General features: G+C 54.7%; 49 protein-coding genes and 5 pseudogenes (1 of these 54 running past the window's edge). 32 read left to right on the plus strand and 22 right to left on the minus strand.

What is annotated here, in order from left to right:
* The 13 genes from GLP43_RS16025 to GLP43_RS16080 form a co-directional block, all read left to right on the plus strand.
* A partial coding sequence (locus tag GLP43_RS16025; RefSeq protein WP_443069486.1) for a polysaccharide biosynthesis C-terminal domain-containing protein occupies positions 1 to 612 on the plus strand: 612 nt, incomplete at its 5' end.
* The gene (gene wecB, locus GLP43_RS16030; protein WP_237280133.1) at positions 612 to 1,754 is read left to right on the plus strand and encodes a non-hydrolyzing UDP-N-acetylglucosamine 2-epimerase; all 1,143 of its coding nucleotides are present in this window, start codon (positions 612 to 614) and stop codon (positions 1,752 to 1,754) included. The genes GLP43_RS16025 and wecB, both read left to right, overlap by 1 nt.
* Before the next feature lie 12 nt (positions 1,755 to 1,766).
* Positions 1,767 to 2,354 (plus strand): sugar transferase, encoded by a 588-nt coding sequence (locus GLP43_RS16035; protein ID WP_237280134.1) that lies wholly within the window; start codon positions 1,767 to 1,769, stop codon positions 2,352 to 2,354.
* Complete coding sequence (locus tag GLP43_RS16385; RefSeq protein WP_443069487.1) at positions 2,354 to 3,244, plus strand: sulfotransferase family protein; 891 nt, start codon at positions 2,354 to 2,356, stop codon at positions 3,242 to 3,244. Before GLP43_RS16035 ends, GLP43_RS16385 begins: the two co-directional genes overlap by 1 nt.
* A gap of 10 nt (positions 3,245 to 3,254) precedes the next feature.
* The gene (locus GLP43_RS16040; protein ID WP_336885977.1) at positions 3,255 to 4,385 is read left to right on the plus strand and encodes a DegT/DnrJ/EryC1/StrS family aminotransferase; all 1,131 of its coding nucleotides are present in this window, start codon (positions 3,255 to 3,257) and stop codon (positions 4,383 to 4,385) included.
* A 3-nt stretch (positions 4,386 to 4,388) separates the two neighbouring features.
* On the plus strand, positions 4,389 to 5,576 hold the full coding sequence (locus GLP43_RS16045) for a glycosyltransferase family 4 protein (RefSeq protein ID WP_237280135.1): 1,188 nt from the start codon (positions 4,389 to 4,391) through the stop codon (positions 5,574 to 5,576).
* Positions 5,573 to 6,733: a glycosyltransferase family 4 protein gene (locus GLP43_RS16050; RefSeq protein WP_237280136.1), complete on the plus strand. Its 1,161-nt coding sequence runs from the start codon at positions 5,573 to 5,575 to the stop codon at positions 6,731 to 6,733. Before GLP43_RS16045 ends, GLP43_RS16050 begins: the two co-directional genes overlap by 4 nt.
* Entirely contained in the window at positions 6,730 to 7,647 is a 918-nt protein-coding gene (locus GLP43_RS16055; RefSeq protein WP_237280137.1) for a sulfotransferase family protein, read from the plus strand. Before GLP43_RS16050 ends, GLP43_RS16055 begins: the two co-directional genes overlap by 4 nt.
* On the plus strand, positions 7,644 to 8,534 hold the full coding sequence (locus tag GLP43_RS16060) for a hypothetical protein (RefSeq protein ID WP_237280138.1): 891 nt from the start codon (positions 7,644 to 7,646) through the stop codon (positions 8,532 to 8,534). The genes GLP43_RS16055 and GLP43_RS16060 overlap by 4 nt, the downstream gene beginning before the upstream one ends.
* A gap of 243 nt (positions 8,535 to 8,777) precedes the next feature.
* Positions 8,778 to 9,728: a sulfotransferase family protein gene (locus tag GLP43_RS16065; RefSeq protein WP_237280139.1), complete on the plus strand. Its 951-nt coding sequence runs from the start codon at positions 8,778 to 8,780 to the stop codon at positions 9,726 to 9,728.
* Positions 9,729 to 9,731: 3 nt separating this feature from the next.
* Positions 9,732 to 10,691: a GNAT family N-acetyltransferase gene (locus GLP43_RS16070; protein ID WP_237280140.1), complete on the plus strand. Its 960-nt coding sequence runs from the start codon at positions 9,732 to 9,734 to the stop codon at positions 10,689 to 10,691.
* Positions 10,692 to 10,697: 6 nt separating this feature from the next.
* Entirely contained in the window at positions 10,698 to 12,296 is a 1,599-nt protein-coding gene (locus tag GLP43_RS16075; protein WP_237280141.1) for a hypothetical protein, read from the plus strand.
* Between the two features lie 355 nt (positions 12,297 to 12,651).
* Positions 12,652 to 13,959 carry an O-antigen polymerase gene (locus GLP43_RS16080; RefSeq protein WP_237280142.1) on the plus strand — a complete coding sequence of 436 codons (1,308 nt, stop codon included), beginning with the start codon at positions 12,652 to 12,654 and terminating at the stop codon, positions 13,957 to 13,959.
* Between the two features lie 194 nt (positions 13,960 to 14,153).
* Here the strand turns inward: GLP43_RS16080 and GLP43_RS16085 are convergent.
* From GLP43_RS16085 to GLP43_RS16390, 3 pseudogenes are all read right to left on the minus strand, one after another.
* Positions 14,154 to 14,453: pseudogene (locus GLP43_RS16085) on the minus strand (IS3 family transposase); the annotation flags it as partial.
* Positions 14,452 to 14,664, minus strand: a pseudogene (locus GLP43_RS16090) (transposase); the annotation flags it as partial. The pseudogenes GLP43_RS16085 and GLP43_RS16090, both read right to left, overlap by 2 nt.
* Positions 14,657 to 15,038: pseudogene (locus GLP43_RS16390) on the minus strand (helix-turn-helix domain-containing protein); the annotation flags it as partial. The pseudogenes GLP43_RS16090 and GLP43_RS16390, both read right to left, overlap by 8 nt.
* Positions 15,039 to 15,084: 46 nt before the next feature.
* Here GLP43_RS16390 and GLP43_RS16095 point away from each other — a divergent pair.
* From GLP43_RS16095 to tviB, 7 genes and pseudogenes are all read left to right on the plus strand, one after another.
* Positions 15,085 to 15,312, plus strand: a pseudogene (locus tag GLP43_RS16095) (IS3 family transposase); the annotation flags it as partial.
* Between the two features lie 399 nt (positions 15,313 to 15,711).
* Entirely contained in the window at positions 15,712 to 16,284 is a 573-nt protein-coding gene (gene rfbC, locus GLP43_RS16100) for a dTDP-4-dehydrorhamnose 3,5-epimerase (protein WP_237280143.1), read from the plus strand.
* Entirely contained in the window at positions 16,285 to 17,322 is a 1,038-nt protein-coding gene (rfbB, locus tag GLP43_RS16105) for a dTDP-glucose 4,6-dehydratase (protein ID WP_237280144.1), read from the plus strand.
* The gene (gene rfbD, locus GLP43_RS16110; protein WP_237280145.1) at positions 17,319 to 18,185 is read left to right on the plus strand and encodes a dTDP-4-dehydrorhamnose reductase; all 867 of its coding nucleotides are present in this window, start codon (positions 17,319 to 17,321) and stop codon (positions 18,183 to 18,185) included. Before rfbB ends, rfbD begins: the two co-directional genes overlap by 4 nt.
* A gap of 5 nt (positions 18,186 to 18,190) precedes the next feature.
* On the plus strand, positions 18,191 to 19,081 hold the full coding sequence (gene rfbA, locus GLP43_RS16115) for a glucose-1-phosphate thymidylyltransferase RfbA (RefSeq protein WP_237280146.1): 891 nt from the start codon (positions 18,191 to 18,193) through the stop codon (positions 19,079 to 19,081).
* 61 nt (positions 19,082 to 19,142) lie between these two features.
* A complete protein-coding gene (locus GLP43_RS16120; protein ID WP_237280147.1) occupies positions 19,143 to 20,153 on the plus strand; it encodes a GDP-mannose 4,6-dehydratase in 1,011 nt (336 codons plus the stop codon).
* 21 nt (positions 20,154 to 20,174) lie between these two features.
* Positions 20,175 to 21,446 (plus strand): Vi polysaccharide biosynthesis UDP-N-acetylglucosamine C-6 dehydrogenase TviB, encoded by a 1,272-nt coding sequence (gene tviB, locus GLP43_RS16125; RefSeq protein ID WP_237280148.1) that lies wholly within the window; start codon positions 20,175 to 20,177, stop codon positions 21,444 to 21,446.
* Positions 21,447 to 21,488: 42 nt separating this feature from the next.
* On the opposite strand, the pseudogene GLP43_RS16130 reads toward tviB, so the two are convergent.
* The 5 genes and pseudogenes from GLP43_RS16130 to GLP43_RS16150 form a co-directional block, all read right to left on the minus strand.
* Positions 21,489 to 22,685: pseudogene (locus GLP43_RS16130) on the minus strand (IS3 family transposase).
* 449 nt (positions 22,686 to 23,134) lie between these two features.
* Positions 23,135 to 24,247 (minus strand): glycosyltransferase, encoded by a 1,113-nt coding sequence (locus GLP43_RS16135; RefSeq protein WP_237280149.1) that lies wholly within the window; start codon positions 24,245 to 24,247, stop codon positions 23,135 to 23,137.
* A 4-nt stretch (positions 24,248 to 24,251) separates the two neighbouring features.
* Positions 24,252 to 25,226: a glycosyltransferase family 2 protein gene (locus tag GLP43_RS16140; protein ID WP_237280150.1), complete on the minus strand. Its 975-nt coding sequence runs from the start codon at positions 25,224 to 25,226 to the stop codon at positions 24,252 to 24,254.
* A complete protein-coding gene (locus tag GLP43_RS16145; protein WP_237280151.1) occupies positions 25,219 to 26,376 on the minus strand; it encodes a glycosyltransferase in 1,158 nt (385 codons plus the stop codon). Before GLP43_RS16145 ends, GLP43_RS16140 begins: the two co-directional genes overlap by 8 nt.
* A gap of 2 nt (positions 26,377 to 26,378) precedes the next feature.
* The gene (locus tag GLP43_RS16150) at positions 26,379 to 28,364 is read right to left on the minus strand and encodes an HAD family hydrolase (RefSeq protein WP_237280152.1); all 1,986 of its coding nucleotides are present in this window, start codon (positions 28,362 to 28,364) and stop codon (positions 26,379 to 26,381) included.
* Positions 28,365 to 29,081: 717 nt separating this feature from the next.
* On the opposite strand from GLP43_RS16150, the gene GLP43_RS16155 reads away from it, so the two are divergent.
* Positions 29,082 to 29,336 carry a helix-turn-helix domain-containing protein gene (locus GLP43_RS16155; protein WP_037941572.1) on the plus strand — a complete coding sequence of 85 codons (255 nt, stop codon included), beginning with the start codon at positions 29,082 to 29,084 and terminating at the stop codon, positions 29,334 to 29,336.
* Positions 29,337 to 29,489: 153 nt separating this feature from the next.
* Here GLP43_RS16155 and GLP43_RS16160 read toward each other — a convergent pair whose 3' ends face one another.
* Entirely contained in the window at positions 29,490 to 30,776 is a 1,287-nt protein-coding gene (locus tag GLP43_RS16160) for a type II toxin-antitoxin system HipA family toxin (RefSeq protein ID WP_237280153.1), read from the minus strand.
* A gap of 4 nt (positions 30,777 to 30,780) precedes the next feature.
* Positions 30,781 to 31,119 carry a helix-turn-helix domain-containing protein gene (locus tag GLP43_RS16165; protein ID WP_237280154.1) on the minus strand — a complete coding sequence of 113 codons (339 nt, stop codon included), beginning with the start codon at positions 31,117 to 31,119 and terminating at the stop codon, positions 30,781 to 30,783.
* A 201-nt stretch (positions 31,120 to 31,320) separates the two neighbouring features.
* Here GLP43_RS16165 and GLP43_RS16170 point away from each other — a divergent pair, with 201 nt between their 5' ends.
* The 4 genes from GLP43_RS16170 to GLP43_RS16185 all read left to right on the plus strand — a co-directional run bounded on the left by GLP43_RS16170 (position 31,321) and on the right by GLP43_RS16185 (position 36,437).
* Positions 31,321 to 32,109 (plus strand): sulfotransferase family protein, encoded by a 789-nt coding sequence (locus tag GLP43_RS16170; RefSeq protein WP_237280155.1) that lies wholly within the window; start codon positions 31,321 to 31,323, stop codon positions 32,107 to 32,109.
* A 304-nt stretch (positions 32,110 to 32,413) separates the two neighbouring features.
* Positions 32,414 to 33,466, plus strand: a complete 1,053-nt coding sequence (gene sbnA, locus GLP43_RS16175) for a 2,3-diaminopropionate biosynthesis protein SbnA (RefSeq protein ID WP_237280156.1) — start codon at positions 32,414 to 32,416, stop codon at positions 33,464 to 33,466.
* On the plus strand, positions 33,463 to 35,013 hold the full coding sequence (locus tag GLP43_RS16180) for an FAD/NAD(P)-binding protein (RefSeq protein WP_237280157.1): 1,551 nt from the start codon (positions 33,463 to 33,465) through the stop codon (positions 35,011 to 35,013). Before sbnA ends, GLP43_RS16180 begins: the two co-directional genes overlap by 4 nt.
* Complete coding sequence (locus tag GLP43_RS16185; protein ID WP_237280158.1) at positions 35,010 to 36,437, plus strand: Y4yA family PLP-dependent enzyme; 1,428 nt, start codon at positions 35,010 to 35,012, stop codon at positions 36,435 to 36,437. Before GLP43_RS16180 ends, GLP43_RS16185 begins: the two co-directional genes overlap by 4 nt.
* Before the next feature lie 6 nt (positions 36,438 to 36,443).
* On the opposite strand, the gene GLP43_RS16190 is transcribed toward GLP43_RS16185, so the two are convergent.
* Positions 36,444 to 37,013, minus strand: a complete 570-nt coding sequence (locus GLP43_RS16190; RefSeq protein WP_235183679.1) for a PAS and helix-turn-helix domain-containing protein — start codon at positions 37,011 to 37,013, stop codon at positions 36,444 to 36,446.
* Between the two features lie 111 nt (positions 37,014 to 37,124).
* Between GLP43_RS16190 and GLP43_RS16195 the strand changes: the two genes are divergently transcribed.
* Genes GLP43_RS16195 through GLP43_RS16215 form a run of 5 tightly spaced genes read left to right on the plus strand, consistent with a single transcriptional unit; the run spans position 37,125 to position 42,884 of the window.
* On the plus strand, positions 37,125 to 38,297 hold the full coding sequence (locus GLP43_RS16195; protein ID WP_237280159.1) for an acetyl-CoA acetyltransferase: 1,173 nt from the start codon (positions 37,125 to 37,127) through the stop codon (positions 38,295 to 38,297).
* A 6-nt stretch (positions 38,298 to 38,303) separates the two neighbouring features.
* Entirely contained in the window at positions 38,304 to 39,851 is a 1,548-nt protein-coding gene (locus GLP43_RS16200; protein WP_237280160.1) for a class I adenylate-forming enzyme family protein, read from the plus strand.
* A gap of 57 nt (positions 39,852 to 39,908) precedes the next feature.
* The gene (locus tag GLP43_RS16205; RefSeq protein WP_009827162.1) at positions 39,909 to 40,994 is read left to right on the plus strand and encodes a C4-dicarboxylate TRAP transporter substrate-binding protein; all 1,086 of its coding nucleotides are present in this window, start codon (positions 39,909 to 39,911) and stop codon (positions 40,992 to 40,994) included.
* Positions 40,995 to 41,033: 39 nt separating this feature from the next.
* Positions 41,034 to 41,555: a TRAP transporter small permease gene (locus GLP43_RS16210; protein WP_237280161.1), complete on the plus strand. Its 522-nt coding sequence runs from the start codon at positions 41,034 to 41,036 to the stop codon at positions 41,553 to 41,555.
* 15 nt (positions 41,556 to 41,570) lie between these two features.
* Positions 41,571 to 42,884 carry a TRAP transporter large permease gene (locus GLP43_RS16215; protein WP_005854381.1) on the plus strand — a complete coding sequence of 438 codons (1,314 nt, stop codon included), beginning with the start codon at positions 41,571 to 41,573 and terminating at the stop codon, positions 42,882 to 42,884.
* A 42-nt stretch (positions 42,885 to 42,926) separates the two neighbouring features.
* Here the strand turns inward: GLP43_RS16215 and GLP43_RS16220 are convergent, their stop codons facing one another.
* Positions 42,927 to 44,543, minus strand: a complete 1,617-nt coding sequence (locus GLP43_RS16220; RefSeq protein WP_237280162.1) for a BCCT family transporter — start codon at positions 44,541 to 44,543, stop codon at positions 42,927 to 42,929.
* 156 nt (positions 44,544 to 44,699) lie between these two features.
* Here GLP43_RS16220 and GLP43_RS16225 point away from each other — a divergent pair, with 156 nt between their 5' ends.
* Positions 44,700 to 45,377, plus strand: a complete 678-nt coding sequence (locus GLP43_RS16225; RefSeq protein ID WP_237280163.1) for an SOS response-associated peptidase — start codon at positions 44,700 to 44,702, stop codon at positions 45,375 to 45,377.
* A 6-nt stretch (positions 45,378 to 45,383) separates the two neighbouring features.
* On the opposite strand, the gene GLP43_RS16230 is transcribed toward GLP43_RS16225, so the two are convergent.
* The 10 genes from GLP43_RS16230 to repA form a co-directional block, all read right to left on the minus strand.
* Positions 45,384 to 46,175 (minus strand): hypothetical protein, encoded by a 792-nt coding sequence (locus GLP43_RS16230; protein ID WP_237280164.1) that lies wholly within the window; start codon positions 46,173 to 46,175, stop codon positions 45,384 to 45,386.
* A 115-nt stretch (positions 46,176 to 46,290) separates the two neighbouring features.
* Positions 46,291 to 46,698, minus strand: coding sequence for a hypothetical protein (locus tag GLP43_RS16235; protein WP_237280165.1), 408 nt, complete (start codon positions 46,696 to 46,698; stop codon positions 46,291 to 46,293).
* A 254-nt stretch (positions 46,699 to 46,952) separates the two neighbouring features.
* Positions 46,953 to 47,558: a DNA-binding protein gene (locus GLP43_RS16240; RefSeq protein WP_237280166.1), complete on the minus strand. Its 606-nt coding sequence runs from the start codon at positions 47,556 to 47,558 to the stop codon at positions 46,953 to 46,955.
* A gap of 367 nt (positions 47,559 to 47,925) precedes the next feature.
* Positions 47,926 to 49,314 (minus strand): site-specific integrase, encoded by a 1,389-nt coding sequence (locus GLP43_RS16245; RefSeq protein WP_237280167.1) that lies wholly within the window; start codon positions 49,312 to 49,314, stop codon positions 47,926 to 47,928.
* Positions 49,308 to 49,541, minus strand: coding sequence for a hypothetical protein (locus GLP43_RS16250; RefSeq protein WP_237280168.1), 234 nt, complete (start codon positions 49,539 to 49,541; stop codon positions 49,308 to 49,310). The genes GLP43_RS16245 and GLP43_RS16250 overlap by 7 nt, the downstream gene beginning before the upstream one ends.
* 1 nt (position 49,542) lies before the next feature.
* The gene (locus GLP43_RS16255; RefSeq protein WP_237280169.1) at positions 49,543 to 49,971 is read right to left on the minus strand and encodes a hypothetical protein; all 429 of its coding nucleotides are present in this window, start codon (positions 49,969 to 49,971) and stop codon (positions 49,543 to 49,545) included.
* Between the two features lie 457 nt (positions 49,972 to 50,428).
* Entirely contained in the window at positions 50,429 to 51,043 is a 615-nt protein-coding gene (locus GLP43_RS16260) for a hypothetical protein (protein WP_237280170.1), read from the minus strand.
* A gap of 691 nt (positions 51,044 to 51,734) precedes the next feature.
* On the minus strand, positions 51,735 to 52,838 hold the full coding sequence (locus GLP43_RS16265) for a helix-turn-helix domain-containing protein (RefSeq protein ID WP_237280171.1): 1,104 nt from the start codon (positions 52,836 to 52,838) through the stop codon (positions 51,735 to 51,737).
* Between the two features lie 234 nt (positions 52,839 to 53,072).
* Complete coding sequence (locus GLP43_RS16270; RefSeq protein WP_237280172.1) at positions 53,073 to 53,996, minus strand: ParB/RepB/Spo0J family partition protein; 924 nt, start codon at positions 53,994 to 53,996, stop codon at positions 53,073 to 53,075.
* Positions 53,986 to 55,131 carry a plasmid partitioning protein RepA gene (gene repA / locus GLP43_RS16275; protein WP_237280173.1) on the minus strand — a complete coding sequence of 382 codons (1,146 nt, stop codon included), beginning with the start codon at positions 55,129 to 55,131 and terminating at the stop codon, positions 53,986 to 53,988. Before repA ends, GLP43_RS16270 begins: the two co-directional genes overlap by 11 nt.
* Before the next feature lie 1,618 nt (positions 55,132 to 56,749).
* Here repA and GLP43_RS16280 point away from each other — a divergent pair.
* Positions 56,750 to 57,671: the 5' end (the start) of a nucleoside-diphosphate sugar epimerase/dehydratase gene (locus GLP43_RS16280; RefSeq protein WP_443069488.1), read on the plus strand. 965 nt of this gene lie beyond the right edge of the window; the window shows 922 of its 1,887 coding nt (coding positions 1-922); it begins with the start codon at positions 56,750 to 56,752; the stop codon falls past the right edge of the window.

Here is a 57,671-nt window from a genome sequence, read left to right on the forward strand (position 1 = left end):
CCTGACGGGCGCGTATCACTTTTGCATGCTGGGGCCGCAGCGCACGCAGCGATTGAGGCGGTAGTGAGCGGCAATGCCGGTGTTCTACGTCCGCCAGCGCATGACATTGCGGTAGTTAACCTATTCGAGCTGCTCCAGCGTTTTCACCGCGACTATCATGCCAACATCTACCCCGACCTTCGCGACCCTTTCACAAATGCGCTATTTAATACTTATCGTGCAGCGTTGTATCCGAAAGGGTTCCCACGGCCGCTAAAGCTAAATACGGATGCGCGCGGGACGTTGTTCGAAGCTGTAAAAGGCGGGGGTGGCGGACAAACTTTTTTGTCAACGACTTTGCCCACAGTAACTCGGGGTGATCACTTCCATTTAAATAAAGTCGAACGCTTTCTCGTAGTTCAAGGCGAAGCGATTATTCGTATCCGCAAAGTTTTGAGCGACGTGGTTTGGGAATATCATGTTTCAGGCAATAATCCAGCGCCGGTGGACATGCCGACGCTTCACACCCATTCGATTGAGAATGTTGGCGACACTGAGCTATTAACGCTTTTCTGGACACATGACCTTTTCGATCCAACTAACCCCGACACTTTTGCTGACAAGGTTCTATAATGAAACGTCTCAAAGTTATGACTATTCTCGGCACCAGGCCCGAGATTATTCGTCTTTCGCGTGTAATGGCACGTCTTGACACCTACACTGACCATGTCGTTGTCCACACGGGTCAAAATTGGGACTACGAGCTAAATGAAGTTTTTTTTGAAGATCTTGGCGTACGCAAACCGGACCACTTTCTTGGTACGGGAGGCGGTACTTTAGGTGAGACACTAGGAAAGATTTTAATCGAAAGTGAGAAAGTTATTGCCATAGAAAAGCCTGACGCGGTTGTTGTTCTTGGAGATACCAATTCGGCGATTTCCGCAATAATGGCGCGGCGCATGAAGGTTCCGGTTTATCACATGGAGGCTGGCAACCGATCTTTTGATCGGAACGTTCCTGAAGAAACTAACCGTAAGCTGGTTGATCATATTTCAGACTTCAACTTGGTTTATACAGAGCACGCACGTCGGCACTTGCTTTCTGAGGGAGTTCATCACCGGCGTATATATTTAACCGGGTCACCGATGCGCGAAGTTCTTGATCATTACCTTGAAGATATTCAGGCATCGGATATACTGAAACGGATTGGCTTGAACGATCGTGGATACTTCATCGTCTCGCTGCATCGCGAAGAGAATGTTGATAGTGCGGCTCGCCTTTTACAATTGGTTAGTGCTCTCAACCGAATTGCTCAGCAGTACGATATGCCAGTCATCGTCTCTACTCACCCGCGCACACGCAAACGCTTGGATGCGCTTACGGATGTCACGTTGGATAAGCGTGTACAGTGGATGAAGCCTTTCGGCTTCCACGATTACAATAAACTGCAGATGCGTGCTTTCTGTGCGATTTCTGACAGTGGGACGATCGCTGAGGAAAGCTCGATGCTTGGGTTTCCGGCAATTACACCGCGTGACGCAATTGAACGCCCTGAAGGTTTGGATGTTGGCTGCCTAATCATGACAGGGCTGAACGCTGATTCCATCTTGGACGGCATCGCTGCCATTACGAGTAGCTTCACGGCACGTGAGAATGACAACCTGTCCCACCCAGTGCCGTCCGACTATTGCATAAGAAACACCTCAGAGCGCGTAGTAAATCTAATCATCGGAACAGCGCGCCTTTCTAATTCGTGGGATGGGATCAGAACGTAGATGGCCAACTAAATGACACGCGTAGATGTTACGATTAAGCGCTGTTTCGATATCGTTGCGGCAGCACTAGGACTGGCCATTTTGTGGCCAGTAATCGTTGTAGCGTGGAGACTTGCAGCGCGTGATACTGGTGCAACTGGGTTCTTCCGACAGGAACGTGTCGGTCGTGACGGAAAGCTATTCAAAGTGATAAAAATTCGCACGATGCGGGCAATGGACGGAACTACTATTACAACTGCAAGTGACGACAGAATTACTCCTCTTGGGGCAAAGCTTAGGCGCTATAAAATAGATGAATTACCTCAACTTTGGAATGTGCTGATTGGGGATATGTCAGTCGTTGGACCTAGACCAGATGTGCGTGGGTTTTTAGACTGCCTAGAAGGAGAAGATCGGAAACTTTTGCAGTTGCGCCCCGGTATTACTGGCCCTGCTAGCCTTAAATATCGCGACGAGGAGCAAATGCTCGCCAACGTTAAAAATCCGGAGCAGCACAATACATATGTAATTTGGCCAGACAAAGTTCGGATAAATCTCGAATATATGCGAAACTGGAGTTTCGTTGAGGATATACGTATTATTTTGAGGACAATTTCTTAATGTCAGATGAAGAATATGCCCCGCTCCCTTTTACTCCGCTGATAATTATAGGGGCAGGGAGATCAGGGACCAACGCCCTTCGTGACGCATTAACGCGACTGCAGGATTTCGAAACTTGGCCGTGCGACGAAATCAATCCGATTTGGCGGCACGGCAATCTCGACTTACCCACTGATGAAATACCGCCCGAACGGGCGACACCCGTTGTACGACAAGCAATCCGTTCTTCATTTTATAGGATTTGGCAGAAACAAGGTTGCCCTAGATTCGTTGTGGAGAAAACATGCGCAAATACGTTGCGTGTGCCGTTTGTCGATGCGGTCCTACCCGAGGCACTATATATACATATTGTACGGAATGGGTTTGACATCATTGTTTCCGCGCGTAAGCGTTGGCGCGGCGAGTTGGAGGTACCGAGCCTATCTTACTATGCGGCAAAGGCCCGATATGCACCACTTTCTGACCTGCCACGCTATGCCGTTTCCGCGCTAAGAAACCGACTGGCCATTAGGTTTGGTCGTCAAGAGCATTTCGACTCTTGGGGGCCGCGCTTTTCAGAGTTGGGTAGCCTTTCGGGAGCCCCTTTAGACGAGATAGTCGCTCGGCAATGGGCTGCTTGCGTTACCTCTAGCGATGCGGCATTTGCGCAAATCATGGATTCCCGAGTGTATCAAATGCGCTACGAGGACTTCACTAATAATCCCGCGGACAGCTTGGCTGACATAACAAAATGGCTCGGGGTAGCCGCTAGGCAAACGCAACTCATAGAAGCGACATCCTCAATCACAGCGTCCTCTGTCGGCAAAGGCTTGGCCGCTTCCGAAACTTTGCCCGAAAAAATTAAGTCCTTGCTCGCCCCCTCAATGCGTGCTCACGGCTATCAGGAATAGGAATAAACTAGTGCGTATCTGGCTATCTCGCCCTCACATGTCCGGTCGCGAAGAGACCTATGTAGCTCAGGCGTTCGAAAGCAACTTTATTGCCCCTTTGGGCCCGCAGCTGGATGCCTTCGAGGCTTCGGTAGCCGATTATCTTGGCGGGGGGGTCTATTGCGTTGGGCTATCTTCAGGGTCCGCAGCGCTACATTTAGCTTTGCGCCTAGTTGGTGTTGAACCTGGTGATGAGGTTTGGATATCTTCGATGACCTTTGCTGGAGGGATTTTTCCAGTACTCTACATGGGCGCGACTCCTGTCTTCTTTGATCTTGATCCACTGAGCTGGACTATTGACGTGGCCGCTCTTGGAAATGAACTGGAAAAAGCTGCTAGGTTGGGGAACCTACCTAAAGTGATCGTACCAACAGATCTCTACGGTCAAAGCGTTGATATCGAACCGCTCGAAAAACTTTCCGCTCAATATGGTGTCAAACTGGTAGTGGATAGTGCAGAAAGCTTGGGTGCGTCATATAAGGAAGGGCGCAAATGTGGTACCGGAGGCGATGTATCCATCCTATCGTTCAACGGGAATAAAATTATCACCACTTCGGGTGGCGGAATGCTCATCACCCGATCTGAGGCAATCGCAAATGAAGCGCGCTTTCTTGCAAGCCAAGCGCGCGATTCTGCCCCACATTACGAGCATTCTACGTTCGGTTATAACTACCGTCTTTCGAATGTCTGTGCAGCGATTGGTATCGGCCAGATGGAAGTTTTAGATGACCGCGTGGCCGCTCGCCGGTCTATCCACGCTCGCTACCGTACTGATTTAGATCTGCCCGGCTTTAGTTTCATGCCTGAACCTGCTGGATATCACTCAACCCATTGGCTAACCGCGATTTCAGTTGATCCTAACAACGCGGGCGTGAGTAGAGAGGATATTCGAGAGATGTTAATGGAACACGGAATCGAATCTCGCCCGCTTTGGAAGCCCATGCACATGCAACCTCTATTTGCCGGAGCGCAATATATTGGTTCTGGGGTTGATGAACGGCTTTTCGAGACTGGGCTGTGTCTACCTTCAGGCAGTGATATGAGCGAAGCGCAACAAAGCGAGGTAATCGACCGCATTCAAGCGCTGGTCGATAAAGCTTAAACAATGAAAGTGCTCCTAACACATCGTTTTTTCTGGCCGGACACCGCACCATACGCGGTGATTCTGCGTACAATTGGTGACGCACTGGCCGAAGCCGGGCACGAAGTCCACGTTTTGTCTTCATTGCCATCCTACCGGTCAGATACACGATCATCCGCCCGAAAACACGAACGACTTGGTGCGCTTGAAGTGCGTCGGATTTGGGTGTTCAGGGATGAAAAAAGAAATTCGCTGCGTCGCCTAGCGAACGTGGTACTTTATTGCTTTGCATTGTTCTCAAGAATATTGCTCTTGCGTCCAGGCGTCGTGACCGCATCAACATTTCCGCCGGTAATTGCCGCTTGGAGCGCTTGCCTAGCAGCGAGACTGGTAGGTGCAAAATTTGTGTATCATATTCAGGACATCCATCCTGAAATATCGATTATCAGCGGGGGCGGTCTGGGACGAGGCCTGCCAATGAAAGCTTTACTGTGGCTTGATAACCAAACACTTAGACGCGCCGATACGATTATTACTTTGTCCGAAGATATGGCCGATACATTGCGCGCGCGCGGGTTGGGACCACTGCCGATCACACTGATCAATAATCCCGCTATAAGTTCTGACGACAAACCCATCACACCACCTTCCGAATTAGTCAAATCACCGGACAAGATTCGGGTGGTTTTTGCCGGTAACCATGGACGCTACCAGAACCTCCCCCTCCTAGCAGAAGGGGTGGCGCGTTGCTTTGAGGCCCACCCCGAACTAGAACTGATGTTTCTAGGTGACGGTATGGCACTGGGCGAGCTTAAGTCTCGCTGGGGGGACCATCCACAGGTATGCTTTGTTCCGTTTCTACCCTTCGCTGAAGCGCGCGATATTATCAGCCAAGCGGATATTGGACTAGTCTCACTGTCGCCCGGTATCTATCGCGCGGCTTATCCTTCGAAAGTTTTATCATATGCAGGGCTAGGCGTTCCCATGTTGGCTCTTGTAGAGCCAGAAAGTGAACTAGCGAAAGCTCTTTGTGAAAACGGGATTGGATCGGTTCCAGTTGAAAACACGCCTGAGGCCGTCGCATACGCCCTTGAGGAACTGCTGAGCAGAAGGGTAGCGTCGAATTCAGTAGTTGAGTGGCACCAAACCATCGCGGGAAGCGCGCAGATTCTTGCGCGGTGGCGCTTGCTTATGCAGGGGATGGAACAATGAACAATGGGCAGATTGATCACCCCCGACATTCGCGGCAGCGTCATCTAATGATTGATGCCCTTAACCTTGCGCGTGGCGGGGGGGTTGTTGTTATGTGGCGGCTTGCCTTTGCCTTTGCATCTAAGGGCTATCGGGTAACTGTTCTTACAGCGCGTGACTTGCCGGGAGCCAATTCAGCAGGCAGTGGAGTTGAAATCATCGTTCAACCAAGCGCTCGGGGAGGACTACGTGCTATGCTGTATCGTCTGTTCCGTTTGACGGCTCGGGCAAAGTATATTGGTGCCGATGCAGTGCTTGGTTTTAACTACCATGCGAAGGTAACTTTGCCGCAGGTTACCTATCACATCAATATTATACCATTTCTTGAGTTCGATGCGCGTCGCAAAGCAGTAGGCTACTTGCGGGCAATAACGCAGCGCCTAGCTGCCCGTTCTGCACTGCGACGGTCAACAGCCAACATCTTCGAATCTGATTATGTTCGGACGTTGGCAGCACGTAGTGGCATTACAATTCGCAATCCAACCGTCGCGTACATCGGTGCTGAAGAACAAGACCATCTCTCAGTATGTACCAATTATCGATTGTCAGGACCGTTTGTGACCGTGACCAGTGGCGCACCGCACAAGAGAAATGACCTTACTCTCACTTTTTTTCGGAGGATTCTTGCTAAAGAGCCCAATGCAAAGTTAGTAATAGTCGGTGATGTTGGCGCTATCCGAGCCGGACTTTCGGCTGAAGACCGTAAATTTATCGACGCCTCGGATCAAGTATCTTTCAAAGGCTATCTTGCACGCGACCAACTCTATGAGTTGCTTGCTCAAGCTAGAGCACTGATTGTTTTTTCCGAACTCGAAAGCTTTTTCATGGTAGCAATCGAAGCTATGTCAGTCGGTTGCCCCGTTATTGCCGCTGACGGCACGTCAATCCGTGAGAGTGTTGGCTCAGCTGCATTGGTCGTGCCGGCAGGTGATGTCGACGCTGCCGTGTCCGCAGCAGGACTACTCACCACCCCCGAAGTGTTCGCGCGCCAGGAAGCAGTCGGGCGCAAATGGGCCTCGACTTTTGAAGCTGACAAATGTGCAAATTCCTTTGTTGCCGCTTTCGAAAATGCAATATGGCCTACTAGCGAAACAGTGGAAGGAAAGCGCCGCCCATGAAGATTTGGAAACGACTATTGGCATTTTCAGAGCGGAATCGCGGAGCGCTTTTCCGCAATGCAATTCGGCAGACAGCAGTCCGTATCTGGATTCGCTATAAGTTATGGCGTTTTTTTGGCCCAATATTGCCAGCTCGTGATCCGAAAACATGGGTGTTTATGGCAGGATGCTACAATTCCGGTACAACTATTCTGCGTGAGATGATCGGCGCTCATCCCGATGTAGCGTCGCTTCCCCGCGAAGGGGTTGAGATGACAGAGGCATTTCCCGATCTTGAGGCGGGAGGATGGGTGAGAATGTGGTATCGGAATGCAAAGGCTGCTGACCTTACAAATCGCGATCCGCATTCTTTGGCGCGCAGAGCAAAGCGAGACTGGTCACTTTGGTGGCGGCGCGGCGCACCGGTATTTATTGAGAAGTCAATTATCCATGGGGCGTGGATGCCTACGTTGGATGCTGGATTTCCTAACGCACGGTTCATTGGCGTGATTCGTAATGGGTACTGTGTTTGTGAAGGTATTCGGCGTCGGGCGCGACCGAATGATGCAGCCCGTTCGGCGATAGATAGTGATGTTTACCCAATTGAGGAAGTGGGCCGCCAGTGGAACTTCGCTAATAAAACCCTTCTCCGCGACCGTGCAGTGGTCCAGAATTATCATGAAGTCCGCTATGAAAACTTTGCCGCCGAACCGCTTAAAACTATCCAATCCATCTTTACCTTTATTGGTGTAGACCCAGACGTAGTTATGATTCGGAATGACGGACAGCTGGAAATTGGCGGACGAACGTTCAGGATACAAAATCAGAATGCCGAAAGCTTGAGCCGACTTGAAGCATCCGAGAAGGACCGCTTGTGGTCCGAGATCGGGCCAATGATGACAGAACTTTCTTACCTGAAGGAAACATCGTCATGAACCCAAAGAAGGGCAATGTACGCCTATCACTTGATTTCGAATGCGGATGGGGGGTTGCACAGGGCGGGGGATGGCGCCGAGCGGAGGCTTCTGGTGTATATCGAAATTTGCGGCCGGCGCTGCGTCGTTTTACCCAACGGCTGGAGGAGCTAGAGCTCTCCTTCACTTGGGCAGTTGTAGGTGGAATGATTGAGGATCCACACGCACGGGATCTTTCCCATTTGCGTGGCGCATTTGATCGCGACATGAAGACATTTTTAGCCGAGGCGGAAGACTTTACAGTTGATGGACGCGATCTTTTGGACATGGTCACCAACTTGAAGACAAAACAGACCTTCGCGACGCATACCTATTCTCATTTGCTGTTCTCGGACCCAGAACAAGATATCAATGTTGTCACGGAAGATTTGACGCGAGCCATCGCTGTCAACACACGGCTAGGACTGGATGCAAGTCGTCTAGTTTTTCCTCGCAATCACGTTGGACACATCGGCATTCTGAAAGATCTTGGAATAACCCATGTCCGCATGCCACCTGCAAACAGTAAGAACCCCACAGCACGTATCGGAGCTTTAAAACGTGGGCTTGCGCTAATGGCCCGGCCGGTGGCCGTAGTCACCGAGCGAGTGGATGAGACTGGCATTGTATGCCACCACGCCAGCGAACTTCTGAATTGGGGCGTTTCCGCTTCAGTACTAAAGCGTAAATTGATACAGCGTCGTAGAAAGCTTGCTCTTGAAGAAGCAGTGCGAGGAGGCGACATTCACTTCTGGGTACATCCTTTTGATCTGGTGCAGACCAAAGGTTTGGAAGGCGACATATTCGCGATGCTAACGCACATTGCGAACTTACGAGAGCAAAGCGTGATCGACGTTGGTGGGTTTTGAGAATGTGATTTAAATCACTATTCTGATATAAACCAGAAGCAAGGACTGGCAGGTTTTGGTAAGAAACTCCCTGCCGGAGGTCATTACGGCCGAGGAGTTTTTTCGCCCATGTTTCATCAATTTCATAATCTTAGTGTTCAAACTGAGGGCAATGCAATCGTTATATCCGCCATTAAAGCATTCACGCCAAAAAATTCCTGAATTGCAATTAAACTTCGCGGCGAAAATAAAATAGAATGAGTAATGCGACTTATGCAAAGAGCTTTAACACTAAAGACCTATATCAAACTCATCTTGGGCATTATCCACCCAGTATTGATAATATTGCTACCGCTCTACCGAAGAAAATTTTCAAAAGTTGAAACCACTCATAGGCCAATCTTTATAGTTGGGGCTCCCCGTACTGGCTCAACAATATTGTATCAAGTGCTAACAAATAATAATGAGCTTTTGTATATTGATAATCTTGCATCGCTATTTCATAGAACGATGCCTTTCGGTATATGGCTTTCTCAGGTACTTTTTCGAAATAAGCAGCATAATTCATTTAGCTCAAAGTATGGGAATACATCATCATTTCACGCCCCAAGTGAGTCGCAGGCTTTTTGGTTTCGGTGGTTTCCGAAAGATCGAGACTTTGTAGAAGTTAGTGATATAGATCCAGTAAAGATTGACAATATGAAAAAAACAGTGTCGTCCATGATGAGTCACCACGGCAAAGACATTATTTTCAAGAATCTAGCATGTGGTCAGCGCATTCGCGTGCTATTTCACGTATTTCCGAATGCGAAGTTCATATTCCTTAGAAGGGATCCACGATACACAGCGCAGTCTTTACTTCTTGCTCGCCGTAACTTGAACATTCAGGATAGTGCCTGGTGGAGCGTAAAGCCGAAACTTTATAGAAAATATAATAGTTATTCAATTCATAGGAAGTTGGCACAGCAGATTTGGTCTGTAGAGAAACAAATTTCAGAGGATATAAGGGAAATTCCAGAAACAAATAAGCTGGAAATACGTTACGAAGAGCTTCCCGCTAGACTTTATGAAATTCAAGATTTTTTGAATTTAGAGTTCGGCTTAGATTTCGATGTAGATGATCTAAAAATTACCAACAGATTAAATGTGTCAGAAACAGATTGGGAAGCGTTAGAAACTGCTTATAAAGAAGTTATATTGCGAGAGGGTAACTAAGTCATGGAAACGAAGCAACAGTATCGGAATTTGTGTGAAGTAGAACCTTCAGTTCCGCTGTTTCATCAAGCTTGGTGGTTAGATGCCGTTTGTGGGGAAGATGGCTGGAGCGTCGCGACATACATCCGAGATGGGAAAATCACTGCTGCACTTCCGTACATAATGAAAAAGAAATTTGGCCTTAAACAAATTGGGCAACCACGGTTTACTCAAACACTAGGTGTGTGGTTCACACCTTCAAAAGCTAAATATACTAAGAGAATTGGAAAGGAGAAAGAGGTTGTATTCTCATTGATAGATTCCCTGCCATATCACCACATCTTTTTTCAGGGGTTTCATCACAATTATGATAATTGGCTTCCATTTTACTTTCGTGGATTTGAACAGACAACCAAGTATTCCTATGTTATTAAAGATTTGAGCGATCTAGATTCCATATGGGGTGATATGAGCGTTGATGTAAGGCGAGATGTGCGACGGTCCAAAGACGCTCTAAAGGTTGTAAATGATATCTCAGCCTCAGAATTTTACAAAATAGTTCACAAGACATACTCTCGTCAAGGCATGTCTCCGCCCTATTCTGAAGCACGGTTTATCAAGCTAGCTGAAGCTGTGTTCACACATGGCTCAGGAAAAATGTTTGCGGCTGTGGACAGTGAAGCAAATATACATGCTGTGTCGTTCATTGTTTGGGACAAGCATTGCGCGTATTACCTGATCGGTGGTGGAGACCCGGAGTTTCGCAATAGTGGTGCAGCAACACTCTGCATCTGGGAGGCAATCAAGTTCTCATCGACGGTTACAAACTCTTTCGACTTCGAGGGATCAATGGTAGAAAATATAGAGCGATATTTTCGAGGATTTGGAGGAAATTTGCAGCCCTACTACCGTATCTATCGTTTCCAAAATGTACTAATCGGCCTGGCTTTCTATTTTCGACGGTATTTTACAAAGAGGCTTTGATTTCCGATGAACTCAATTTTTCGCGCTGAGCGGATGAGAATACTTTCTAATTATTGCCGTTTACTCGCAAGCATGATCATCGGACTCGTTGTAACAAGGTTATTATTGCAAGGCGGTGAATGGCTTTTTAGTGTCTATACATTGATCACGGTTGGGATGGGCGTTTCAGTCATGCTAACGGAGCTCATACGGCTTGGCAGTGTACCTATACTCGGTGCTAGTCTTTGCGAAGGCGAAGTATTAGATAGTCGTAAGTTCAGTGAAGACCTTTCCGCGACGTTTGCAATTTCGCTGGCTGGATCCGTCCTAGGTGCGGCAATAATGCTGTGTCTAGGCTGGCTGCTTCTGGGAACAGATGCTACGCTATCGAATGAGCGTGCGGTCTGGCTTTTCTTGTTCACTAGAATTGCGATGATGGTTTTCGCCGTAGCCCTCACGCCAGCAATGGTGGTTCTTTTGGTCAGTGGTCGGCAACCGACCTTCAATCTGTTTCTTTTTCTAGAGCGCGTTGCTGAGCTGATCGGTGTAGCTGTCCCCTTGTGGGTGTTATCAAGCTCAAATAGTCTTGAGTCCGATCACTTGATTCAGATTGGAGCTGGCGTAGCATTATGCTCGATCGCCGTTTACGTCGCGGCTGGCGTGTGCGCATTTCAGCCGAGTTCTGCAGTTAAAACGCAATTAAGTCGCCTAAAAATGAGTGCGTTAACGGTTTTGCTGCAACGGATCGGGTGGAGCAGCCTACAAATACTATCTTCGAACCTGTATGTTCGCGTCGATATCCTGATCGTCGCGGCTTTTGTCGGCCCAGCAGGAACGGTTGCCCTGGGAATCGCAATTCGTCTAATGGGCTACGTGCGTCAAGCGACGAATGGTCTTATAAGTGGATTAGATGCAATTATTGCAAATCTTGATGGCCAACGAAAACGCTCCCACGGTGACCCAACTTCAAGCGATGAGATCGAATTCAAGCTGTTATCACTTTCGACGTGCCTCCAAGGCGGAATTGTATTTCAACTGGCTGTACTACTAATCCTACTTCGTGAAGCGATTGTGAACCTATGGGTGGGCGACTTAATCCGCGAAAATGTAGCCTCCTCTACAGTGGAAGATATCGCTTTACTCGCAACACTAATGGTAATCGGGATCGGATTTCGGAGCTTAAATCTTAGTTGGATGAGTGCCATGACTGGACGCGGTAACGCAAAGCACTTCTCACCCTGGTTAATGCCCGGTGCCATAGGAAATGCCACTGTTCTTACTGTCTGGGGAACCTTCTCACCCGATACTTTCTCGTTTCTGGCAATTGGGTGGGTCTTTGTCAGCTTTCAGCTGATGACACACGGAATTTTGATCCCCATCGTTAGCGCTCGGTCGCTTGGGTACCCTTTGAAGCTACTAATTGAACCCCTCTTCGTGCCCTTAATGATCGCTGTTGCAACCTTCCTAGTCGCACAGGGCTTGAAGTCTCAGTTCAAAGATATTCCCTCGGTATGGGTCGTTTTGGGAGTTGTCGTGGTGGTGGGTATTGGGTTCGCTGTGACCCTTTGCTTTACAATACGGATGGGAGGGCGCAGGAATGTTGTAGGCCCACGTGATCAAACATAGGGGCGTCAAGAACGGGGTAAATTAGGCACTGGCTCGTAAAGTCAAGCGTAGACAATATTGTTATACGAAATTTCAATAGGTATAAGTGAACCAACGATTTAGTTGAAGTCACAGAAATTTTTCAGTATATTTAGCATTCCGCCTGGACGCCCGAATTGCTACAAGACCGGCTTTTCCGCTCTGAGCGACTTACCTATGCGCTCAACACATCCCTACCATAAGCAGCATACTCCTAGAAAGCGAAACGATAAAGTGACTGTGAGACTTGAGTACGCCAGCCTAGTGGCAATGGAGCCTGAGCGAGGAAATCTATGGCAGCACCTCGCAATTGGCCAGAAGCAGGACGAAAAATAGCGTGTTTGGAATAGTTTTCATAGCCTTTGGAATACTTTTCGTAGCCATGCTCTTTTTTGTTGCTTACGCAACTAATGGTCGTGAAGTATTTTCACCACCTATGATCTTTTGCATTTTCGTATTTGTCTATGTTTTTCTTAGAACAATTTATATGTTCTACGTTGTCGATTTTTCGGAATACGAAGCCCCGGTAGATGAAACGATTTTGGGGTATGGTTTCATTGCGATGACCTTCGCGATAGTTTCTTACTGCGCAGGGTACCTCTATGTTGGAAAAGGCTATATTAAGCTTTATAGACCGGAGTTTTCTATAAAAGGCAATTTGGCTTATTACGTGTTGATTGCCGTTGCGCTGCTGGGACTTCTTTTCTACTTTCGTTATATGGGCGTTCTCGATAATCCATTGCGTCCTTTTGTTTCGAGATACTTTATCACTGACGGCAACCAGAGATCTTCGCTGACTTTTCTCGCTATGGGTGCAGACGTTTTATATGTAATTTTTTTGTTTCGTTTGGCACAAGTGAAAAAACTTTCACGGTTAAAGCCATACGAATATATGTTAATTTTAATCCCTATCTTTACCAATATTGTTACAACAAATCGCGGGACAATAATTCTATACATTTTTGGTGTTCTTTGCGTCACGTATTCTTTAAGGAACTTTAAATTTCCCTACCTCAAGTTCTTGGCATTTGTCATTACTATTGTTGGAACGTTGGGCGTAGTGCGCGGTGTGACACAATCAGAAGAACAGGTTCAAGCAGTTGACATTGAATACGTTGCCGTACTTTCTCAAACCATTGAACATATTATGGAGCGACCTTACCACATCGCTATCGACAAAACATCTTTTATAATTTCCGAAGTCTCGGAAAGAAACTTGTACTTGCATGGAGAAAGTTTAATTTCGTTCATTTTTGCCCCTATACCGCGCATTTTTTGGGCAGACAAGCCAAGCGTTACAATTGGTCCATGGGTCGCGAAGGTAGTATACAGTCGCGAAAACAGATCGGGCGTGCCTCCAGGTTTGATAGCGGAGCTTTTTCTTAATTTCTCTTGGCCTGGTATTATCATTGGTATGTTTTTTTACGGCGTAATTTGCAGAGTATTGTACAATACGCATAAGCGCTTTACCGATACTAGTCTAGCTTGGAGAGTATTTTACTCAATATTCTTAATTAGCTTTATCTTTCGGATTTTGGGTGCTGATTTTTCTGGCGCTGCTATATTTTTCTTGAGATTGTTTGTTCCGTTTTTTTTGATTTTAACTTTAACCAAATCTCACAAGCCCACCGCTCACAGCGAATAAAATTCAATATAGCTCGAAAAAGGCCGTCACCGTAGCTGAATTGGCGTCGCTCTCTAATAGCTCGGGGAAGAGAGCGGTTCCAATGCGGTCGGGTGTAAAACGCGGATCAATAATGGGCTACAGAAGCGGTTGCGCATCGCAGTTGTAGAGGAGTAAAAATTCCGCCAGCCTGTGCCTGAATAGCCCCTGGTTTCCTAGACACCTTCTTGGTTCATATTGGACTGTCTGTTTTCGAAGTCGACAGGCGACAGCATGCCGTTTCTGACATGTTTGCGTTTCGGGTTATAGAACATTTCGATGTAGTCGAAGATGTCCTGTCTGGCCTGCTCGCGGGTCTTATATGTTCGACGCCGGACGCGTTCCCGTTTGAGCAGGTTGAAGAAGCTCTCAGCGACCGCATTGTCATGGCAATTCCCGCGCCTGCTCATCGAGTGTTCGATATTGTGGGCCCGCAGAAACGCCGCCCAGTCCCTGCTGGTGTACTGGGCGGATTCAACCGGTCGTCGCGACACCGTTAATCATATCTTGTTTGAGCAGCCGGTCGAGAGCTTCTGTCGGAGTCTGCCGACCCAGCGTTTTCCGAGGCCGCGTGTTCAGGGCATGGGCTACGGCGCTCAGTTCTTCAGCACTGTGTTTGCTCAGGTCCGTGCCCTTGGGAAAGTATTGGCAGAGCAGACCATTAGCGTTTTCATTGCTGCCGCGTTGCCGAGTTGCGCCTGATTTCTCGGGAGATCGTGCTGCGCGATCTCTTAAGCTTCCGGGCGATGGCACGGACACTTGTCTCCCTCGCACACTCCAAAGCTATTTCTTCACGTTCTGCGAAGGAAAGGCTACGGTTCTGCAGTAAGGGCGCCGATGGCGCAAGATGTGTGGGAGGCATGCCACCAGAACTCCGAAACCATCGCGTTCCGACGGGTGCAGAAACACCTGCTTTAACGGCGGCATCCTGCTGGATAGCCTCTCTGCAACCGCCCGGCAGACCGGCATAGATTCTCACGTTGCCAGACTGGCGGCCTTCCTGGTGAGTTTAATTTGTCCCGGGTCGAACGTTCGGATTTTCGTCTGCCTGTTTTTGTCATCTACACCTCCATCAACGGGGTGTTGCGACGACCGGTTGAATCCGCCCAATACCTGCCGATCAAATACACCGCACGGTTAGCGGATGCCGGATTGGAGCCCAGCGTTGGCACTGTCGGCTGTTCGTATGATAACGCGCTTACCGAGACGATGATTGACCTATTCATAGCAGAAGTGATCTACAGATTGGGACCATGGAAGTCAGCCGATGCCGATGAATGGGAAACCCTTACATGGGTCGACTGGTTCAACAACTGCCGTTTGCTCGAACCAATCTGATACATCACACCAACCGAAGCCGAGAGGCATTCTATGCATACATAAACATACTAGATAAAGTCGCTTGAGAAGAACTAAACGGTCTCCGGTGAAGCCGGGGCGGTTCAACACGTCCAGCTTAGTGGCGCAGCTTAAGGTTCCGTTCCTATGTCACCCAGTTGAACCAAAGCACTTTACCGGCGGCAAACTCTTGGAGGGCGGCGGCGCTACTATCTTCACACCGGTATTTCAGTGTGGCCAGCTTTATGTGAGTACATCAGAGAATACAGCCTTGCGATATCTTTTCAATATAAGCGTAGTCTACGGTTCGTGCATACGATGTCTTGAAGATAGCCGGGGGTAACCCCGGACACTATTAATTACTTGCCATAATCCTAATTATAAGGCGTTTTGATTTTGCCTGTTACTATAGAACAAACCACGCTGCCCGGCGTCCTAATTATCACCACCCCGCGCTTTGGCGATCACCGTGGATTTTTCTCCGAAAGCTATAGCGCCCGTGCCCTGGCTGAACGCGGTATCAACACGCAATTCGTTCAAGACAATCACTCTCTATCAATGACCCTAGGCACCATTCGCGGGCTGCATTTTCAGGCTCCGCCCCATGCACAAGATAAGCTAGTACGCTGTGGGCGCGGCGCGCTTTTCGACGTGGCGGTCGACATTCGAATAGGGTCGCCGACCTATGGGCAGTGGTTCGGGGCCGAGCTGAGCTTCGAGAACGGTAAACAGTTGCTGGTTCCGGCGGGCTTCGCGCATGGGTTTGTGACACGCGCGCCAGAGACCGAAATTATCTACAAATGTTCGGATTATTATGCGCAGGAGACCGAGGGGGCCGTCGCTTGGGATGATCCTCAGGTCGGAATTGATTGGGGTTTGGGAGATATGACGCCGGTTTTGTCGGATAAGGACGCAAATGCGCCCGCCTTGGCCGATCTTAACAGTCCGTTCACGTTTGAGGGTGTATAGATGAAGCTATTGGTGACAGGCGGTGCAGGTTTCATCGGCTCGGCAGTGGTGCGGTTGGCGATTGCCCAAGGGCATAGTGTGGTAAACCTTGATGCGCTGACCTATGCGGCGTGCCTTAAGAATGTGGCGAGCGTGGCGGACAGCCCTCTATATGCGTTCGAGCAGGCGGATATTTGTGATCGGGAGGCGTTGGATAGGATTTTCGAAGCACATAAGCCCGACGCTGTGATGCATCTCGCGGCCGAGAGTCATGTGGATCGTTCCATCGACGGGCCGGGGGCGTTTATTCAGACCAATGTCACCGGCACTTATACGCTGCTGGAGGCCGCTCGCGCTTATTGGCAAGATGCGGGCAAGCCCGATGGCTTCCGCTTTCACCATATCTCGACTGATGAGGTCTATGGCTCCCTTGGCCCCACGGGGCAGTTTACCGAATATACGCCTTATGACCCGCGCAGCCCCTACTCAGCCTCGAAAGCCGCCAGCGACCATCTGGTGCGCGCGTGGGGTGAAACCTATGGCCTGCCAATAGTGCTTACAAATTGCAGCAATAATTACGGGCCCTACCACTTCCCCGAAAAACTGGTGCCCGTCGTCATCCTCAAAGCGCTCGCTGGCGAGCCAATTCCGGTCTATGGCGATGGTGCGAATGTACGTGACTGGCTGTTTGTCGAAGACCACGCCGATGCGTTGCTGACCGTGCTGACCAAGGGAACATTGGGCCGCAGCTATAACATCGGCGGCGAGAATGAGGTGAGCAATCTTGAACTGGTCAAAATGATCTGCGCCCTGCTTGATGATCGACACCCCGAAGGCCCGCCCCACGCCGACTTGATCACCTTCGTCGCCGACCGCCCGGGCCATGATCAACGTTATGCTATTGATCCGACACGCATCCGGACAGAGCTTGGCTGGCGCCCCTCGGTCACGGTGGAAGAAGGGCTGGCCCGCACCGTGGATTGGTACCTTGAGAATAAGGGTTGGTGGCGCGCGCTGCAGAACCGGCAGGGCGTTGGCGAGCGATTGGGCAAGGCATGAAGATCCTCGTCTTCGGTCACAGCGGTCAGGTCGCTACGGAACTGCGCGCGCTGGACGGCGATGACGTCCAGATCACAGCCCTCGCCCGGGCCGATGCGGACTTAACCGCCCCCACCGCCTGCGCCGCAGCGATCAATGCCCATGCCCCTGACGCCGTTATCAACGCCGCCGCCTATACCGCCGTGGATAAGGCCGAAAGCGATGCGGAAACGGCGCAGATCATCAACGCCGATGCCCCCGCCGCCATGGCCCGCGCCTGCGCCGCGCGCGATATTCCTTTCGTCTCTATCTCGACCGATTATGTGTTTTCAGGCACGGGCGACACGCCTTGGGTGCCCGCCGACCCGACCGATCCGCAAAGCGTCTATGGCCGCACCAAGCGTGACGGAGAGATCGAAATTGCCAAGGCGGGCGGGCGCTACGCCGTGTTGCGCACCTCTTGGGTCGTGTCGGCCCATGGCAATAATTTTGTTAAAACCATGCTGCGCCTCGGAGCCGAGCGCGAGGCACTAACCATCGTTGCCGATCAGATCGGCGGCCCTACCGGCGCTGCTGAGATCGCACGGGCCTGTATAACAATCGCCAAAACCCTCGTTACAGAGCCTAAAAAATCCGGCATTTACCATTTCTCGGGCGCGCCCGACACGAGTTGGGCGGATTTCGCCCGCACTATTTTCGACGCCGCCAGTATCCCCTGCGTTGTGACCGACATCCCGTCGTCAGACTACCCTACCCCCGCAAAACGCCCGCTGAATTCCCGGCTGGATTGCACAGCGACCGAGGCCGCCTTTGGCATTTCCCGCCCCGATTGGCGCGAGAGCCTCACCCATATTTTGCTCAAACTTGATTTTCCCAAGGACTAATTCCCATGACCCAAACGCCCAAACGCAAAGGTATTATCCTCGCCGGCGGCTCCGGCACGCGGCTTTATCCGATCACGATCGCCGTGTCGAAACAGCTGCTGCCTATTTATGACAAGCCAATGATTTACTATCCGTTAAGCGTGCTAATGCTGGGCGGTATCCGAGAAATTCTGATCATCACTACGCCTCAGGACGCAGACCAGTTCAAACGCGCACTTGGCGACGGCAGCCAATGGGGCATTTCGCTGAGCTATGTCACGCAGCCCAGCCCCGATGGACTGGCTCAGGCCTACATCTTGGCGGAAGAGTTCCTAGACGGAGCACCTTCCGCGATGGTGCTTGGTGATAATATTTTCTTCGGTCATGGTTTACCTGAGATCCTCACCCAAGCCGACGCCCAGACCACCGGAGGCACTGTCTTCGGCTACCGCGTCTCCGATCCAGAACGCTACGGCGTGGTGGATTTCGACGAGAACGGCCAAGCGCGTCAGATCATTGAGAAACCGGAAGTGCCTCCGTCAAATTACGCGGTAACTGGGCTGTATTTTTTGGACAACACTGCGAGTGAGCGCGCTAAGACGGTCAATCCATCGGCACGGGGAGAGTTGGAGATCACGACGCTGCTTGAGACCTATTTGCATGATGGATCGCTGAACGTTCAGCGCATGGGGCGTGGGTATGCTTGGCTGGATACTGGGACACATGGGAGCTTGCTGGATGCGGGGAATTTTGTGCGGACGCTAGAGACGCGGCAAGGGTTGCAGACAGGTAGTCCTGAGGAAATTGCATTCGATCAGGGTTGGATCGATGCCGTTACCTTGGAAGAGCAAGCCAAACTATTTGAAAAAAATGAGTACGGTGTCTATCTGAGTAACCTAAATCGTTCGTTGAGATAACCATAAACCCCAAAATGTTTCGCGCGCGAAACAAATTCTTTTTATCGAAGTGGACCTTCCTGTGAGAAAAGTCTTCATCACCGGCACTGCCGGCTTCATCGGTTTCCACCTTGCCCAACTCTTGCTCGACGAGGGGTTCCGCGTCCACGGCTTTGACGGCATGACCGATTACTATGACGTCAAGCTGAAGCAGCGCCGGCACCAGATGCTGCTTCAAAACCCTCATTTCTCAATGACCGAGGGGATGCTTGAAGATGACGCGCTGATCACGCAGGTCACCGATGATTTTGCACCTGACGTTATCGTCCACCTCGCGGGTCAAGCAGGTGTTCGTTACTCGCTGGAGAACCCGCGGGCGTATCTCGACAGCAACCTTGTCGGTACATTCAACGTGATGGAGGCCGCGCGGCGGTTGAAGGTCGAACATCTGCTAATGGCCTCAACTTCTTCGGTCTACGGGGCCAATGAAGACATGCCGTTTGCAGAAACGGATAAGGCCGACACCGCCCTCACCTTTTATGCGGCGACGAAGAAAGCGAATGAGGCTATGGCGCATTCCTATGCGCACCTGTGGGACCTGCCGACAACGATGTTCCGCTTCTTTACCGTCTACGGTCCCTACGGGCGCCCGGACCTGGCGCTGTTCAAATTCGTCGACGCGATCCTCGATGGGCGCCCCATCGATATCTACAACCATGGCGACATGTACCGCGACTTTACCTATGTCACCGATCTGGTGCGCGGCATTCGCCTGTTGATTGACACGCCCCCTGTCCGCCCCGATAACCGCGAAGTGCCCGAGGGCGACAGCCTGTCCCCCGTGGCTCCCTACCGTATCGTGAACATCGGCAATTCTGACAAAGTGCGCCTGCTCGATTTCGTAGAAGCGATCGAGGAAGAGCTTGGTCAAAAGGCAATCCGTAACTACATGCCTATGCAGATGGGCGATGTGCCCGCGACTTGGGCGAATGCGGAACTGCTAAAGACCCTCACGGGTTACAAACCACAGACCGATATCAAGGATGGTATTCGGGAATTTGTAGCTTGGTTCCGCGACTATTACGCCAAGTAGTTTTTGGACGAGGAGTTTGCGATGCCGACCTTAAATGACGCCCCCATTGCCGTGATCGGCTTGGGGTATGTTGGCCTGCCCTTGGCGGTCGAATTTGGCAAGAAGCGCAAAGTCGTCGGCTTTGACATCAACACCGCCCGCATCGCCGAACTGCGGGCCGGCAAGGATAATACGCTCGAGGTGGATGCAGCGGAAATGGCCGCGGCCGCGCATCTCTCGTTTACCGACCAGCTGGATAATCTTGCGGAATGTACCACCTTCATCGTCACCGTCCCTACCCCAATTGATGAGCACAAGCGCCCAGATCTCACCCCCCTACTCAAAGCATCCGAGACGATCGGAAAGGTTTTGAAACGCGGCGACATCGTAATTTATGAATCCACGGTCTACCCCGGTGCGACCGAGGAAGATTGTGTGCCCGTGCTGGAGAAAACCTCCGGTCTGACTTTCAACCAGGATTTCTTCGCCGGCTATTCACCCGAGCGGATTAACCCCGCGGACAAAACCCACCGTCTGCCCAATATTGTCAAAGTTACCTCCGGTTCCACCCCCGAAATTGCCGATAAGGTTGATGCGCTCTATGCGTCGATCATCACTGCTGGCACGCACAAAGCGCCGTCGATCAAGGTGGCGGAGGCAGCGAAGGTAATCGAGAATACTCAAAGAGACGTGAACATCGCGTTGGTGAACGAGCTCGCCCTGATCTTCAACAAGCTCGATATAGACACCCAAGATGTTCTCGATGCTGCCGGTACCAAATGGAATTTCCTCCCCTTCCGCCCCGGCCTCGTTGGCGGTCATTGCATAGGTGTAGACCCCTACTATCTGACGCAAAAAGCTCAATCCGTCGGTTACCACCCAGAAGTCGTCCTCGCTGGGCGCCGCATCAACGACGGCATGGGCTGCTATATTGTAGGTCGCACCGTCCGCGAAATGATCGCGCGCGACATTCCAGTAAAAGGTTCGCGCGCATTGGTTATGGGACTGACGTTCAAGGAGAATTGCCCGGACCTACGAAATACACGCGTGGTTGATATTATCCATGAGCTTGAGAGCTATGGGATTGAAGTGGATGTGTATGATCCGTGGGTCGATCCGACGGAGGCTATGCGGGAGTATGGTGTGGAGATGACTGAAATGCCTGAGGCACGGGGCTATGATTGCATCGTTTTAGCAGTAGCCCACGAGGTGTTTGGGCAAAAAAATTCCGTCAAAGAGTACGGCAAGCCTCAAGCCGTGGTTTTCGATGTTAAGTGCTTGCTACCTCGAGATGCGAACGCTTTCAGATTGTGAGTTTGAGCTACTCCCCATTTGCTGGACAGGATCTGGCGTAATTTAAGCTACTCTTTGCACCTGCTGTTCGGTTTGGGTTGTTTCATTTCGCTGCCAATAGATCACAGCGGGTGGTTGACCGCCAAGGGCGGAATGTGGGCGCTTGCGATTATAGAACTTGATCCACTTGCCGACACCTGCTTTCGCTTCCGACCCGGTCTCCCAGGCATGCAGGTAGACACACTCGTACTTCAGAGATCGCCAGAGCCGTTCTACGAAGATGTTGTCGAGGAACCGTCCCTTGCCATCCATTGAGATACGCACGCCGGATCGGCGCAACCGGTCCGTCCAGGCGAATGACGTGAACTGACTGCCCTGGTCGGTGTTCATAATCTCTGGCGGGCCGAACTTGTGGATGGCTTCGTTCAGCGCATCGACGCAAAACCCTGCTTCCAGCGTGTTTGATATCCGCCATGCCAGTACCTTACGTGTGTGCCAGTCCATGATCGCGACCAGATACAAGAAGCCGCGCCGCATGGGCAGACAGGTGATATCCGAGCACCAGACCTGATTGGGCCGATCCACACGCAGACCGCGCAGAAGATAGGGGTAGATCTTGTGCCCCTTCGCGGCTTTGCTTATGTTGGGCTTTTGATAGATCGGCATGAGGCCCATCAGCCGCATTAGCCGTCTGATCCGCTTCTTGTTCACGAGATGGTCGTCATTCCGCAGGTGCCATGTCATCCACTGGCCGTCAGGGTATTGCCGCCGGCAATGTCCCGAGAGGCTGGCGCACCCCGCAAAACGGGGTCTCAAGGAACTGCTTTTCGATCACGCGCATCCGATCGAGATTCATTTCACTTTCGCCCTTGGGCTCGTAGTAAAACGATGATCGCGAGATCGACAACAGCTTGCATTGCTTGCTGATGGACAGGTTGGCGTTGGCAGGCTCAATCATCTTGCGCCTCACTTGCCGGTCCAGGGTTTGAGCTTTCTGGCCAAAAAATCGTTGGCGACGGCCAACTCCCCAATCTTGGCATGCAGGTCTTTCACTTGTTCTTCATCGACTTCCGGTGCCTTCCGGCCACCGCGCTCAAATACGCCTGACGCGCCTTCAAGTAGAGCACGCTTCCATTGATGGATCATTGTTGGATGCACCCCAAACCGACTGGCCAGCTCGCTGACTGTTTCTTCGCCCGTCAGCGCATCCAACGCCACCTTGGATTTGAACTCTGGGTGATGTTGCTTCCGTTTAGACATATCTGATCTCCTTCGTGGTGAAGATCAGCAGACTACAAATCGCAGCTTACGTCTGTGTCCGAATTTCAGGGGGTAGCTCAAAGAATGACGTTTCAGCCGGTTTATATAGCAGCTTTGCATTGGGGGGGGTAATCATCGCACCAAACGGATATACCAACCCGACCAAGCTCGACGACGCTGGAAACCCCTACGGGTATTCTTGCACCACTAGCGCGAAGAGCGATACCGACAAATATCCGTAGGCTTTCAGACTGAGCGGTTGGTAGATTTCACGCACATGGTTATGTATTAAACCATTGCTCTACAAGACTATTGTGGAGCTACATGACGGCTAGATGTTAGTATGCACCGAACCGGTAAGTTGTATTCTATATAGAAAGCGCTTTCCCATGTTCGGTTTATAGTTCGCGCTGGTGCCGTCATCTACTTAAAATCGTTCACACGAGACTTTAGATCAAAGCTGGTGGCAATTTAAATGCCTCGAAGCTAGGTACATCGGACATATGCCCTACAGCGTCAATCGCGCGACCATATAGCACCTCATACGCCCCCAACATCCGCTCCACCGTAAACAACCGGTCCACCCGCTCTCGGGCAGCGCTCCGGGAAATGCCTACCGCTTCTCTCAAAGCCTCGGCCAGCTCCCCAGCATCCGCCCCAGCATAACGCGCAACATCCCCCGCAACCTCTCGGATCGAGCCATTCTCCACCGCAGCAATCGGCAGACCACAAGCCATCGCCTCAATCGCTGCCAGCCCGAAGGGTTCGTCCCAAAGCGGGGTGAACAGCAGGACAGAGGCGCGGGCGATGGCATCGGTCAGGTCAGCGCCTTGCAGGTGACCGCCGTATTGCACGCGCTCACCTAACAGCGGTCCAATTTCGGTGTTGAAATAACTCTGATCCTCAATCGTGCCGTAAATCCGAAGCGGGATACCAGCAATCTTAGCCGCCTGAGCGGCCAGATGCGTCCCCTTGGTGGGCGTGATGCGGCCCATCCACACGGCGGTGCTATCGCCCTCTGGACGGAACGGCCAGTCCGCAAGATCAATGCCATTCGGTACAACGCGGGCAAAGGGAGCATCTCCCCCATCAAACCATGCTCCCAATTGCTTCTGTGAGCACGTCGTAAACAGTGACCACGGCGCCCCACCATCGGCGACGGCGCGTTTCAGGACCTCGAACGGCGGCACATGTAGGGAGGTCACCATCGGGATCCGGTGCCGCGCGGCGAAGCGCGGGGGGAAGCGGTGCAAGGAATTGTTGTGCACCACGTCGAAACCGCCCTCGGCAAGGCGCGGCAGGATCCGCGCGAACGCGGCATCCAAATGCCCCGTCAGCTCCGGCGTGCCGTGCCATTTGTGCCAAGGAAATTCCCGATCATAGTGAACGTCCACGACAGGCTCGACCTTACCGCCCCAGTCGCTGTCACCGGCCGCAAACAGAGTCACATCATGCCCCCGCGCGCGCAGGCCACGGCAGAGGTGCCAGCAATGGGCCTCCATCCCGCCCATGAAGGGGCGCGCGATGGGGAAACGCACATGTCCGATGACGGCGATCTTCATGAGCTTACTCCGCCGCGATGGCAGAGATACGATCCTCGCCCGCTTGGGCGGCGGCGCGGCGCTCTTCCTCGGTGTCCAGATCGCGCAGCAGCTTGTCCATCACCCGGCGGCTGTTGGCATAGGGCATATCGCCGGTCTGGCGGCACATTTCGAAGTCCGCACCACTTGGTGCGCGCAGGATGGTCAGCGCATCGTCGCTATTGTCGATCAGCCCCATCAGGTGAAAGGCGTGCAACCAGTGCCCCATCGTCCGATGCCCCCAGCGGGTGGCGAAATATTCGGCGTTGCGGACCACGGCTTCAACATGGTGGATCGGCGGCATGCAGTGGTCGTGATATTGGTGATAGACCTTGGCCCCCTTCATCCACCAGATGTCGATCCCACGCGCATCGAGCACACGGCCAAAGTCTGTATCCTCGCCGCCATAGCCGAAATAGCCTTCGTCAAACCCGCCGCTGCGCGCCCAATCGGCGCGATGCATGGCGAAGTTGAGGGACCAGAAACAGCGGTAATCCTCGCAATAACGCAGGCCTTCCGCCGGTGGCCCCTGCCGGTCGGAGTGTTTGACACCGATCTTGTCAAAGTGGTCGAAATCGAGGCCCCCCTCCGTCGCACCCTTGGGCAGATAGGCGACCTCCCCCATCACCAGCCCGCGGCCATCGTGGCATGCCTCTGCCACATCGGCGACAAGCGCGGGGTGCGGAATGCAATCCACATCGACAAAGGCCAGAACGGTGCCGCTTGCCTTCCCCGCCACCGCATTGCGCGCGGCGGCGAGGGGAAGCTCCCCATCGGAGCGGGTGACCTGGATTTGATGGATGGGAAAGGGCGCGTCGGGCAGCCCCTCGTATAGCTCATCCTGCATGGCGGCGATCACCAGCTCGCGTGGGGGCACGGTTTGCGCGGCCAAGCCACGGATAACATTGTGCAAATGCGCCTCGCGGCCGCGGGCGATGGTCAGAACGGATACGTCACGCATGGTGAACCTCCTTTAAAGATTTTGAGATTTCGGGACGGTCCCAAAGTCGGTCCGCCAGATTGCCGAGCCATTGCGCGGTGCGGGTCGCCGCGTCACTGCCCCCTGCCAATGCGCGTTGGCGTGCGGGATTATGCTGGTTCTGCGCCTGCTCAATCGCGGACCGCCAGGCATGGGCAGAGCTTGCCATATGCGGCAAATGCAACGCGGCGCCGGCTTGGCCCAAAGCGCGGGCTTTCTCGGCTTGCTCGTCGAAATAGCGCCACTCTGGCACGACAATCCACGGCTTCGCAGCGGTGAGCACTTGGGCGCAGGTCGTATTGCCCGTGGACGAGATCACCAGATCCGCCGCCGCGATATAATCGGGCGCGTTGTCGACCCAGCCTTTGTGGATCAGGTTCGGCGGCAAGGTCGCATGCCAATCGCGCTGCACCTCGCCGATGGTGATCCAGTCCATCTGCGGATAGCTGCGCGCGGCGACGCCCAAGGCGGCCTCGGAAATGCCATTGCCACCACCACCACACACCAGCAGCGCCATCGGGCGTTTGCCGAGCTTCAGCGTCCCGCGGGCATCTTCGGGCTCGGGCAGTGATACATTCACCCCCAGCCCCGGAGCGTAGTGAATTTTCTCCGCCCAAGCGCTCCAGCTCTCCTGCGCCAAATCCGCGTGGAACGGGGCGAGCAACCCCGCGGCACCGTCATAAGCGGCACAATGCCCCGCATCGCTACGGACGCCATGCTGGAGGACTTTGACATGCGGTACCGAGCAGAGCCGCGCCAGCTGCGCCACCTCGGCCGAGACATCGACGATCATCAGCTCCGGCGCCTCGGCGGCAAAGAACTGCGCCATGGCGGCCATCGCATCGCGGATGCCGGACCAACCAACCGGCGCGCAATGGGTCGTGTCGGGTGTATCAAGCAAAGCGGCGCCATGCGGCTCATCCCCCCGCGCTTCAAACAGAGAGGGCAGCTTTTGCACCGTCACGTTGTCACGCAAAGTCGGGAAAATATCGTCGCGCGCACAGAAAATCCGCACCGGCCGCGCCTCGGGCAGCGCGTTAACAACGGCGCCGCAGCGTTCCGCATGGCCCCGCCCCTGGTGATGCACGAAATAGCCGAAGGGCCGCAAGGGAACGTCAGGAAAATCACGCATGATTATTCGCCCGCCATCAGCATCGGCTGCGGTGTGCGGTAATATTGCACCCCATCCAAGACCCCCGCTGCGTGCTTCAGAGAAGAGCGATAGACAGAGGCCAGACCATCCAGCTCCGCCAGCGCATTTGCAGGCAGCACGGCGTTCTCGAAACGCGAGAGCATATCCAGATCATTGCCGCTATCCCCCGCCACGATCACGCGATCGTCCGACATGCCACGCCGCGCCGCCTCGAACCCGATCGCGGCGGCCTTGCCGGCCTGCACGGGGATGATGTCGATGAATTTCTCATGGGATGGAATGATGCGGGCCAAAATCCCCGCCTGATGCAACCGCGCCTCGATCGTGGGCACATCGCTAATGGCACCGAACAGGCTGACCTTCCACCGGCGCTGGTCATAGACCGGCTGGAAACGCACATTTGTGTCTTCCAACGCCGCACGCACCGCCGACGCATCCCACTCCTGCGAAATCAGCGCTGCGTAATCCTCACATAGGGTAAAACCGTTGCCTGAACGGCGCCAAATCTCGGTGCCCGTTGAGCTGATGATCGTATCTGGCGTGGGCAGATCCCATTCCGCCAGCACCCGCTGCGCTTCCGCGATGGAGCGTCCGGTGGCGGCGGTGAAAGCATAACGCTCCCCCTCTCGCCCGAGCCACTGGGCAAAAGCCCGCGCACCATTGCGACAGCCGGTCAGCGTGTTGTCGATGTCGCAGGCGAGCAGATGCTCATGCTGTTGAACAGCGACGGTTTGACCCTGCCGCCCGCGGACCACCCCTTCCATCACCTCTTGCGTCCGCATCGCCCAAGCGTTCCAATCATAGGTCTGCCGCGCAATACGCTGCGCCCGCCGCGCGGCCAGTTCCCGCTCCGGTGCCATCAGCACCTCCCGCAACCCGCGTGTCAGGCTCGCTGTATCGTAAGGATCAATCAAAGCACCGAAACCAAGCTCCGGCAGAATATCCGATGGCCCGCCCGATTGCGTCGCCACCAAAGGCACACCCGCCTGCGCGGCCTCTATCAGGGTCAGCCCAAAGGGTTCGTGAAACGCCGGATTGCAGAACACACCGCCCTCGGCCGCCAGCGCATAGAGGTCGCTAATATCCTGGGCGGAGTGTTGTCGCGGCAGCGCCACCTTGCCCCAAAGATCCTGGCGGTCGACCCCGTCAAACAGATCCCCAATCACCGCATCACGCTCGCTGCACCCCTGCCCCAAGCCGTCCCGCAACCCCGCAATAATCACAAGGTTCGCGCGATCTTGCAGCGTGCGATCAGACGCATAGGCATCGACCAATCGCCGCAAGTTCTTCTTCCGAATGGGCCGCGCAATGGCAAGAATGATAGGTTTGCTCACATCTCGCAGAAACCCGCCCAGCATCTGCCGCGCCCGCGCCGCATCGCCCTGCGTCTCTACGCAAACCCCCGGTCCAATCCGATGCGCACGCCCTTCTGCAGCTGGCACCAACTTCGAGATCTGCCGCTCCACCTCATCCCGCGACGAGGCGACAATCGCATCCGCCTCCGCCAATGCCTCGGTCTCCCGCGCGATCCGTGCCTCCAACTCAGCCGAAGGAACCTCGCCCGGCCCCAACTTCTCTGCCCCCAGCGAATGCGCGGTATAAAGCACCGGAATCCCGAACCTCTCCCGCGCCGCCAGCGCCAGCTCCGCCGCATCCGAGAAATGCGCATGGTTCACATCCGGCCGCGCCGCACCCATGGCTTCAAGCGTCTCTAACAAGGCGTTTCGCAGCGAAGGTAGCTCCCCCACCAAATCACCCTTTTCCAAATACTCAGCCCGATCCGACGCCAGACGCACCACTCGACACTTAGGCGCAATCTCTTCCTCGGCCTGCGCAAAAACAATCCCTAACTCCGGCGCATCAAACAGCCGCGTTACAATCGTGACCTCTTCAACCTCAGGGAGTTTTGCCTGCGCCATCGCAGCGCCAAGAACATAGGCGATATGCCCACCGGTATCTTCCGTCATGCCGTACTTAACGGGCGGAGCAGATAGACATCCGCCCAGCGAAATATGCATGATGCGCATATCAGCCTCCAAAAATTATGATGTATTCAGAGCTGCAAAAACGCGAGCCTCGCAAAGATAACAGTAAAGTTACCTTATGGTTCCCGTCGGGATTGAGATTTGTTTAGAAGCAGATCGAGAGCGATTATACGCTCGGCCCTTCGCGTGCTATGCATAATCTTGTCAAAAGCAAAATTTTGCCGCAGCCTATCGGTTCAATAAGTTACTTGAGTAACCCCACACGGCTGTATGCTACTCAAACGTCACCGTTAATAGTCACATCTGTCCATAGACTCTCGGTAATAGGCTTTTCGGATGCGCGACATAAATGCACCTTGCTGAAGACCCATTTCTTCGCATGTTTTCTGAAACCATTCCGCGTCCTCGGGCAGGACTCTTAAATGTAACTGCCTCGTATAAATCGATCTCGGTCTACCTCTGGCCTAGATGGACGATCAAATTCGCCTGGCGCATCATGGTCTTGGGAGCCTTCAAGCTCCTCAATAACCAGCTTCGCTACTTTTGCCATCAACGAACTCAACTGCTCTTCAGTACATACAAGTCTACTCATCGCTACAGATTTCTCCAAAATGTGGGTACCAAAATTATATATCACAAATGGATTATTCACAGTTTACTTCATAGCCGCAACCAAAGATTTACTCCCTATGTCCAGCGATGGATACTCCACATATTGACCCTTTGTTGACCGCACTGGCCTCGGTTCTAAGAAAGCATCGCCGAGCGTTGAATATTTCCCAAGAGGAGCTGGCCCATAGGGCCGGGAGAAGTATGCGCTATGTATCCTTGCTCGAAAGAGGGAAGCATCAGCCAACGCTGGATACACTACGGCGTATGAGCGATGTCTTTGGCATGCCCCTTAGCCAGCTCATTCTAGAAGCAGAAACGCAGATTTCGCAGGCGGATATTTAGCCCACTCAGCTCTGACATCTGAGGACACCCAGCGGTAAATATGACTTTACCCTATTTGAATAGTTCAAATAGGGTAAAGTCATGACAATGTCGGACCTCAGAAGAAGCCCCACAGACTATAAGCGCTTTTGTTAATTGATAAAATGTTGCGGCTTAATGCGAACGAAAATGACCAGCTAGGGCGGCTAACTTACCGGACAATCCATCAAATGCGAACTCACGCAAGAACGCCCGCTCGCGTAACGCACTATGATCTGCAGGCGTCAAATCCACGTCTCGGGCTATCTCATCAAACAGATCGCGGATCGCCTCGACCTGACTGAGGATGACCCTTTCTGCTCGCCCCTGATCCAACCCAAAACTACCGGCCGCATCCAGTGCCAAAGAAAGGTTCGCGAGGTGATCTGTCCCCCGTACTGCCATGGCCTGATTGGCCTCATATGACGCCCGCGGACGCGGGTCGATGTCGTAGGCCGGCGTCAACTGAAGCTGTTCTCCCGTCCAGAACCCAGCATGGTTGCGGGCGTGGTCATCGGTATTACCCACGAGAATGTTGAAGCACATACGCGCGAATAACTCTTGCAGATCCGCGCTTGGCGTGACGCTCGCTCTGCGCAGATGTGTGGCAAGATCCTCGTAGCTTGCGTAGCGCCCCTGAAGCTCGCTGAGCCCAAGAATGGTCAACGCAGATACCATCGCGCGCCGTGTCCAGCCCTGCCCGGTATTGATCCGGTCGAACCGCTCAATCAGCAGCACATCCTTGCCCATGACCTGGCGAAGCTCGACCGGGGCGACGTTCATACCGCAGGCCTGCGCAATCTTCATTGCGATATATTCACCCTTTACCACCGAATGCTGGTCGTTGGAGGCGCTGAATTTCGCAATCATCTTGCGATTGCCATCGGTGACCTGCGCCTTGGGCCGTGCCCCGCCGATAGACGTCCCGTGGCGCAAGGCTTCGTCCAGCTCCAGCGGCAAGGACACGCCACGTTCCACAAGATCCGCAGCCTCTATAAGGGTCGAGAGCGCAACCTCCCCCGCCAGTCGCGGCACGTAGTCTGTCGCGGATGTTTGAAAGTCCAGCGCGCCAATCCGGTCGGAGCCGGATTGCAGCATATAGTTCATCTCATCGAGCGCATCGAGGTCCATGGCGATGCCCTTCGCACCGGTCAACCGGTTGATAATGACCCGGCGTCCCCAAAAATCAGGGGCCCCGTCGCGCAGGGAACCTGCGATCTGCAGCGGGGCGGCGGGCACGTGGATCTGCTCGACCAAGGGCAGTTCTGGCAGGAAAATCGGAATCGCATCAGGATTGCGCAGATAGCTTTTACCGTAGGTGAACTGATGCAGCTGACCCACAAGATCGACGCGGCCAGCGACCACAGGGTCGGTTGCACCTGGCAGAAATATCCAGACATAGAGGGTCTTGGTCGGTTTCAACAGCTCAGAAGTCATTGTCTATCTTCCCGCGGCTCGCCTGGAAGGCACGCTGACGCAACAGAGCGTTTGCGCGCCGCTCGGTGCCGAGCCGCGTGGTCAGCCGTTCGTCATCTTCCTCAAATAGCGGAACGCCAAGGATGGCGGCGATTTCGAAGACAGCACCAAGGGATACGGCCATGTCCCCCTTTTCCACACGTGACAGTAGCGGGCGAGAGACCCCTGCCCGTTCCGCCAGCTCCTGCGCGGTCATGTTCCGCTCCAACCGCGCGGCGCGGATCATTAGCCCCAAAAGCTCTGCAGCCTTTCGGGCGGTTGGCGAATAGGGGCGTGTTGGTTTGGCCATCGGTATTTAGAGTACTTTGTAATATACATATTACATAATGCGACGTAATGATACTTATACGTTATACTACTTCAAATTTCCACCAAATTCTATCATTGCGCTCCGACCCATCTTCGACTTCACCGTTGTCCCTGCTGCTACAGCGTACCTTGCCGACACTCCCCCACAGCCTACCTGACTTTCGCAAGAAAGAGGGGCTCCATGACAACACATCGCTATATTTTCGTTGGCGGTTTGCACCGCTCCGGCACCAGCCTCGTGGCGCGGCTGATCGGTGGTTTGCCCGGTGTCAGTGCGATCAACGCCGCCCCCGTGCCGGAGAATGAAGGCGTCTATCTGCAAGGGGCCATTCCTCATACCGCGCGGCATGGCATGCCCATGCATTTCGCTACCGATCCCGCGCAGCACCATATAGAAGGATCGCATTTCGACAGGTTAGAGACGCAAATGCGGTTGGAGCGGGACTGGGCACCGTATTTTAAAGAAGCCCCGTGGCGGGTCGAGAAGTCGCCCGTAAACCTGACACGGATGCGCCTGTATCAGCAACTCTTCCCCCTGTCGCAATTCGTCGTCGTGACCCGCCACCCAGAGGCGGTTGCTGCCGCCACCTCCAAATGGATCGACATGAACCCCGCTGCGATGATGAACCACTGGCTGGACGCCTACGACATCGTAAGGCGCGACATCGATTACCTGCATGCGGTGATCACCATCCGCTATGAAGATCTTGTCGCCGACCCTACCGCTACATTGGCGCGGTTGGCGGCGTTTTTAGATGTGGACACGACACCCGCGCCGTCCGACATCCGCGATGGCAATCAGGATTATGCGGGGACGACCACGCCCTCTCCCGCTCAAGCGGAGCGTGCGGCGGCGTGGGGATATGGTGTGGGATTGCAGGCTCAGCCTTGGGCTGGCGTGACCCGCCACCCTCTGCGGCGCATTGCTGAGAATGTTGAAGCGGCGGTGGGTGGGGCACCGTCGACCTGACTGCGGCTTGATACAAGTAAGCCACTAAACCGCAGGCTAGAGACACATACTGTGGACCCACGCCCCCATTACACATCGCCTCCCGCCTCCCAATCTCACCTCAATTGCACACAAGACGGAACTTTATCCCGACCACGAGGTTCAATCTCAAATAGCAATTTTCGACCATCGTTCTCTTCCTCACAACGCCGCGCCCCTCCCTTCGAGGGTTCAACAGCACGCGAAGTGAAAGAGACGCAACACGATCCGCGACGGCGCGGTCCTGCGCCGCCGGTGAGACTTGGCTTCCCGAAAGGCTGCGCAGATGAATATTCGTACTCAGGTAAAGACCCACTCCCACACGGCAACCCCTTTTGCGGCGACGCGGATCGCGGACAATGTGCTCGACCTTATTGGGCAGACGCCGATGGTGCGCTTGCCTCGCTACCTCGACCGCGAGGATGTCAATCTGGTCGCCAAGGTCGAGGCGCTGAACCCCGGTGGCAGCGCCAAGGACCGGCCCGCCCGACACATGATCGAACGCGCTTTGGCGGACGGTCGGCTCAAGGCTGGCGATACGGTGGTTGAATCCTCCTCCGGCAATATGGGCATCGGTCTGGCACAGGCGTGCGCAGTGCATGGGCTGCAATTCATCTGCGTCGTCGACCCTAATGCGCAGTCCCAGAACGTGGCGATCATCCGCGCCTTGGGGGGCCAGATTGAACTGGTCGATCACGCGCCTGACGGTGATTTCCTCGCCGCGCGACTGGATCGTGTCGCCAAGCTTTTAGAAGAAGACTCCCGCCGCTTCTGGCCGAACCAATATGCGAACCTCGACAACCCAGAGTCCCACGAACTCGGCACCATCGCCGAGATCGACGCAGCGCTTGGCGGGCAGATCGATGTGCTATTCGTCGCCTGTTCCAGCACCGGCACGGCGCGCGGGTGTCGCGATTATCTGCGCCGGATGGGGCGTAAGACGAAGGTGGTCGCGGTGGATGCCATGGGCAGCACGCTGTTCAACGGCACAGCGGGCCCGCGCAAAATCTCTGGCATGGGCGCGGGTCGTATCCCCGAGCTGGCCAAGGGGCAGGAGTTTGATGATCTCGTCCGCGTTTCCGATGTGGCCTGCGTCGCCGGCTGCCGTCGCGCCGTTGCGCGCGAAGGGCTGCTGGTCGGCGGCTCCGGCGGTGGTGTGCTTGAGGCAGTACGGGGTATGCAGGACGCGCTTGCCGGCCTGACCGTCGCCGCGATTATCCACGATTCCGGCTCGCGCTACTTGGGCACCGTCTTTGACCCCGAATGGGTGGAGCGGGAACTGGGGATTTGCGAGGCGGATGTGACCGCGTTGGCAGGATTGGCCTCCGCGGATTCATGAGCGACACAGAAATTGCCATTGTCGGCTGCGGCCCCAAGGGGCTCTACGCGCTTGATAGCCTGTGCGAGGCGGCGCGGCGCAGTCCGCGGCACCGGTTTACCGTCCATATTTTCGAACCCTCGGCGCACCCCGGGGCGGGGCCGATCTACGATCCGGGTCAGCCGGATGTGCTGCTGATGAACTTCCCTGCTGGTCTGATTAACGCCTGGACCGGTGGGCGCGGGCCGTCGTTTTTGGAATGGGCTGCGCGGAGCCCAAAGCCCGTCGATGCTGGCGACTACGTGCCCCGTGCGCATGTGGGGCGGTATCTCTTCTGGAGCTTTGAGCGTGTCGTCGCGCAAGCCCCGTCGAATGTGAGACTAATCCGGTATAAAACGGGCGTCGACGCGGTGAACCGCAGCGGGGATCGATGGAATATCTCTCCCCAAAACGTCACCGTTGATCACATCCTGATCACAACCGGTCACCAAGATGGGTTTCGTCAGGGCAAGGCCGACACACGCGACCACATCCCCTCCCCCTTCCCCATTGGTCAGCGTCTGACCCAGACCGCCGTGCCGCCCAACTCTACCGTGCGCTGCAAGGGCTTCGCGCTCACCTTTATCGACACGATGCTCGCACTGACCGAGGGGCGCGGCGGGGTCTTCACCCTCTCCGCCACCGGGTATAACTATACCCCCTCAGGACAGGAGCAGCGTCGCATCGCCCCCTTCAGCCGCAGCGGTCGCCCGATGCGCGCCAAGGTAGAGACGGCACTGTTCACGCAGCCGAAGGACGACGCCTTTTGGGACGAACGACGTGCCGATCTTTCGCACATCCTGCGCACCCCTAACGCCACCTTAACCCATCACATCTGGCCCGCGTTTTTGTCATGCGCCGATCAGGTTCTGGGCAACCCCTCCGGCACCAGCGCCGAGTTCTTCACCCACCGGACCGAAACAACCTTCACCCCCGACGAGATCCGCCAAGACCTGCGCATCGGCTATGACATCGCCATGGGGCGACGCGCTCAAGACAGCGCTTGGGCCCTGGCCGAGGTCTGGCGCCGCTGCTATCCGCAGCTGATCAACTGGATCAGCCACCGCGAGTTAACCCCCGACGACGCCCACCACTTCCGCCAGATCGCGGCAGAGATGGAGCGGCTGGCCTTCGGCCCACCCGCGCAGAACATCGGCAAGCTGATCACGCTGGAACAGGCGGGTATCGTCAGCTTTGATAATATGTCGGGCGAGGCCGCGGCAGATGTCACGATCAACGCCACGATCCCGCCTGCGGGGGGGGCCGAGCTTGGTACCCCGCTGGGCGCTCTCCTGCGCGACGGGCACGTCAGTATCGGCACAATGGGCGGTGTTAGGGTCGATAAAAACGCCCACGCCCTGACACGCGACGGCACCGCCAAGGGCCTCTCCGTCATCGGCCGCGCCACCGAAGGCTGCGTGCTTGGCAATGATACGCTGTCACGCTCCCTCCATGATCTTCCCGAAAACTGGGCCGCCGCCGTCGTGCAATGCGCCCGTCAATCCAACGCGCTGGAGCATTCCCTATGACCATCCCCCAATCGATCTTCGGCCCTTGCCACGGCGTCGTGCCTTTGCGCCCTCGGCTGGAAAACTGGATGGCAGAGCTGCTGCAAGACCGCCCCCGCCTTGACGCGCTGACCGACCGCTTTGGCGCCCCGCTCAATATCCAGTCGGTCGATCCCTTCCGCCGCAATATCGCGCAGCTGACCGACTGCGTGACCGACTATGGCCTGCCCTTCCTGCCCATGTTTGCGCGCAAGGCAAATAAATGCCTCAGCTACGTGCAGGCCGCGCGGGATATGGGCATCGGCATCGATACGGCCAGTCATGCGGAGGTAGAACAATGCCTCGAACAAGGTCTGCCGGGTGACCGCATCGTCTGCACCGCGGCCGTTAAGGATCGCGCGCTGATGACCCTTTGTGTGGGTGGCGGCGTGACTGTGATCCTTGATAATGAGGATGAGTTGGAACTGCTGGAGGAAGTCGCCGAAGGCGCGACCAAGCCTGTCTCTGTCGGCCTGCGCCTCAACGGGTTTGAGCGTGACGGTACTAAGCTTTATTCGCGTTTCGGCTTTCCGCTGACGCAGGTCCCTACCCTCGCCGCGCGCATTGCCGCGTCGGAAACGCTCCGCCTCGACGGGCTGCACTTCCACCTCAACGGCTATAGCGCCGAGGATCGCATCGCCGCGATCCTGCAAACGCTCCCCCTGATAAACAAGATCAAAGGCGACAGCACCGCGCCCTTCTTCCTTGATATCGGCGGCGGCATCCCGATGAACTACCTCGACGATGCGGCGGAGTGGGAGACTTGGCTGGCCGAGCTTGACCTCGCCCTGTCCGGTGACCGCGACCCCATCACCCAGCATAACGACGGGCTGGGGCGCAAAGCGGGGGGTGAGGGTAACGTCGACAGCTACCCCGTTGCCCAAACGCTGGTGCAAGAAGACTGGATGCGCCGCATTCTCGACCACATGGCGGACGGTCAAACCGTGGCAGCACATCTGAGAGATGCGCATATCTCCCTGCGTTGTGAGCCCGGTCGGTCGCTGCTGGATGGGTGCGGCATGACGCTCGCCCGTGTCGCCTTTTGCAAGCGCGACAGCGCCGGCACCCCCGTGATCGGCGTGCAGATGAACCGCACCCAATCCCGTTCCGGCTTCGCCGAATTCGCGCTCGACCCGCTGATGGTCCCCGCCCCCGGTCCGCCCAAAGAGGCGATCGAAGGCTACCTCGCCGGTACCTATTGCACCGAAAGCGAATGGCTGACACGGCGCAAGATGTCCTTCCCCCAAGGCGTCAAAGCAGGCGACCTCATGGTTTTCCCCAACACCGCCGGCTACCTGATGCATTTCCTCGAAAGCCGCTCGCACCAGTTCCCACTGGCGCGGAACGTGTTTGTGACGGAAGGGAATGCGGGAGCCGTCGTGCTGGATGACATCGACGCGGGGTAGTCGGCCTTAGAAGGCGTGGACAATCTCTGACACCAATGCGGCGGTATTCTTGACGTTGAACTTCCGCATCAGCCGCGCGCGATGCACCTCGACCGTCCGGTGCGAGATATTGAGCGCCTCGCCAATCTCGCGCGAAGTGCGACCGTTAACCAGATGATGCGCCACCTCGCGTTCCCGCGGGCTGAGGTCGACAGAACGATAGCTCTTGTCCGCGATCTTCTCGAACGACCAGATCATCAGTGAAAACGGATCCTGCGGGGATAGGGTCGCCCCCTTGGCCTGCACCCAGAAGATCGTCTTGTCCGACGCCTGCATAAAGCGTTCGTCTTCATAATGCGTATCGCCCGTCTCGCGCATACGTGCTTCGCAACGCTCCCCGATCTGGTTGAAATCGGCTGTCGAGGGGTAAAGCCGCTGCACCGACCGGTTGATCAGATCGGCCCTTGTATAGCCGAACAAACGCTCCACCGCCTTATTGGCCTCGATGATGCGGCGATAGCGCACAATGATCTGCGCTACGGGTGATTCCTGAAACCCGAGGCTGGAGGCTTTTTGCGTGGTAGAGGTATCGATCATCTGCATTTCTACTTAGTCCACTACGTAGTGATACGTATCATATTACGTGTTTCTACCAATAGATTGCGGGTCTGACATCCGTAAAATGATCCTCATATCAGGGAGGATATTATGACCACCGGAGTTTCCATCGTCGGGAGCGGCCACACGCAATTTGGCCGTCTGCAAGAAAACCTTGAAGAGCTGATCGTCGCCGCAACGCGCGAAGCGGTCGAAGAATCCGGCATTGACCCCAATGATATCGACGCTGTTTTTCTGGGGCATTTCAACTCCGGCATGGTGACGGACGGTTTCGCGTCCTCTCTGATCCATCAGGCCTATCCGCAGCTGCGGTTCAAACCCGGGATGCGGGCCGAAAACGCCTGTGCTTCGGGCTCGGCCGCAATCCATGCGGGGATGAACATGATCCGCGCGAGCCAAGCACGCACAGTGCTTGTCGTCGGCGCGGAAAAGATGACCAGCCGCAGTACCAAAGAGGTCACGCAGGCGCTGGCCGGCGCGGGATACCAGAATGATCCGGCGGAGGCGTCGCTGAGCTTTCCGCAAGTCTTTGGCGTGGCCGCGCGCGACTATGATGCGCGCTATGGCAGCCCGCTGGACGCGATGGCGAAGATCGCGGTGAAGAACCACGCCAACGCCATGTCCAACCCGCTGGCGCATATGCATAAAGAGTTCACCTTCGAACATTGCAGCACCGTGTCTGAGATGAACCCCGAGATCGCGCCGCCGCTCCGGTTGACCGATTGTTCACTCGTGACCGATGGCGCCGCGGCCCTGATCCTCACCACTGACGAAAACGCGGCGAATTTCCCGAAATCCGTGGCCTTGCGTGCGGCGGAGCATGTGAATGATTTTCTGCCCATGTCACGCCGAGATTTCCTTGCATTCGAAGGCCCAGAACGCGCCTTCGCGCAGGCGTTCAAAGCGGCTAATGTCAAACTCGACGATATCGATTTTGCCGAAGTCCACGACTGCTTTACCATCGCGGAACTGCTGACCTACGAAGCGATGGGGCTGGCCCCCAAAGGTCAGGGCGCGCGCGCGTTGGAGGATGGCACCGTCTATCGCGGCGGCGCGCTGCCGGTAAACCTGTCGGGCGGGCTGAAAGCCAAGGGTCATCCCGTCGGCGCGACAGGCGTTTCCATGCATGCGCTGGCCTTCCGTCAGCTGACCAACCAAGCCGGCGATCTGCAAGTCCCCGGTGCCGAACTGGGGCTGCTGTTCAACATGGGCGGCTCTGCCGTGGCCAACTATGTTTCGGTGCTCGAAGCGCGCAAGGTCTGATTACATATGAATATTTCTGAATGGCTGCTTCAGGCCGCACGGGTGTCTCCCGATGCGCCGGCGATCCGCTGCGGCTTGGATCTGCATGCGACCTACGGGCAGTTCGCGGCGCGTAGCGCGGGCATGGCGACTTATCTGTCGGACAGCTTGGGAATCCGCAAAGGCGACCGCGTGGCGCTGTTCATGCAGAACTGCCCTGAGTATCTGGAGATCCTGCATGCGGTTTTGTGGATGGGTGCGATTGTCGTGCCAATCAATTACAAGCTGCACCCGCGTGAAGCGGCTTGGATCATCGGCGATGCCAAGGCCCGCGTTGTCGTGACCCAAACCGGCACGGTGTTTGCGAGCGGCATCGAGCTTGGCGAGACCTGCAATGAACTCGACATCCACGATCCCGCGCTGATCGCTGCGGCACAGACTGGCGCGGCGATCACGCCCCCCGTCGACACGGGCAAAGACGATGTGGCCTGGCTGTTCTATACCTCGGGCACCACGGGGCGGCCCAAGGGGGTGATGACCACCCACGGAAACCTCATCGCGATGTCGCTGGCCTATGCGATGGATGTGGACAGCCCCACCGCCCGCGACAATTCGCTTTATGCAGCACCTATGTCGCATGGCGCGGGGCTCTATCACTTCCCCATCATCCGCGCGGGTGGCTGCCATGTGATCCCGCAGTCCGGCGGGTTCGATCCGGCCGAGATCGCAGAGCTGGCGCAGGCCCTGGACAACCTGGTGTTTTTCGCCGCCCCGACGATGATCAAACGCCAGATCGCCTATGCCCGTGCCACGGGCTATGACGGTACGGGCATCAAGACCATCATCTATGGTGGCGGTCCGATGTATCTCGCCGATATCGAAGAAGGGCTCGCGGTTTTCGGCGCGCGTTTCGTCCAGATTTATGGTCAGGGCGAATGCCCCATGACCATTACCGTCCTGCCCCGTGACCTTGTGGCCGACACGGCCCACCCCAACGCCGATGCGCGGCGCGGGTCGGTCGGGTTTGCGCAGGCGGGCGTGCAGGTGCGGGTCGTTGGTAGCGATATGCGCCCCCTGCCCGCGGGTGCGGTTGGCGAGGTCGTCGTCTCCGGCGATGCGCTGATGAAAGGCTATTGGGGCAATGAAAAGGCCACCGCAGATACCGTCGTCGACGGCTGGCTGCGCACGGGCGACTTAGGGTCGATGGATGCCGATGGCTTCCTGACCCTCACCGACAGGTCCAAAGATGTGATCATTTCAGGCGGGACAAACATCTATCCACGGGAGGTGGAGGAGACCCTTCTGGCCCATGAAAACGTGTCCGAAGTGTCGGTGATCGGTGTGCCCAGTCCGGAATGGGGCGAGGATGTCGTGGCCTTTGTCGTCGCAACAGGTGATGTCCCCTGCGACGCGCCGCAGCTTGATGCTTGGTGCAAAAGCCGCATGGCGTCGTTCAAGAAGCCGAAGACATACCACTTTGTTCAGGATCTACCCAAGAACAGCTACGGGAAAGTCCTGAAAACCAGCCTGCGCGAACGTATTGCGCAAGAGCTGGAGGGAGAGCATCAGGCCTAAGCCGCGGTGCAGAACAACGCGCGTCAGCCTTTGACGCGCAGATCGGGAGAGAGAAACATGAAACGCAGAACATTCCTAAAAACCGGTGCCGCCGCCGCATCGGGCGTCTTTACGCTGGCCGCCCCCTCGCTTGCGCTGGCCGCAACATCGCTGAAGTTCGACAGCTACGTGTCGGATTCCGCAGGCCCGTCGTGGATCGACCGCTGGTATCTGGACGAGCTGGAAAAACGCACCGAAGGCGAAGTTTCCATCCGCCGCTACTGGTCCGGTTCGCTCAACAAGGTGGGCGAACATCTGGGCGCCGTGCGCGACGGTACATCCGAGATGACCTTGATCTCGCCCGGCTACTACCAGTCCGAACTGCCCGTGACCCGCGGGTTGGAATGGTATTTCCGCATGAACCGCGCCGACGCGCTTCAAAAGGTCTGCCGCGATGTTTACGACCAATTCGACCCGCTGCGCGCGGAATGGGAAGATCGTCACCGCTCCAAAGTGCTCTACTGGACCAACTGGAACTACGCGCCGCTGATCCTACGCGACCCGATCACCTCGCTGGAAGATATCAAAGGCAAACGCATCCGTGCCTACGGTGTCTCTGCCGATGTGGTCGAAGCGCTTGGCGGTACGGCCGTCGCCATGGCCGCCCCCGAAGTGTATCAAGCGCTGGAGCGTGGCATTCTCGACGGTGTCTACGGGTTCGATTTCGTGACCGCGATCGCCTATAAGCTGCATGAAATCGCGCCGCAGTTCTACGATATTGGCGACGGCCCCCACGCCCCTGCTGCAACCATCATGAACAAGCGGGTGTATGACGGGCTTCCCGACGACGTGCGCAAGATCTCGGACGAGATTGTCGATGACATCTATGGCGGCCAGTTCAGCGCGATCTACGAAGATGTGCTTGCCACCTATGTCAAAACCGCTGAAGCCGAAGGCGTCACGCTGAGCACCGTTTCTGACGAGCAAAAGGCCATGGCCAAGGATCTGGTCCAGCCCGCGCAGGTGAATTCCTGGCTTGAGGATACCGCGAAACCCGCAGGTATCGATGGCGCAGAAATGCAGTCCTTGATCGATGCCGCGATCAAGAAGTACGACGCCGAAGCAACGCTGAAACGCCCTTACGAGATCAGCCAAGCATCGTAATCGGCTGGGGGCGATCGCATTTTAGCGAAGGATTAAATCATGCAAACGATCAACAGTTTACTGAAAATCGTGTCCGATGCACTTGGTGCGGTCGCCATGTTGTTTCTCGCATTCCTTGTGTTTGGCACCACGCTTGACGTTTTGGTGCGTGCCCTCACGGGGAGCCCGATCACCGGCGTTTTTGAATTTACCGAACTGGCGCTGGTGATGGTCGTCTTTCTTGGCGCGGGATGGGCCCAACGGGACGATGCGCATATCCGCGTGACCGTCCTGACAGAGAAGCTCTCCCCCGCCGCCCGCGCCCGTGTCGTCGCGCTGGCCTGGGCGGTCGGTGCGCTGGCATTGCTGATGCTGGCGATCCCCGCCACGCATGAGGCGGTCTATTCCGTCTCTATCCGGGAATTCCGCTGGGGTTACGTCAAGATCCCGATCTGGTGGACAAAGGCCAGCTTGGCCGCGGGCCTGTGGTTCGCCTGCATCCAAATGGCAATCCAATCCCTTCAACTTTTTCTCTTCGGGGAGCCTGCTGAGACAAAGCAGGCGTCGCCCGATCTTCACTGACGTCAGGAAGCCCCGATGGATCCGTCCTTTGCCCCCTATATCGCCGTCGCGCTGATCATTCTGCTGATGGCATTCGGCGCGCCGGTATTTGCCGCGCTGGCGCTGTCCGGCGCCGTCGGTATCGTCTTGGTCGAAGATTTCGCGTTTCTGATGACGCGGCTCAAGTCGATCTCATACTCCACCACCGCCGTCTACACGCTGACGATCATCCCGCTGTTCATCCTGATGGGCAGTTTCGCGCATCATGCGCAGGTGGGTAAAAAGCTGTTTGACGTTGCCAGCCGCTGGGTCGGGCATTTGCCCGGTGGCTTGGCGATGGCAGCGATCCTGACCAGCGCAGGCTTTGCGGCCACGTCGGGGTCAAGCGTCGCCACTGCCGCCACCGTGGGCTCCGTCGCGATCCCAGAAATGAAGAAGGCGGGCTATCAAGGCAGCCTTTCGGCCGGCGCAGTCGCGGCTGGTGGCGTGCTGGGTGTGCTGATCCCGCCAAGCGTCCTTCTGATATTCTATGCCGCGCTGACCGAAACCTCGGCTGGCAAGATGCTTGTCGCGGGGTTCCTGCCGGGGTTGCTGACCGCGATCATGTTCATGGTCGGGATCTACTTCATCGCCCGTCGCGGCGATATGCGCCATGCGGTCACCCCACGCGCCAGCTGGGGCGAGGCCGTGCGCGAAACGGGCAAGGCGTGGCAGGTCATGGTCCTGTTTATCGTCGTGATGGGCGGCATCTATCTGGGCCTCGTCACCCCGACAGAGGCGGGCGCCGTCGGTGCTTTTGTCGCCTTGATCATGCTGCTGATGCACCGCCCCAGCTGGCCCGGTATGCTGGGCCGTATCGTGGCAAGCTTCCGGTCGACCATAGACACCACCGTCATGATCCTCTTCACCATGATCGGCGCCGCCGTCTTCAGCTATTTCCTGACGCTGATTCAGGTGCCCAACCAATTGGCCGAGGCGGTCGTCGGCTCTGGTCTGCCGCCGTATTTCATCGTGGCGATGCTGCTTCTGGTCTTTGTGCCTCTGGGGATGTTCCTCGATGCATTCTCGATGATGGTCATCACCATCCCGATCATGTTCCCCACGATACAATCGCTCGGCTTTGATCCGATCTGGTTCGGCATTCTCGCCGTCAAGATGTGCGAGATCGGGCTCATCACGCCGCCGGTCGGGCTGAACTGCTATGTCATCGCCGGTATTGATCGCGAAACACCCCTGCCCCAGATCTTTCGCGGTGCGCTGTGGTTTGTCCTGCTGGAGGTCATTACGATCATGATCCTCTTTGCTTTCCCGATCATCACCACCATCCTGCCGAACTGGATGGGATCTTAAGGCTTCACCGGCGCGCCCCTACAGACGCGCCGGTTTACGTTCTCACCCCCGCGGTTCGCTACGCAGACCCTTGTAGATCGTGTAGCACATCACCAGCATCAGGATGCTGAACGGCACACCAGTGGCCGTGACCCCTGCTTGCAGCGCCGACAAGCCGCCGCCGATCAGCAGCACGATGGCGATCAGCCCTTCGACCACACACCAGAAGATCCGCTGCGGCACCGGCGCGTCGATCTTGCCGCCTGCGGTGATCGTATCCACCACCAGCGAGCCGGAATCCGAGGACGTCACAAAGAACACGAGCGCCAGCACGATCGCGATGGTCGATGCGGTCTTGGTAAACGGCAGCTCGTTCAACATGCCAAAGAGGCTGAGTTCGGGCGAATAGCTGTCGATGACGTTTGCCTTGACCAGCGAAGTCTCGGGGGAGGTCAGGATCTGGTCGATGGCGATCCCGCCAAAGACGCCCATCCAGACAAAGATGATCAGCGACGGGATCAGCAAGACGCAGACGATGAACTCCCGCACCGTGCGCCCTTTAGAGACGCGCGCGATAAACATGCCAACGAAAGGCGCCCAGGAGACCCACCAGGCCCAGTAAAACGCCGTCCACCCCTCGCGGTAGGCATCATCTGTTCGCCCAAAGGGGTTCGACAGTGGGATCAGCTCTTGCGTGTAGGCGATCAGGCCGGTCCAGAAACCGCTGAGGCCGATCAGCGTCGGCCCTGCGAAAAGCACGAAGAGGAAGAACAGGATCGCGACGCCCATATTGAGCTCGGACAGCACCTTTACCCCGCCGTCCAACCCGCGCCAGACCGAGACAAGTGCGACAGCCGTCACCAGAACGATGATGATCACCTGCACATTGGTCGAAATCTCGAGCCCGAAGGCAAAGTTAAAGCCCGCATTCGCCTGCTGCGCCCCAAGACCCAGCGATGTGGCCAAGCCGAACAGCGTCGCAAAGACTGCCAGAATATCGATGATATGGCCGGACCAACCCCAAACCCTTTCACCAAGGATCGGATAGAAACAGGACCGGATCGAAAACGGCAGACCCTTGTTATAGGTAAACAACGCCAAGGCCAGCGCCATGATTGCATATACCGCCCAACCGTGCAGCCCCCAGTGATAGAAGGTCGCGGCCAGCCCCATGGCACGGGCAGCCTCTACATTCTCGGCAATGATCGACCCGTCAGCGGCAATGGGCGACGGCACCCCAAGCGGGCCCGAGACGTTCATGTGATAGACAGGTTCCAGCACGCCAAAGAACAGCAGCCCGATCCCCATACCGGCGGCGAAAAGCATCGCGAACCACGCCGGGTAGGAATACTCCGGCACCGCATCCTCGCCCCCTAAACGCACCTTGGACATCGGCAGAAAAATCAGCACGATGCAGAAGATCACAAAGAAATTCACGATAATCATGAACATCCAGTCGAGCTTGGTGGTGGCGAAATCACGCACCGCGAGGAAGACAGCCCCCGCTTGATCAGGAAAGATCATCGTCAGCAGCACAAAAACCACCGAGGTGATCCCCGAGATCACGAAGACAGGGTTGTGAATGTCAAAGCCTATGGGGCCAAGGCTGCCGTCGATATTGTCCTGACCGACCTCGAAATCAGTCTCTATCTCGCCGTTATCTGACGTGGGGTCGGTCATGCTCTCTCCATTCCTATGGCTTATTGTTCGTCTCTAATGCGCGTAAACTTGCGTGTCCCTAAGGTTGAACTAGATCGCCGTACGGGAATGTCCTGCATAATTTGTGGTATGGGTAGAACGCCTGAGCCCCTCACAGCCGGAAACGGAGCGCCGAAAATGTGCAACCTCTACGCTAATACCCTCGCCCCGACCCTCATGCGGCAACTGTTCAAAGTGCGCCCCGAAAAAGACCAGCTGGGCAATGCGCAGCCACTGACAGCGATCTTTCCCAAGGGCACGGCGCCCATCGTGGCGCTGGATGACGATGGCAACCGCGTGTTGTGCAACACGCACTGGGGGTTCGTGCTGCCGCAAACCTCCAAGAAAACTGGCAAGCCGATCCAGCCCAAGGCGGTGAACAACGCGCGGGACGATAAGCTGCGCAGCTCGCCCTTCTGGAAAGCCAGCTTTACTGAACGCCGCTGCCTGATCCCCGCCTCCAGCTTTTGCGAGGCGAAGGGGCGCAACCCGGCGACCTATGTCTGGTTTGGCGTGACCGGCGACACCCCGCGCCCGCCCTTCGCCCTCGCCGGGATCTGGCGCAGCTTTGCGGGCAACTACGGGACAGCGTATCGCGAGCTCACCACCTCCTCGATGATCACGACCACGCCGAATGAACTGGTGAAGGACACCCACCCCGACCGGATGCCCGCGATCCTGGCCCCTGAGGACTACGAGGCTTGGCTGACCGGACCGGCAGAGGACGCATTCCGCCTTGTTAGACCCTATCCCGCTGAGAAAATGGTGATCCACCAGCAGGGCGAAGATCTGAAATCCGACCACGGCGGGCTATAGGCCCGCTTACCCCTCTTCGGGGCGCAGGGTGTAGCCCTTGGCCCACTCCTCGAATGTCTCGTCGAACTGATCCTGCGGCACATGCTCCAACCCCGGCAGCTCGCGCAGCAGAATGTCGAGGTTGCGCCGATCCTGCGCCGACATCTCCGGATGCTCTCTCAGCTGCGCCAGCTTCTGCGGCAGACGCCGTTCTTCGCGCACGGTACTGAAATAGAGCGCATAGGGAATGGCCTTGATCTGCGCGACCAGCGTGGCGAGTTGTGGCACCAGGATCTGGCTGAACTGCGTCGTGCCGGGTGGGTGTACATCGGATAGCGCCAGAATGGCCCGTCCGGTGGAGACTGCTTGGGTCGTGGAGTAAACGAAAGAGACGGATAAGGTCAGCACCACCATCCCCGACACGCCGATCAACGTCGCCACCACCCCCCACAGCGCGCCGCTGCTCTCATAAGTGCCGCCGCCCAATGTCGATAGCAAATGCCCGGCATAGATCGCTTTCTCCAGCACACCCGCCGGCGCGCCCGAGCTTTGCGAAACCACCGACCCCGCCTGCCCCGACAGGATCAGCGTCCAGCTGAGGCACATCAAGATAATCCAAGCCGCCCCGATGCTGACCACCACAAGCGGTCCGCAGACACGATGCACCCAATTCTGTTTTGGCAAACATCGGACAAGGCAAAACGTCCCCCGTGCCACCCGTGGCGCGAGCGGGCCATTGGCCCCCACCCCAAGCGTCGACATGACAACATCCGTCGTCACCACCAGCAATAAACAGATGCCAACGATCGCTGATATCATTGCCATGCTCCTCCATCATCAGGCCGGGCGGCCCCATAGGGAATGGCAGCCCGATCCGCATCAGGCTGCCACAAGTTGTTTCAAATTGCGCAGGTTGTTGACCTGCTCAACAAAATCACGCCGCCGCGCGGTCAGGCGTCAGCCCACCCAGCTTTTCGCTCAGCGCCTCATATTGCTGCGTCAGGAACAGCAGTTCCGCATCCCCTGCGGCATAGGGCTCGATCGCGCGGTCGTAGGCGTCCAGCACATCCGCCTCGTATTTGCGCACCTGCGCCTCGACCCCATCAGGCCCCTCGATCCCGGCCGAGGTCCAATCCAGCGCGGAGTAAACCCGCTCTGGCTCTTCCAGCGCGCTCGTATCGATGCCTGCGTCCGAGAGGTATTTCTCGACCTGAGCGATATTCTCCTTACGCATGGCGGTGATCTCGTTCACCAAATCCTTACCCGCGCCATCGTCAAGGTCATCCAGCGCCGTTTCATAAGCCGCCTGCGTCCCGCTCAGCACCCGCCAAAGCTCACTCATCGCGTCATTCCTGGTCTGCATACTCACACCTTTAGCTATGGTTAATGGGAAGCTTCACCAGTGCTGAAGAGACCGGTAAAGCATTGATATCGTGATCATTATTTCCGAAGAGTTAACACGCGCTGCGGGGATTGGTTCCGGTGAGTTTTAACGGACCTGGGGGATTTTTACGCAGAGGTGGAGATAGATACTTTTATCTTTGGGCATTCCTGCCAGCTGTGGCCGCGAACAAGACCCATCTGGCGAGGGTTCGCCTACTTTGCGCCGCTCCTCAGCTTGGCATTGGCATGGTCTGCATCTGCCTGCGCCTTATCGGCAAGAACCCTCAGCTCCGAAGCCTCTTTCGTCAATGCTACCAATTGTTTGTTCAAATCCCGTTCACTTGTTCTTGCCTCTTTCGCTTCTTCCTTCGTCTCAGAAAGAGCACTTTTCAGGTCAGCAATACGCTCCGCCGATTGTGATTTCGCTAATTCAGCTGCGGCCTCACCGGCTTTGATTGTTTCCTGAAGCTTGGCGATATCCGCATCCGTCTTTTCCTTGGCTTCATCAGCCAGTCGAAGCTCATCCTCTAGCTTTGATATCTGTTTTTCCAACAGCATTCGTTCCCCAACGAAGGTACGCTTTGCATGATCTTTTGCTTCGATCCATACTCGCTTCAAAGTATGATCCATGGCCACGTTAACGCTGTTTGGTATGTCTGCCGATTGCTCTTGGAGCAATTTCCATTCTCGGAGTAACGGTGTGATGGTTTCAAGTGACCCACCACCAAGCACTTCCCGAATGTTCCTATTGGTCGGCTCAGTGCCCTGCTCGATCAATTGTTCAGCCGCTTGGAAAACCCGCTGTTGGTTAATTGCCATTTCTTCCTGCCCTTAACTGTCTATCATTATAAATTGTAACACATTGTAACGTTACTCACATTACAATATGTTACATATGGGATCTATCTAGGCGATTTCCGTCATATCCTTAGGCGAAGCAGCCTTCTCTTTGCAATAGCTGAGAACCCGGCTTTCATAGCCTGCTGGACCAGGCGGAGAGTATTGCATTAGCTAATTTACAGAGCGCATTGCTCCCAATTTTAGACAAACCCAACATGCCCATAGGCAGCCGTGGACTCTGGAGCGATGCGCTGAATATGGTTTGCATTTATCCGAGAGAATGTTGTGCCCTAAGGCGGACCCGGAAAAATGTTGGGCACTGACGGCTTAATTTGGCCGTTACAGTTTACAACCTTGGGCGAGAATTCGTTTCATCATCGTTTGGGAAGCTTCGGGAATACTCTCGGACGGGGCTGCTAGCTTCAATACATACAATCTGTCGGGATCGTACCGACTGTGTTTTCTTCCGCCGGTTTGACCCACCGTAATGCCCTAGCGTACGCGTGCTTTGCTGTCCTAGGGCCGCAGCTCTCACTTGTTCATCAAATCGCCCTTCCGTCCTCAAAGCGTCGGCGAATGCATGCCTAAAAACATATGGTGTAACGTTATGCTTGAGACGAGGGAACGCGCGACTAGCAATTTTCTTGATGCGTTTCCCAAGACTATTGGTCAATAGCCGTTCCTGTTCGGCTATCGATAGCACCTTTCCAGATGATGAATACGGAGCCCCCGCTTGACGCAACACTAAATTGTTTTCACCGGACCGCGAAATGTGGCGGTGTAGCCAATGCGCTTCAGGACTGTGACAGCCCAAGGTGATCTGGCGTATTGCCTGCCCCTTCGCTTCTACCGATAGCTCCTTTTTCGTGGCCGTTTTTGCTCCGTGAATTTTAAACGTAAGCCTTTTTTCCGCATCAACATCCGCTAGCGAAACCTCAATGCCAAAACGGCATGAAAATTCGACCGGCCGGCTGCCTGTCAAAATCAATGTCGCAATCATTGCCCGCTGCAAATCGCCAGTGTTGTCATCAGCCAGCACAAACCGCCAGTAAGTGTCCAGCCAACAATAGGTCGGGTCCGATTTGCGTTTACGATCCTGATGCTGATTGAGCGCACGCAACGACGCAATTTGGGCGTTGGGCTTTCTTCTGAATTTAGCCGATCGATCGAATTTATATTTTCTTAGCGCTTGATGTGATGGGTCCGGGGGTTGGGCCACAAGAAATGCCACCGCGCTCCGAAAACTATCAAATTCAGTCTTATTAAGCGGGCGTTGCGCGGCCACAAATCTGGCAACCAACGCACTATCGACGCTTTTGCGAAGCAATTCGTTGAGTTGGAGTGTCGCCTTTTCTGTTGGTTTTTGCGAGATATAGTGTTTCCAGAATCTGGGAGCACCTTCGATTACCGACTGCGCAGCTAGGCGTACCAAGGCAGATCTGTGGGCTTGACGGGTGTTAACGGTCTCCCACCCCCCTGCCCTATCGATTCTAAGGAAGGCCTCATACGGATTGTCGCGCGGGCTTTTTTTAGCAAGAGCTGCAGCGCGCACTTCATATTTCTGCCACGTACCGGAAGCAATGAGGTCTTCGGGAGCGTACAAGCGGTTCGCTTCTTGCGCAAATGCGTATGCGATCAAACTATTGGACAACAAGCGCTCCGAAGGCGTTGGGTTCCGCACCGCTATGGCAGCGGCTGCATCTTTTTGGCTTTTCATCGGAAAGCCAGTCACCATGTCAGCGCTGCCTTCGCGGCACTTTGACCAACTTTCGCCAGAGCCTTAGCATTTGAGGCCGACTTCTCTGAAATGCCTTCCGCAATTATATGATTGGCATTCTGCACATAGTGTTCACCCTTGGTCGTCGGGTGAGGATTGTTAATACGAAGACCAAAGCCCCAAGCACTAAGCGACGACGCGCGCCCCTTTAAGATCGATGAATTTAGAAAGGTATCTGCACTCATATCAGCATGCCTTGTCCGTCCAATGCTCAAGAACACAGACCCAAGTCCGGTCATCAGATTTTCCGAGGAACGGCAAAAGAGTGAGCCGAAGCCTTGCTGGGGTTAGTGCAATCTCCCCTACTAAATACCTCGGGAACGAAGCTGATGATTCCTGGATCAGATCCAGCGTCAGCGGTGAGTTCAAATAGGGTACTCCATGAATCGCGGCACAACAGCACATGCAACTCTTCGACAAATCACCTGCGACTTTGACTTGGATTTTTCTTCCTATGGCATCCAGCAGCAAGTCGCATGCATAGGTCGCTTGTTTTGGATGACGCTGCAAAACGCCCGCGTATACCGGTCGCCGAAAACCTGCCAAGATTAGTTTTGCCGTTTCAAGCTTTAGCTTTTTAAATGGTGATTTATTGAGATCATTAGCCTGGGTCATATTAACTCCCCCTCTTGGTAGGAGATTGTCACGACCCATTAACACAAAGTAAAAAGCTACCAGTGGCATCGTCCCAAGTGTGTGGCTGGCTCCAACGAGGATAAGACGGGTTTTGTAGATGTCGCACTAACAGAGCAGTGCAGTACAAGACCTGGCACGTCAGCGATGGAGGAACATAAATCTGAACCAGCCGAAGGCTATAATCACGCAAGTTTGCGCTACGTGATTACACCGATGCTCACTAAATTTCCGCGTTTTCGAGTTCCGTTTACTAAGGCGGAACAATTTAAATTCAACCCATAGGTGCATAAAGGAAGACGCCAGGTACAAGAGATTTGATAGTTGAGTAAAGTCCACCAATGCTAACACCGCATTTGCTGGACTTTGTCAGATAGTTTTTTAATGCCCTGTACGGCGTATGATCATCAACCATTTAGGGCGTGGAAATTGGCCAGTGTCATGTCAAAGTATTGAAGACTGTTGTTCGGTCGAGCTCTCCATCTGCGTATTCTTCGAAGATCGCTGTCTCGCTAATCCGCACCTGGGTGTGTGGCATAAGGGATCTAAGAGTTTGTGCAACCCCGTTCACGCAACCGGAGCTGTCATCTAGTGTTGCCCAAGCACCAGTTACCGTGATCTCGGAAGTTTTGAGATGCCTACTCAAGAACTCCGCTGCGTCATCTGGCCCATCGAAATATTCATCCAGGCAATATGAACGATTTTCCTGCCAGCCATCATAAGCTACCTCGCCCGTGTCGCAACCATACATACGAACTGCTGAAATCGAATTCGGATACCCCATGCGCTCGGCAGCGAGAATAGCATTGGACAGCCCCTTCTCGATTACGTCGTCAAACCCGCTTTGGATTTCATCCGATAGAAAGCCATCGATCACCGCAAAGTGCCCGTCGTGTGATAGTATTTCCTCAGCAACTGCGTTGCGATATTCGCGCGCCTTACGCCCCAATTGGGATTCTGCTGATCCGAACATACCGCCAGGGAGGACAAGCACGAGGGTTTTCGGTAACTCAATATGGGTTGTTTTTGGCGAGATATTGAAGTCGTTGGTCATGGTATTTCCTTGTATGAGAAATTTGAAACTGCATTCTGTTCTTGAATGCTCGGTCAAATTATCTCTGCAGGATTAAACTGAGATTTAAATTTTCGGGATTTGAAAGGGCTCATTCGTCAATGTTGGAGTCGAGGGCTTTTATCGCCCCACCGTCGGACCTTGGAATTAAATAATGCCTTTACCCAGCTAGACCGCGGTCCATCCTATGGGCACGGGAGCAGAACCCATGTTTCACTGGTATATCTCGTTCGCAGCATTTCAAGTGCACTTGGACTACCGAAATACACCACCAAGAGTTAATGGGGGAAGCTATTAGGTACTCTACCGTTATTCCTTATCGGATAGTAGTTCCTATAAGGGGCAGGGACGTCGCATCCAAATTTGGGATGCTCCTTCAACATCTGCAGCGGGCAGTACGCCCCTGTAAAAATTATCTCGTAAAGATACAAAAGCCCTAAGACATTTTAGTGTAAGCTACTTCTTTTCCTATATGTGCAGCAAGGTAGAATGGATCATAAGAACTTCGATCTTACGTATGCCTTGGTATTCAACAGAACTTAGCCTGGAGAGTGGTGACCGGATCTTCTCTATGATCCATCCCGGTAGCGACCCACCATAGCAATCACCTTCGGTCACCTTAAACTGACATGCCGTCTAACGCCGTGGAGTTTCTTGACCGCGGTCAAGAAACTCATATGCGGTCAAGTTGTGCGCATAGCACTTTTTCAAAATAGGCATCGGGGTGCTTGATCGTGCCTGAGCGGGCTAGCAAGTAGTCGAAAACTAGAAGCAGTTTGCCTGCGCCCGCCATTTGGATGCTACGTTTCAATCTATCTTGTCCCACTCTAAGCAGTTTACCGAGGTCATACAGGATGCGATTAAGGGTTTCCCCTGAGTGAGGAGGGACTGGGAAAAGCCCTGCTACATGGGTGAAGTCTTCCCAAGCCATTTTCTCTGGGTCACGGTTCATCTTGGCCTGAGTTTGCGACGTTTGTTTATCTTGTCCCGTTGCTTTAATAGCAATCTTATTAATATCTTTTTTTGTAGACTCTATGTGCCGGACATTTTGTCCGTTTGTGGCGGTCAGTCCGCCCGGATCCAGTGTACCTGACTGCTGTTCGACAGCTTGTAGACTTTCGTCTGCGCTAGCATTTGCTACGGTGTGCTTCTCACCGTAGCAGGCCTCAGTGGCGGCGCCCATAGCTCGGAGCTCCGAGATAATGCTTAGAACTGCGTCCACGGTCAACGTCGCTCGACGCAGTATATTTCTAAACATCTGTAAGGTAGAGAGTTTTACTTCATCGAGGCCTGTCTGCCGAAGGAGAGACGCACGGAGTGCTAATGCTTCGGTCTTCAGTGACCGTAGATGCTCGAGTTCTTCGGTAAGCTGTGACGCTTGCATTGAGAGAGTGTCGTATCGTTGGATCAAGGGCTTAAGGTCGATGCCGAAGGCGTCCTTAATCACACCTCCATATCGTAGCGGGAAGCGTTTCCCATTTGCAGAACTCTTTCGCTCAATTAGTTCAGCCGCTGAGAGGCGCCCAAGGCTGCGACGAAGTGTTCTTTCGTCAAGACCATTGGCCCGCTCCGACAACGAAGCGTTCGATGGGAAGACGACGGTAAGTGCAATGTGCTGGCTATCCAGACCTCTACGTTTCTCACGGGGAAGGAAGCTAATGAGGGCGGTCAACACGGCTAGGTCGTTGGTCGTAAGGCCGAGCTGTTTTCTCAAAATGCGAACCGGGCCTAACAGTTCGTATGGGTTAGGGTAGGGCAAGTCTGTCAGTTCCGCCAAGGCGGTTCGTGCTTTGTTTCGATGTTTCATGGTGTTTCGGAAGAAAAAGCTTCCCCGTTCACCGCCAGCGGTGTTGAAATCGATTCGATTAGGAGGTATCAATTAGGTGTCGAGACTAATTGAGGCCCTTCGGAAGTATCGCTTTCGGGGGGTCTTTCTTTTTCTAGCCGGTCCTCCTTTCGTTTGCTGCTCGTGGTTTTTTGACGTCTTGACCGCGGTCAAGACGAGGGGTTGTTACTCTGGCCCATCTTGACCGCGGTCAAGAAGCTCAATTATCAACTTGCGCACAGCCTCCTCCACACGTGGGGCAAGATCTGCGTCAGCGTCGATAGTGATACGGTTACCCCTTCGCCCGACCTTCACGCGCTCGTCGGGGTGCGCCGAGGGAGCCGATGGCTTGGTGGCCGTTAGCAAAGTAACCGCTGCTTCTAGACGATCGGGGCCTGGTAAGTCGCGGGGGATTTTGGTGGCAATTTCGCGAGCTCTTGCGCCGTCTTTCTCACACAACCGAAAGAGTTTTTCCCAGACCCGTCGACCAACGCCGTGCGCAGGTCCAATAGCCTGAATCAATTCAGAAGGAATGCCTGTCGCGATACGGTTCATCCGTGAGACAAGCGATTCATCTATCTGAAGTGCCCGATACGCTACGGTCTGAGCGTTCTTACGTGCCTCGTCTGTCTTCCCAAGCTCCCGAATGATGCCGGCTACAAATAGAGCCCTTTCGATGAACGATGGATCTTGCCGGGCATTGTTTTCTACACCTTGGGCAATGAGTGCTTCCTCGTCGGTCATCTGCATGACCGTTGCGCGCACCTTCTGACTAAGTTCGCGGCAGGCGAGAAGCCTGCGGCGACCATAGACAATCTCAAGGGGTCCATTCGAGGTTCTGCGAACCAAAACTGGAACTTTTTGACCGTGCTCACGGATCGACGAGACAAGATCATCCAGCCCATCGCTGGGATCGATGCGATCCATGACCGCGGACATCTGTATGGCGTTCGGGTCTATCAGCCGTGTGGCGTGTTTATCTTCTTCAAGAATGGATGCTTGTGCGCGAGCTACGGTCGGGCTCGTGCGGCTTGTATCCAAATTTTCTTCCGAAGGCGTCGCTTCATCCATAGCATTCTTTAGGGAATTTCCGAAGACTTTACGTGCCATCACTACGCCCCCATGCCTTGAGGATTTCTCGTTCGACCTCATCTGTCACGCGAGACACGGATTCGGTCGCGCGCTCGTATGTTCGGCGGTTCACGTCGCGAGGTTCTACCTCAAATATGCTCTGTTGAGTATTTGCAGCGTCACCCACGGCAGTTGATTTGAGGAACTCAGCAGATAGCACCGCATCTCCAAGCACTGTCCGAAGCAGAGACGAAATTTGAACCTGCGGCCCATCGGTATTTTCGTAGCGTGTAATGAGAAGTCTTACGAAGTTCAGCCCGTGTTCGGGGGCATGCGTCTCGACTACGCCCATCAAGTTACTCGCCATCGCCAAAAAGCTCGCAAGCGACATGACGTCAAGCATAGAGGCGTTCAGCGGGATCAGTACCCCAGTCGATGCAAAAAGAGCCGAGATCACCGAGAAGTTCAGCTGCGGTGGGGTATCAAACAGTACCACATCATATTGGCTCAAGACTGGCTCAAGTGCATCCCTGATGCGGCTATGGAACGTAGTGGTGCCTTCTCTGAAGCTCAGTGCGACCTCGAACTCGTACTCCATGATGTCCATGGATGCCGGGATCAGGTCGACAGTCGGGAAGTTCGTTTTGCGAATGATTTCTGCCGCGGGAAGCGGATCATCGGATTTGATCAGATCGTATGACGTTGGCATATCCGGATCAAGCTCGGGCGTAACACCGAACAGATTCGTCAGGCTAGCTTGGCTATCAAGGTCGATCAACAAGACCCGGTACCCTCGCAGTCCCAATAGTTGCCCGATGTGAGCAACAGATGATGTCTTGGCGGAGCCACCCTTTAGGTTGAAGATCGTTAAAACCTGACAAGCTTCTCCCGTTTTTCTGTGCGGATGCTCTTCTGGTTTGATCCTTCCGGTCTCAAGAAGCACGCGTTGTGCCTCGACCATCTCCTCTGCGGAGAAGCTACGGCGATTGCCACCCTCTAAAATCCCTTCGGGAAAGCCTTCGAGGTTTGCCACATGATGGCGAAAGGTGTTCTGATTAATGCGAAGCAGCTCCGCTGCTTCCCGCATAGCGAAGCGGCGGAGGCCCTTCTGGGCGTCCGGTGGGAAGGTTTCCTGCGCATGTTCATGCAACCGGTTACCCAGTCGCTTGGACATGACTTCAAATCTCTGGGAAGCTCGAATCCCGCTCATTGATGCCCTCAAGTCTTTATTGTTTGAGGAACATTAACAGATATGGCGGATTAATCTAGGGTAAACTGTTGAGCGGCCTGAGAGCGTTGAGGCCGAGTGTTCGTAACAGCAGTAAACGGTTAGATATCAGCGACTTATTATTTATGATCTCGCAAGAATTCAACAGTTTGTTGCGCACGCAGAAGTAAACACAAGATGTATTTTATGTACATATTTAAATCGGCACTCTTCTTGAATGTCCGATTCCTTTGGATATCTGTCGAGCGAGCCGAGTACCCTTTGCAGGCTCTAAAAGAGTTCTTTCCGATGACGGCTGGCAACTCTTTTGCTTTCGGGGTCGACGTTAAAGCACCGTATCTATTTAGCCAAAGACGGGAAGCCTTAGGGATCTCGTCCCCTCCGCCAAACATGATAGCCGAACTGATCTGGTGGTGGTTGTAAAAACGAAGCGAGATTCTGACGACAATGTTTGCCGCCATCACTAGTTATCGTAATCCGCACAGTCGGAGCCCAACACTGATCAGGAATGGCCCAATCGAATCCGACGGGAAGTTGGCGTTGACCAAAATATACGTTGGGCTGCAGCGCAACAGGTGCAAAATTTCACACATGGGTATTGGTAGGAATGGGCGGAATTGAACCGCCGACGACACAGTAATCTGCTGTTAAAAGGGTTTATAAATCCCGTGTCCCACCGAGGCACTCCCAGATACCGAACTAGTAATCAGTCGGATATTCGGGAGCTCAGGTTGTGGTGGTATGTGTGATCCATACGGCCACGTTACGCCGGCGTCGAACCTAATTCAAGAACGAGACTATAAAACCTTCTGGTACAGCAATCTTACGTCAGTGTTCACTTATGTTTTACGACCTATACAACTGGTGAAGTATTGAGGATTGAAGCGAAATCACCATGGATCGATGCTAAACGCACGCACTTCGGCAAGCCAAGGTTTACTGATGCTCGGGCAGTCAATAGATTGATGCAACACAAAATCGGACTTATTCTCAGGATCGACTGCTGAGCAGTATCAATGCAAACGTTCTACAGGCGAGGCAGAAGCGGTTACTATTTTACGTATGCTTGACAAAGCCAAGGCCATCCGCAGCCCTTCGCCGGCTGACATAGATGTCGAGCGATGGGGTGTTTTCACCGCAAGCTATGCTGACGGCTCTGACAAACTGTGAAATTGTCAGCTGACAATTTATAATGTAAAATCATTACATGGATTTATGGATTATGTTCGCCGTGCGACCATAAAAATGATCAGCAGTATGACGATCTGTTGATCATCCAGGCCATTTCTACGAATCTTCCCTATGATGCCGGGATGGACAATCTTCTCATCGGGGCACTTCGGCGCGTTCTTACCAGCAGCATCTGTCTTATTCCCTTTTCGCGTGTCTCTGTATATAGCTTCGTGGGGGGGGGAATAGCCAATATCTTGCGGCCACAACAAGGCAAGGGCCCAGACCTTGACCTGCCGGCTGCTAATTCGCAAAAATACCTTCGTGAAACGCCCATAAATTGGTAACCTCTGCACATTACAAAGACTTTTTATATTCATAGAAAACTATCGCCATGCACATGAACAGTATTCACGACCTTTCGAGGGCGAAAAAGCGGGCCATTTTTTTGGCCGTCGACAGCATGCTCGTCCCTCTTGCTCTCTATTGCGCCTTTGCTTTCCGGTACGGGACGGGCACGCCCTGGATGCCGATCTCGGAGAGTTGGGTGCTGTTCCCCGTAATTTCGATGTGGGGTGTTGGTATCATCTGGGCACTGCGGCTCCACCGCATCAAGCTTAACGCTTTTGATACCCATTCCATGTCAAATATCGGCGTAGCGTCGCTATTGATCGCCTTCAGTGCAGTGATGCTCAGTTATTGGTTGAAGCTGTCGGCGCCGCGGTCCGTACCGCTTCTTTTGGGGCTGTTCTTCTGCATCTTCGCTGTCGCGGCGCGCGTGGTGGGGCTGAACCTGCTGCGTTGGCTGTCAGAGCGCGGCGGTAACCGCAAACCCGTCGCGATTTACGGGGCAGGGGCCGCGGGTATCCAATTGGCCGCCGCCCTGAGGCAGGCCAGCGAAGCGCGGCCTGTGTTCTTCATCGACGACAACCCAAACCTACACGGTCTCATGGTCGCAGGGCTGCCTGTTCATGATCCTTCTAAACTAGGGAAGCTGGTCAAAGCGCGCGATATCGAACAAATTCTGCTGGCCGTACCATCGATGGCCAAGAAGCGTAGGGACGAGTTGATCTCTAAGCTCAGCGTCTATGAAGTCGAGGTGCAGGTGCTGCCGTCCTATGTGGACCTGATGTCTGGCAAAGGACTGGCTGATAGCCTGCGCACGGTCGCACCGGATCAGCTTTTGGGCCGCGATAAGGTCGATCTTGATACGCCAGAAATTGCAAAGACATATGCCGGTCGCGTTGTGATGGTGACCGGGGCAGGGGGCTCGATTGGGTCCGAGCTGTGTCGGCAGCTTCTGAACTGTAACCCGG

This window comes from Sulfitobacter sp. M39, from assembly GCF_021735935.1.
GTDB lineage: Bacteria > Pseudomonadota > Alphaproteobacteria > Rhodobacterales > Rhodobacteraceae > Sulfitobacter.

Bases quoted from the DNA above. Each gene is read 5' to 3' on its own strand.
- wecB (WP_237280133.1), top strand. From the start codon at position 612: ATGAAACGTCTCAAAGTTATGACTATTCTCGGCACCAGGCCCGAGATT.
- GLP43_RS16035 (WP_237280134.1), top strand. From the start codon at position 1,767: ATGACACGCGTAGATGTTACGATTAAGCGCTGTTTCGATATCGTTGCG.
- GLP43_RS16385 (WP_443069487.1), top strand. From the start codon at position 2,354: ATGTCAGATGAAGAATATGCCCCGCTCCCTTTTACTCCGCTGATAATT.
- GLP43_RS16045 (WP_237280135.1), top strand. From the start codon at position 4,389: ATGAAAGTGCTCCTAACACATCGTTTTTTCTGGCCGGACACCGCACCA.
- GLP43_RS16050 (WP_237280136.1), top strand. From the start codon at position 5,573: ATGAACAATGGGCAGATTGATCACCCCCGACATTCGCGGCAGCGTCAT.
- GLP43_RS16055 (WP_237280137.1), top strand. From the start codon at position 6,730: ATGAAGATTTGGAAACGACTATTGGCATTTTCAGAGCGGAATCGCGGA.
- GLP43_RS16060 (WP_237280138.1), top strand. From the start codon at position 7,644: ATGAACCCAAAGAAGGGCAATGTACGCCTATCACTTGATTTCGAATGC.
- GLP43_RS16065 (WP_237280139.1), top strand. From the start codon at position 8,778: ATGCGACTTATGCAAAGAGCTTTAACACTAAAGACCTATATCAAACTC.
- GLP43_RS16070 (WP_237280140.1), top strand. From the start codon at position 9,732: ATGGAAACGAAGCAACAGTATCGGAATTTGTGTGAAGTAGAACCTTCA.
- GLP43_RS16075 (WP_237280141.1), top strand. From the start codon at position 10,698: ATGAACTCAATTTTTCGCGCTGAGCGGATGAGAATACTTTCTAATTAT.
- rfbB (WP_237280144.1), top strand. From the start codon at position 16,285: ATGAAGCTATTGGTGACAGGCGGTGCAGGTTTCATCGGCTCGGCAGTG.
- rfbD (WP_237280145.1), top strand. From the start codon at position 17,319: ATGAAGATCCTCGTCTTCGGTCACAGCGGTCAGGTCGCTACGGAACTG.
- rfbA (WP_237280146.1), top strand. From the start codon at position 18,191: ATGACCCAAACGCCCAAACGCAAAGGTATTATCCTCGCCGGCGGCTCC.
- tviB (WP_237280148.1), top strand. From the start codon at position 20,175: ATGCCGACCTTAAATGACGCCCCCATTGCCGTGATCGGCTTGGGGTAT.
- GLP43_RS16135 (WP_237280149.1), bottom strand. From the start codon at position 24,247: ATGAAGATCGCCGTCATCGGACATGTGCGTTTCCCCATCGCGCGCCCC.
- GLP43_RS16140 (WP_237280150.1), bottom strand. From the start codon at position 25,226: ATGCGTGACGTATCCGTTCTGACCATCGCCCGCGGCCGCGAGGCGCAT.
- GLP43_RS16145 (WP_237280151.1), bottom strand. From the start codon at position 26,376: ATGCGTGATTTTCCTGACGTTCCCTTGCGGCCCTTCGGCTATTTCGTG.
- GLP43_RS16150 (WP_237280152.1), bottom strand. From the start codon at position 28,364: ATGACGGAAGATACCGGTGGGCATATCGCCTATGTTCTTGGCGCTGCG.
- GLP43_RS16155 (WP_037941572.1), top strand. From the start codon at position 29,082: ATGGATACTCCACATATTGACCCTTTGTTGACCGCACTGGCCTCGGTT.
- GLP43_RS16165 (WP_237280154.1), bottom strand. From the start codon at position 31,119: ATGGCCAAACCAACACGCCCCTATTCGCCAACCGCCCGAAAGGCTGCA.
- GLP43_RS16170 (WP_237280155.1), top strand. From the start codon at position 31,321: ATGACAACACATCGCTATATTTTCGTTGGCGGTTTGCACCGCTCCGGC.
- sbnA (WP_237280156.1), top strand. From the start codon at position 32,414: ATGAATATTCGTACTCAGGTAAAGACCCACTCCCACACGGCAACCCCT.
- GLP43_RS16180 (WP_237280157.1), top strand. From the start codon at position 33,463: ATGAGCGACACAGAAATTGCCATTGTCGGCTGCGGCCCCAAGGGGCTC.
- GLP43_RS16185 (WP_237280158.1), top strand. From the start codon at position 35,010: ATGACCATCCCCCAATCGATCTTCGGCCCTTGCCACGGCGTCGTGCCT.
- GLP43_RS16190 (WP_235183679.1), bottom strand. From the start codon at position 37,013: ATGATCGATACCTCTACCACGCAAAAAGCCTCCAGCCTCGGGTTTCAG.
- GLP43_RS16195 (WP_237280159.1), top strand. From the start codon at position 37,125: ATGACCACCGGAGTTTCCATCGTCGGGAGCGGCCACACGCAATTTGGC.
- GLP43_RS16200 (WP_237280160.1), top strand. From the start codon at position 38,304: ATGAATATTTCTGAATGGCTGCTTCAGGCCGCACGGGTGTCTCCCGAT.
- GLP43_RS16205 (WP_009827162.1), top strand. From the start codon at position 39,909: ATGAAACGCAGAACATTCCTAAAAACCGGTGCCGCCGCCGCATCGGGC.
- GLP43_RS16210 (WP_237280161.1), top strand. From the start codon at position 41,034: ATGCAAACGATCAACAGTTTACTGAAAATCGTGTCCGATGCACTTGGT.
- GLP43_RS16215 (WP_005854381.1), top strand. From the start codon at position 41,571: ATGGATCCGTCCTTTGCCCCCTATATCGCCGTCGCGCTGATCATTCTG.
- GLP43_RS16220 (WP_237280162.1), bottom strand. From the start codon at position 44,543: ATGACCGACCCCACGTCAGATAACGGCGAGATAGAGACTGATTTCGAG.
- GLP43_RS16225 (WP_237280163.1), top strand. From the start codon at position 44,700: ATGTGCAACCTCTACGCTAATACCCTCGCCCCGACCCTCATGCGGCAA.
- GLP43_RS16230 (WP_237280164.1), bottom strand. From the start codon at position 46,175: ATGATATCAGCGATCGTTGGCATCTGTTTATTGCTGGTGGTGACGACG.
- GLP43_RS16235 (WP_237280165.1), bottom strand. From the start codon at position 46,698: ATGAGTGAGCTTTGGCGGGTGCTGAGCGGGACGCAGGCGGCTTATGAA.
- GLP43_RS16240 (WP_237280166.1), bottom strand. From the start codon at position 47,558: ATGGCAATTAACCAACAGCGGGTTTTCCAAGCGGCTGAACAATTGATC.
- GLP43_RS16245 (WP_237280167.1), bottom strand. From the start codon at position 49,314: ATGGTGACTGGCTTTCCGATGAAAAGCCAAAAAGATGCAGCCGCTGCC.
- GLP43_RS16250 (WP_237280168.1), bottom strand. From the start codon at position 49,541: ATGAGTGCAGATACCTTTCTAAATTCATCGATCTTAAAGGGGCGCGCG.
- GLP43_RS16255 (WP_237280169.1), bottom strand. From the start codon at position 49,971: ATGACCCAGGCTAATGATCTCAATAAATCACCATTTAAAAAGCTAAAG.
- GLP43_RS16260 (WP_237280170.1), bottom strand. From the start codon at position 51,043: ATGACCAACGACTTCAATATCTCGCCAAAAACAACCCATATTGAGTTA.
- GLP43_RS16270 (WP_237280172.1), bottom strand. From the start codon at position 53,996: ATGGCACGTAAAGTCTTCGGAAATTCCCTAAAGAATGCTATGGATGAA.
- repA (WP_237280173.1), bottom strand. From the start codon at position 55,131: ATGTCCAAGCGACTGGGTAACCGGTTGCATGAACATGCGCAGGAAACC.